49 protein-coding genes, 1 tRNA gene and 2 pseudogenes (1 of these 52 running past the window's edge) are annotated in these 57671 nt (G+C 59.3%); 26 read left to right on the top strand and 26 right to left on the bottom strand.

Annotated features, from left to right (window positions below):
- The 4 genes from CDA63_RS11445 to CDA63_RS11430 all read right to left on the bottom strand — a co-directional run.
- Nucleotides 1–269: the 5' portion of an NADPH-dependent FMN reductase gene (locus tag CDA63_RS11445; protein ID WP_088464592.1), read on the bottom strand. 259 nt of this gene lie to the left of the window's left edge; 269 of the gene's 528 nt are visible here — the first part of the coding sequence; its start codon is at nucleotides 267–269; its stop codon lies beyond the left edge, outside the window.
- 111 nt (nucleotides 270–380) lie between these two features.
- Nucleotides 381–1136 carry a succinate dehydrogenase/fumarate reductase iron-sulfur subunit gene (locus CDA63_RS11440; RefSeq protein WP_088464614.1) on the bottom strand — a complete coding sequence of 252 codons (756 nt, stop codon included), beginning with the start codon at nucleotides 1134–1136 and terminating at the stop codon, nucleotides 381–383.
- Between the two features lie 132 nt (nucleotides 1137–1268).
- Nucleotides 1269–3203 carry a fumarate reductase/succinate dehydrogenase flavoprotein subunit gene (locus tag CDA63_RS11435; protein WP_088464591.1) on the bottom strand — a complete coding sequence of 645 codons (1935 nt, stop codon included), beginning with the start codon at nucleotides 3201–3203 and terminating at the stop codon, nucleotides 1269–1271.
- Between the two features lie 26 nt (nucleotides 3204–3229).
- Entirely contained in the window at nucleotides 3230–3997 is a 768-nt protein-coding gene (locus CDA63_RS11430; RefSeq protein ID WP_088464590.1) for a succinate dehydrogenase cytochrome b subunit, read from the bottom strand.
- A gap of 238 nt (nucleotides 3998–4235) precedes the next feature.
- On the opposite strand from CDA63_RS11430, the gene CDA63_RS11425 reads away from it, so the two are divergent.
- From CDA63_RS11425 to fabD, 3 genes are all read left to right on the top strand, one after another.
- Entirely contained in the window at nucleotides 4236–7070 is a 2835-nt protein-coding gene (locus tag CDA63_RS11425; RefSeq protein WP_088464589.1) for a T9SS type B sorting domain-containing protein, read from the top strand.
- Between the two features lie 72 nt (nucleotides 7071–7142).
- The gene (locus CDA63_RS11420; RefSeq protein ID WP_126546828.1) at nucleotides 7143–7466 is read left to right on the top strand and encodes a hypothetical protein; all 324 of its coding nucleotides are present in this window, start codon (nucleotides 7143–7145) and stop codon (nucleotides 7464–7466) included.
- A gap of 47 nt (nucleotides 7467–7513) precedes the next feature.
- A complete protein-coding gene (gene fabD / locus CDA63_RS11415) occupies nucleotides 7514–8407 on the top strand; it encodes an ACP S-malonyltransferase (RefSeq protein ID WP_199797523.1) in 894 nt (297 codons plus the stop codon).
- Between the two features lie 103 nt (nucleotides 8408–8510).
- Here fabD and folK read toward each other — a convergent pair whose 3' ends face one another.
- Together folK and CDA63_RS11405 are read right to left on the bottom strand one after the other, a co-directional pair.
- Nucleotides 8511–8993 (bottom strand): 2-amino-4-hydroxy-6-hydroxymethyldihydropteridine diphosphokinase, encoded by a 483-nt coding sequence (gene folK / locus CDA63_RS11410; protein WP_088464586.1) that lies wholly within the window; start codon nucleotides 8991–8993, stop codon nucleotides 8511–8513.
- Nucleotides 8994–9064: 71 nt separating this feature from the next.
- Complete coding sequence (locus CDA63_RS11405) at nucleotides 9065–9946, bottom strand: alpha/beta hydrolase family protein (protein WP_088464585.1); 882 nt, start codon at nucleotides 9944–9946, stop codon at nucleotides 9065–9067.
- A 234-nt stretch (nucleotides 9947–10180) separates the two neighbouring features.
- Here CDA63_RS11405 and CDA63_RS11400 point away from each other — a divergent pair, with 234 nt between their 5' ends.
- Nucleotides 10181–11161: a polyprenyl synthetase family protein gene (locus tag CDA63_RS11400; RefSeq protein ID WP_088464584.1), complete on the top strand. Its 981-nt coding sequence runs from the start codon at nucleotides 10181–10183 to the stop codon at nucleotides 11159–11161.
- Between the two features lie 44 nt (nucleotides 11162–11205).
- Nucleotides 11206–12660 carry a hypothetical protein gene (locus tag CDA63_RS11395; protein ID WP_088464583.1) on the top strand — a complete coding sequence of 485 codons (1455 nt, stop codon included), beginning with the start codon at nucleotides 11206–11208 and terminating at the stop codon, nucleotides 12658–12660.
- Between the two features lie 129 nt (nucleotides 12661–12789).
- Here the strand turns inward: CDA63_RS11395 and CDA63_RS11390 are convergent, their stop codons facing one another.
- On the bottom strand, nucleotides 12790–13086 hold the full coding sequence (locus tag CDA63_RS11390) for a hypothetical protein (RefSeq protein WP_088464582.1): 297 nt from the start codon (nucleotides 13084–13086) through the stop codon (nucleotides 12790–12792).
- A gap of 175 nt (nucleotides 13087–13261) precedes the next feature.
- Between CDA63_RS11390 and CDA63_RS11385 the strand changes: the two genes are divergently transcribed.
- Nucleotides 13262–13822 (top strand): GNAT family N-acetyltransferase, encoded by a 561-nt coding sequence (locus CDA63_RS11385; protein ID WP_088464581.1) that lies wholly within the window; start codon nucleotides 13262–13264, stop codon nucleotides 13820–13822.
- A 298-nt stretch (nucleotides 13823–14120) separates the two neighbouring features.
- On the opposite strand, the gene CDA63_RS11380 is transcribed toward CDA63_RS11385, so the two are convergent.
- Entirely contained in the window at nucleotides 14121–15437 is a 1317-nt protein-coding gene (locus CDA63_RS11380; protein WP_088464580.1) for a peroxiredoxin family protein, read from the bottom strand.
- Nucleotides 15438–15672: 235 nt separating this feature from the next.
- Here CDA63_RS11380 and CDA63_RS21875 point away from each other — a divergent pair.
- From CDA63_RS21875 to CDA63_RS11360, 5 genes and pseudogenes are all read left to right on the top strand, one after another.
- Nucleotides 15673–17042 (top strand): annotated as a pseudogene (locus CDA63_RS21875) (aconitase family protein); the annotation flags it as partial.
- A gap of 144 nt (nucleotides 17043–17186) precedes the next feature.
- A complete protein-coding gene (locus CDA63_RS21870) occupies nucleotides 17187–17969 on the top strand; it encodes a hypothetical protein (protein ID WP_394335389.1) in 783 nt (260 codons plus the stop codon).
- 291 nt (nucleotides 17970–18260) lie between these two features.
- Nucleotides 18261–18773, top strand: a complete 513-nt coding sequence (gene xrtK, locus CDA63_RS11370; protein ID WP_088464579.1) for an exosortase K — start codon at nucleotides 18261–18263, stop codon at nucleotides 18771–18773.
- Between the two features lie 101 nt (nucleotides 18774–18874).
- Nucleotides 18875–21775, top strand: a complete 2901-nt coding sequence (locus CDA63_RS11365) for an MSEP-CTERM sorting domain-containing protein (RefSeq protein ID WP_088464578.1) — start codon at nucleotides 18875–18877, stop codon at nucleotides 21773–21775.
- Between the two features lie 75 nt (nucleotides 21776–21850).
- Complete coding sequence (locus tag CDA63_RS11360; RefSeq protein ID WP_088464577.1) at nucleotides 21851–22549, top strand: TIGR02117 family protein; 699 nt, start codon at nucleotides 21851–21853, stop codon at nucleotides 22547–22549.
- Between the two features lie 186 nt (nucleotides 22550–22735).
- Here CDA63_RS11360 and CDA63_RS11355 read toward each other — a convergent pair whose 3' ends face one another.
- Together CDA63_RS11355 and CDA63_RS11350 are read right to left on the bottom strand one after the other, a co-directional pair.
- A complete protein-coding gene (locus tag CDA63_RS11355) occupies nucleotides 22736–22984 on the bottom strand; it encodes a hypothetical protein (protein ID WP_088464576.1) in 249 nt (82 codons plus the stop codon).
- Between the two features lie 227 nt (nucleotides 22985–23211).
- Nucleotides 23212–26055, bottom strand: coding sequence for a S8 family peptidase (locus CDA63_RS11350; protein ID WP_088464575.1), 2844 nt, complete (start codon nucleotides 26053–26055; stop codon nucleotides 23212–23214).
- 302 nt (nucleotides 26056–26357) lie between these two features.
- Between CDA63_RS11350 and paaN the strand changes: the two genes are divergently transcribed.
- Nucleotides 26358–28028: a phenylacetic acid degradation protein PaaN gene (paaN, locus tag CDA63_RS11345; RefSeq protein ID WP_088464574.1), complete on the top strand. Its 1671-nt coding sequence runs from the start codon at nucleotides 26358–26360 to the stop codon at nucleotides 28026–28028.
- An 85-nt stretch (nucleotides 28029–28113) separates the two neighbouring features.
- Here paaN and CDA63_RS11340 read toward each other — a convergent pair whose 3' ends face one another.
- The 9 genes and pseudogenes from CDA63_RS11340 to CDA63_RS20870 all read right to left on the bottom strand — a co-directional run bounded on the left by CDA63_RS11340 (nucleotide 28114) and on the right by CDA63_RS20870 (nucleotide 34680).
- Nucleotides 28114–28380 carry a hypothetical protein gene (locus CDA63_RS11340; RefSeq protein WP_088464573.1) on the bottom strand — a complete coding sequence of 89 codons (267 nt, stop codon included), beginning with the start codon at nucleotides 28378–28380 and terminating at the stop codon, nucleotides 28114–28116.
- A gap of 133 nt (nucleotides 28381–28513) precedes the next feature.
- Nucleotides 28514–28798, bottom strand: a complete 285-nt coding sequence (locus CDA63_RS11335) for a LytTR family DNA-binding domain-containing protein (RefSeq protein WP_088464572.1) — start codon at nucleotides 28796–28798, stop codon at nucleotides 28514–28516.
- Between the two features lie 3 nt (nucleotides 28799–28801).
- Nucleotides 28802–29137 (bottom strand): LytR/AlgR family response regulator transcription factor, encoded by a 336-nt coding sequence (locus tag CDA63_RS11330; RefSeq protein WP_206780457.1) that lies wholly within the window; start codon nucleotides 29135–29137, stop codon nucleotides 28802–28804.
- 18 nt (nucleotides 29138–29155) lie between these two features.
- Nucleotides 29156–30105 (bottom strand): annotated as a pseudogene (locus CDA63_RS11325) (IS481 family transposase).
- Between the two features lie 1056 nt (nucleotides 30106–31161).
- A complete protein-coding gene (locus CDA63_RS11320; protein ID WP_088464570.1) occupies nucleotides 31162–31398 on the bottom strand; it encodes a hypothetical protein in 237 nt (78 codons plus the stop codon).
- A gap of 177 nt (nucleotides 31399–31575) precedes the next feature.
- Nucleotides 31576–31902 carry a sll1863 family stress response protein gene (locus CDA63_RS11315; RefSeq protein WP_088464569.1) on the bottom strand — a complete coding sequence of 109 codons (327 nt, stop codon included), beginning with the start codon at nucleotides 31900–31902 and terminating at the stop codon, nucleotides 31576–31578.
- Nucleotides 31903–32002: 100 nt separating this feature from the next.
- Nucleotides 32003–32560, bottom strand: a complete 558-nt coding sequence (locus CDA63_RS11310; protein ID WP_088464568.1) for a hypothetical protein — start codon at nucleotides 32558–32560, stop codon at nucleotides 32003–32005.
- A gap of 167 nt (nucleotides 32561–32727) precedes the next feature.
- Nucleotides 32728–33969 (bottom strand): C4-dicarboxylate transporter DctA, encoded by a 1242-nt coding sequence (dctA, locus tag CDA63_RS11305; RefSeq protein ID WP_088464567.1) that lies wholly within the window; start codon nucleotides 33967–33969, stop codon nucleotides 32728–32730.
- A 36-nt stretch (nucleotides 33970–34005) separates the two neighbouring features.
- Nucleotides 34006–34680 (bottom strand): hypothetical protein, encoded by a 675-nt coding sequence (locus tag CDA63_RS20870; protein WP_088464566.1) that lies wholly within the window; start codon nucleotides 34678–34680, stop codon nucleotides 34006–34008.
- Nucleotides 34681–34807: 127 nt separating this feature from the next.
- Here CDA63_RS20870 and CDA63_RS11295 point away from each other — a divergent pair, with 127 nt between their 5' ends.
- Nucleotides 34808–36919, top strand: a complete 2112-nt coding sequence (locus CDA63_RS11295; RefSeq protein WP_165768276.1) for a TonB-dependent receptor family protein — start codon at nucleotides 34808–34810, stop codon at nucleotides 36917–36919.
- Nucleotides 36920–37074: 155 nt separating this feature from the next.
- Here CDA63_RS11295 and CDA63_RS11290 read toward each other — a convergent pair whose 3' ends face one another.
- Together CDA63_RS11290 and CDA63_RS11285 are read right to left on the bottom strand one after the other, a co-directional pair.
- Nucleotides 37075–37368 (bottom strand): hypothetical protein, encoded by a 294-nt coding sequence (locus CDA63_RS11290; RefSeq protein WP_088464564.1) that lies wholly within the window; start codon nucleotides 37366–37368, stop codon nucleotides 37075–37077.
- A gap of 41 nt (nucleotides 37369–37409) precedes the next feature.
- Nucleotides 37410–37895 carry a hypothetical protein gene (locus CDA63_RS11285; RefSeq protein ID WP_088464563.1) on the bottom strand — a complete coding sequence of 162 codons (486 nt, stop codon included), beginning with the start codon at nucleotides 37893–37895 and terminating at the stop codon, nucleotides 37410–37412.
- Nucleotides 37896–38043: 148 nt separating this feature from the next.
- Between CDA63_RS11285 and CDA63_RS11280 the strand changes: the two genes are divergently transcribed.
- The gene (locus CDA63_RS11280; RefSeq protein ID WP_088464562.1) at nucleotides 38044–38328 is read left to right on the top strand and encodes a GNAT family N-acetyltransferase; all 285 of its coding nucleotides are present in this window, start codon (nucleotides 38044–38046) and stop codon (nucleotides 38326–38328) included.
- Nucleotides 38329–38451: 123 nt separating this feature from the next.
- Here CDA63_RS11280 and CDA63_RS11275 read toward each other — a convergent pair whose 3' ends face one another.
- Entirely contained in the window at nucleotides 38452–40758 is a 2307-nt protein-coding gene (locus CDA63_RS11275; RefSeq protein ID WP_206780456.1) for an endonuclease, read from the bottom strand.
- 243 nt (nucleotides 40759–41001) lie between these two features.
- Nucleotides 41002–41073: transfer RNA gene (locus CDA63_RS11270), tRNA-Arg, on the bottom strand.
- Nucleotides 41074–41223: 150 nt separating this feature from the next.
- Here CDA63_RS11270 and CDA63_RS11265 point away from each other — a divergent pair.
- The gene (locus tag CDA63_RS11265; protein ID WP_088464560.1) at nucleotides 41224–41706 is read left to right on the top strand and encodes an Ohr family peroxiredoxin; all 483 of its coding nucleotides are present in this window, start codon (nucleotides 41224–41226) and stop codon (nucleotides 41704–41706) included.
- 88 nt (nucleotides 41707–41794) lie between these two features.
- Here the strand turns inward: CDA63_RS11265 and CDA63_RS11260 are convergent, their stop codons facing one another.
- The 3 genes from CDA63_RS11260 to CDA63_RS11250 form a co-directional block, all read right to left on the bottom strand.
- Complete coding sequence (locus tag CDA63_RS11260) at nucleotides 41795–42559, bottom strand: transglutaminase-like domain-containing protein (RefSeq protein ID WP_165768275.1); 765 nt, start codon at nucleotides 42557–42559, stop codon at nucleotides 41795–41797.
- Between the two features lie 249 nt (nucleotides 42560–42808).
- The gene (gene sucC, locus CDA63_RS11255) at nucleotides 42809–44011 is read right to left on the bottom strand and encodes an ADP-forming succinate--CoA ligase subunit beta (RefSeq protein ID WP_088464558.1); all 1203 of its coding nucleotides are present in this window, start codon (nucleotides 44009–44011) and stop codon (nucleotides 42809–42811) included.
- 201 nt (nucleotides 44012–44212) lie between these two features.
- On the bottom strand, nucleotides 44213–45361 hold the full coding sequence (locus CDA63_RS11250) for a glycoside hydrolase family 113 (RefSeq protein WP_126546826.1): 1149 nt from the start codon (nucleotides 45359–45361) through the stop codon (nucleotides 44213–44215).
- 136 nt (nucleotides 45362–45497) lie between these two features.
- Here CDA63_RS11250 and CDA63_RS11245 point away from each other — a divergent pair, with 136 nt between their 5' ends.
- The 11 genes from CDA63_RS11245 (at nucleotide 45498) to CDA63_RS11195 (ending at nucleotide 57531) form a co-directional block, all read left to right on the top strand.
- A complete protein-coding gene (locus CDA63_RS11245) occupies nucleotides 45498–46160 on the top strand; it encodes an ABC transporter ATP-binding protein (protein WP_088464556.1) in 663 nt (220 codons plus the stop codon).
- 352 nt (nucleotides 46161–46512) lie between these two features.
- Entirely contained in the window at nucleotides 46513–47307 is a 795-nt protein-coding gene (locus tag CDA63_RS11240) for a hypothetical protein (RefSeq protein WP_088464555.1), read from the top strand.
- A gap of 135 nt (nucleotides 47308–47442) precedes the next feature.
- The gene (locus CDA63_RS11235) at nucleotides 47443–49368 is read left to right on the top strand and encodes a RecQ family ATP-dependent DNA helicase (protein WP_088464554.1); all 1926 of its coding nucleotides are present in this window, start codon (nucleotides 47443–47445) and stop codon (nucleotides 49366–49368) included.
- A gap of 78 nt (nucleotides 49369–49446) precedes the next feature.
- Nucleotides 49447–50283: a glutamate racemase gene (gene murI, locus CDA63_RS11230; protein ID WP_088464553.1), complete on the top strand. Its 837-nt coding sequence runs from the start codon at nucleotides 49447–49449 to the stop codon at nucleotides 50281–50283.
- A 321-nt stretch (nucleotides 50284–50604) separates the two neighbouring features.
- The gene (locus CDA63_RS11225) at nucleotides 50605–51231 is read left to right on the top strand and encodes a CsgE family curli-type amyloid fiber assembly protein (RefSeq protein ID WP_088464552.1); all 627 of its coding nucleotides are present in this window, start codon (nucleotides 50605–50607) and stop codon (nucleotides 51229–51231) included.
- A 41-nt stretch (nucleotides 51232–51272) separates the two neighbouring features.
- Nucleotides 51273–51698 (top strand): curli production assembly/transport component CsgF, encoded by a 426-nt coding sequence (locus tag CDA63_RS11220; RefSeq protein ID WP_088464551.1) that lies wholly within the window; start codon nucleotides 51273–51275, stop codon nucleotides 51696–51698.
- A 110-nt stretch (nucleotides 51699–51808) separates the two neighbouring features.
- Entirely contained in the window at nucleotides 51809–53227 is a 1419-nt protein-coding gene (locus CDA63_RS11215) for a CsgG/HfaB family protein (protein WP_088464550.1), read from the top strand.
- A gap of 632 nt (nucleotides 53228–53859) precedes the next feature.
- Complete coding sequence (locus CDA63_RS11210) at nucleotides 53860–54618, top strand: hypothetical protein (protein ID WP_088464549.1); 759 nt, start codon at nucleotides 53860–53862, stop codon at nucleotides 54616–54618.
- A 138-nt stretch (nucleotides 54619–54756) separates the two neighbouring features.
- Complete coding sequence (locus CDA63_RS11205; RefSeq protein ID WP_088464548.1) at nucleotides 54757–55356, top strand: hypothetical protein; 600 nt, start codon at nucleotides 54757–54759, stop codon at nucleotides 55354–55356.
- A 181-nt stretch (nucleotides 55357–55537) separates the two neighbouring features.
- Entirely contained in the window at nucleotides 55538–55921 is a 384-nt protein-coding gene (csgH, locus tag CDA63_RS11200) for a curli-like amyloid fiber formation chaperone CsgH (protein ID WP_088464547.1), read from the top strand.
- A 179-nt stretch (nucleotides 55922–56100) separates the two neighbouring features.
- The gene (locus CDA63_RS11195; protein ID WP_165768274.1) at nucleotides 56101–57531 is read left to right on the top strand and encodes a carboxypeptidase-like regulatory domain-containing protein; all 1431 of its coding nucleotides are present in this window, start codon (nucleotides 56101–56103) and stop codon (nucleotides 57529–57531) included.
- The last annotated feature ends 140 nt before the right edge of the window (nucleotides 57532–57671 follow it).

Genomic DNA, 57671 nt, shown 5'->3' with positions numbered 1-57671 from the left:
GCCTTCAGCACGCCCGGAAACGAGCAGTTATATTCCGGTACTATAAAGACCAGCTTACCGGCCTCGCTGACTTTGGCAGCTAGCTCGTTGAAGCCCTCGTGGCGGCCGGCATTGTCGTAGAGGGCGGAGGTGGTGAAATCGGCAGGCAGCCCGATCAGGTCGAGGACCTGTGCGGGCGTGCCGTGCGCGGTCAATAGGTTTAGATAGAGGTTGGCAATGCGCCGGGCGCGGGAGTCGGGGCGGTTGGTGCCGGCAATTATCGTAATCATTCAGTCAAAAAGAAAGGCGTGAAACGGAGCCACCAGACAGCGGCCACAAAAAAGGCGAAACGGAAGTCCGTTTCGCCTTTTAGGGAATTCTCAGAAGAATAACCGAAAACGCTAGGCTAGGTTATTCGACGTGGCCTTGGCCGAGATAAATTCCTGGTTAAGAATGGCAATATTTTCGAGCGAAATGCCCACTGGGCACTCGGCAGCGCAGGAGCCGATGTTGGTGCAGGCACCAAACCCTTCGATATCCATCTGGGCTACCATGTTTTCGACGCGGGTTTTGCGCTCGACGTGGCCCTGGGGCAACAACGCAAGCTGGCTCACCTTGGCCGATACGAACAGCATGGCCGAAGCATTTTTGCAAGCTGCCACGCAGGCACCGCAGCCGATGCAAGTGGCCGCCTCGAAGGCCCGGTCCGAAACATCCTTCGGAATCGGAATCTCGTTGGCATCAGGCGTACCGCCGGTATTTACGCTCACGTAGCCGCCCGCCTGAATGATGCGGTCGAAAGCCGAGCGGTCTACGCTCAGGTCCTTGTTGATTGGAAATGCCGTGGCACGCCAAGGCTCGATGACGATGGTGTCGCCGTCGGAAAACTTACGCATATGCAGCTGGCAGGTCGTGGTGCCCTGCTCGGGGCCATGGGCCCGGCCGTTGATAAACAGGTTGCATGAGCCGCAAATGCCTTCACGGCAGTCGTGGTCGAAGGCTACCGGCTCATCGCCCTTGCGCAGCAGGTCTTCGTTGAGCACGTCGAGCATTTCCAGAAACGACATATCGGGCGAAATGTCCTTCACCTGATAGTCCACGATACCGCCATCAGTTATGCGGTTCTTCTGCCGCCACACCTTCAGGGTGAGGTTCATCGGTTTGGCGTTGGGGTTACTTCCGGCCATTGTTTTATGAGCTTCAAGCTGTCAGCTACAGGCTGCGAGCTTTTCGTTTTAGAATTGAGACTACCGAACTGCGCTTGCAGCTTGCGGCTTGTTGCTTGCAGCCTATTTGTAGCTGCGCTGGGTGAGTTTCACGTTTTCGAACGTCAGCTCTTCCTTGTTGAGCTTCTCGGGCTGGTTTTCGCCTTGATACTCCCAGGCCGCCACGTAGGCGTAGTCGTCGTCGTTACGCAGGGCCTCACCCTCGGGCGTCTGATACTCCTCGCGGAAGTGACCACCGCAGCTTTCGTTGCGGTCGAGGGCATCGTCCACCATCAGTTCGCCGAGCTCGATGAAATCGGCTACGCGGCCGGCTTTCTCCAGCGCCTGGTTCATTTCGGTTTCAGTGCCAGCCAGTTTCAGGTCGCTCCAGAATTCCTTCTTCAGCTGCTGAATCTCGCTTTTGGCGTAGCGCAGGCCCTCGGCGTTGCGCGACATGCCGCAGTACTCCCACATCAGGTGGCCGAGCTTCTTGTGGAAGTCGTCGGGGGTACGGTTGCCGTTGATGCTCATCAGCTGCTGCACACGGGCCTGCACGGCGGCCGTTGCCTCGGCGAAGGCCGGGTCTTCGGTCGTTACGGGCTTGGGCGCCGTTTGGGCCAGGTAGTCGCCGATGGTGTAGGGAATCACGAAGTAGCCGTCGGCTAAGCCCTGCATGAGAGCCGAAGCACCGAGGCGGTTAGCGCCGTGGTCGGAGAAGTTGCACTCGCCGGTGGCGTACAGTCCGGGCACTGTGGTTTGCAGGTTGTAGTCAACCCAGAGGCCGCCCATGGTATAGTGAACCGCCGGGTAGATGCGCATGGGCCGCTCGTAAGGGTTCTCGCCAGTGATTTTGGCGTACATATCGAACAGGTTGCCATACTTCTGGCTCACGGCCTCGGCCGAGGTGCGCTTGATAACGTCGGCGAAGTCGAGGTACACGGCCAGGCCGGTCGAGCCTACGCCTTTGCCCTCGTCACACATCAGCTTGGCGTTGCGCGAAGCCACGTCGCGGGGCACCAGGTTACCGAAGGCCGGGTACTTGCGCTCCAGGAAGTAGTCACGGTCAGCCTCCTGAATGTCGTTAACGTTGATTTCGCCCTTACGCAGGCGCTCAGCCGTTTCCTTGGTGGCCGGCACCCACACGCGGCCGTCGTTACGCAGCGACTCCGACATGAGCGTCAGCTTAGACTGGTAATCGCCCGATACGGGAATGCAGGTGGGGTGAATCTGGGTGAAGCAGGGATTGGCAAAGTATGCGCCCTTCTTGTGGGCCCGCCAGGCGGCGGTGGCGTTGCAGTACATGGCGTTGGTGCTCAGGAAGAACACGTTGCCGTAGCCGCCGGTGGCAAGCACCACGGCGTGGGCCGCGTGCTGCTCAATCTCACCCGTCAGTAGGTTGCGGGTAATGATGCCCCGCGCCTGGCCGTCTACCGTTACCAGATCCAGCATCTCGGAGCGAGTGTACAGCTTTACCTTACCATAGGCCACCTGACGCGAAAGGGCCGAGTAGGCACCCAGCAGCAGCTGCTGGCCAGTCTGGCCCCGGGCGTAGAACGTGCGGCTTACCTGGGCACCACCAAACGAGCGGTTGGCCAACAGTCCGCCGTATTCACGAGCGAAGGGCACACCCTGGGCTACGCACTGGTCGATGATGTTGACTGATACCTGGGCCAAACGGTACACGTTGGCCTCCCGGGAACGGTAGTCACCACCCTTCACGGTATCATAGAACAGGCGGTACACCGAGTCGCCGTCGTTCTGGTAGTTCTTGGCGGCGTTGATGCCACCCTGGGCCGCGATGGAGTGCGCGCGCCGGGGAGAATCGTGGAAGGTAAATGCTTTTACGTTATAGCCCAACTCAGCTAGCGAAGCGGCAGCCGAAGCCCCGGCCAAACCCGTACCTACGACAATAACGTCGTACTTCCGCTTGTTGGAAGGGTTAACGAGCTTAACGTTGAACTTATGCTTTTCCCACTTCTCGCCTATTGGGCCTTCGGGGATTTTGGATTCGAGTACCATTGGATGTAGTGTAAGAGAGTGGGAAATTAGCGCAGGGCCGGCTCCTCCGTGAGCGACTGCTCGACGGGCTGAGCAGTGGCAGGCCGGGGCTGGTATTCGGCACTGAAGAACATGATGATCGGGATAATGGCGAACAATACGGCCATACCTACCGAGAAAACATAACCCGTGTAGTAAATGGCCGGGGTGTACTTGCGGTGGCTCAGGCCCAGGGTCTGGAAACCGCTACGGAAGCCGTGCCAGAGGTGGTAGCCGAGCGCAATTTGAGCCAGCGCGTACAGGGCTACATACCACGGAATTTTGAATGACGCCGCCGCTACCGAGTACAGGTCGCCAACGGGGTGGTCGAGGTTAGGAACCCGTACTTCGGCCAGACCGCCAAAGGCGTCGAAGCGCGAGCGAATCCAGAAGTTCATCAGGTGAACGATCAGGAAAATGAGCAGCAATGTACCTAGCAGGGCCATATTGCGCGACGACCACTGCGAGTTCTGCTCCGAGTGGTTGCTCACGTATCCTTGGCTACCGCGGGCTTGCTTGTTTTTCACGGCCAGTGCCAAGCCCTGGTAAATGTGCACGGCAAAGCCCAACATGAGCACAATCTCCATGAAGCGGATGACCGGGTTGGTGCCCATGAACTCGGCCCAGAAATTGAAGCTGGCGCCGCCGTCGTGGCGTAGCAGCTGCAGGTTGATGAGCAAGTGAACGAGCAGGAACGAGCAAAGGAACAGGCCGGTGGTGGCCATGATGATCTTACGGCCGATGCTGCTGGAAAGAGTTTTGGAAATCCAACTCATGGAGAGCTACTAATGTGGGGGTAGGTAGGACAAATCTAGTGGCCAAAGTTAGGCCCCAAGCCCATAGGAAACAATCTGATTGGTGGCTTTCGCACGAGGCGGAATCTATCCCAAGCCAACTCCGTTAGTATCTTGTCGCGTCAGGATAACCCGCGTAACCCGATTTTTGTTAGGTTTCCGCTGGGTTTTTGCTGACCTTTCTCTCTGCTATCCATCTGCTCGCTAAGCTGCTGACTGTATGCGTATCCCCCTACTCACCCGCTCCCTGCGGCTTTGGCTGATGGGCCTTTTCTTGCTGGTTGCCGGTCTCGGCCTTGCCCCGGCGGCGCAGGCCACGCACTTGGCCGCTGGCGACATCCAGAGCCGTACCGACCCCGCGAATCCTCGGCATATATTCTTCACCCTCACGCTCTATGTGAGCGCCGACCCCAACGTAGCGGAAGAGCCGGTGGTCACGGTTTTCTTCGGTGACCGGACTTCGACGGTCGGCATCCCGTTTATATCCCATACCCGCGTCGCGCCCGAGTATTTTCTCAACGTTTACACCTTCGACCATACCTATAATTCGCCCGGTAGCTACACGGTCGGGTATGCCAGCGTCAATCGGCCGGCAGGGGTGCTTAATATGGCCAACTCTCTCAACGAGAGTTTCTATATATCGACTACTATTACGATTGATCCCTTTTTACAGAACACGTCGCCCGCGCTGCTGGCCCCGGCCATCGATAAGGGCAGCATCAGGCAGGTTTTTCTGCATAATCCGGCCGCTTACGATGCCGATGGCGACTCGCTGGTGTTCGAATTGCAGCCTAGCAAAAAAGCCGGCAACCCCACCGAAGTCGTTAATAACACCCCCGTTGTAACTGTTACCACGGGTTTTACCTTCCCCAACAATATTGCCGGAGTAGCGGCTACCCAGGTTGCTTACAGCGGTCCGCCGGCCGCCCAGGTTGGCGCTCCCGCCATTTTCACTATTGACTCCCGCACGGGCCAAATTGTGTGGAACGCGCCCGCGCTGGCCGGCATTTATAATGTGGCCTTTGTGACGCGCGAATACCGCCGGACTCCGGGTTCAAAAGCCCGGCTGATTGGCGAGGTGTTGCGCGATATGCAGATCATCGTCCGTAACCAAACCAACCGCCGGCCAACCATTATGGTGCCGCCCGACGTGTGCGTGGTAGCCAATACGGCCGTCCCTGGCGGTACCGTTACGGCCACCGACCCTGAGAACAACCCGATACTGCTCGAAGCCTTCTCGGGGCTGCTGCCCCGGCCGGCTACCTTCGTTCAGTCTACTAAAGGGCCGCCCACGGCCCGGGGCCTGTTTCAATGGACTCCTGATTGTTCTTACATCCGACGCGAGCCCTACCAAGTACTGTTCAAGGCCACCGATGAGCCTGGCAGCAACCTCACGCCCCTCATCGACCAACGCGTTTGGAATATTACCGTTGTCGGTCCGGCCCCGCAGAATCTGCGGGCTACCCTGGGCGGCAGCACCGCCCGCCTCGACTGGGACAGCTACAGTTGCCAGAATACGGGGGCCAGAATCCTGATTTTCCGCCGTGAGGGTTGCTACCCCTTTACGCCTGGGCCGTGCGAAACCGGTTTGCCGGCAGCGGCCGGCTACGTGCAGATTGGTTCGGTCAGTGCGGGTACCCGCACGTTCCTCGACGACAATAACGGGCAGGGCCTGGTACGGGGCAAAACCTATTCTTACCGCATCTACGTGCAGTTTGCTGAGCCCAGCGGCGGAGCCAGCCTGACCTCGAACGAGGCCTGCATTAAGATTGAAGGCCGCTCGCCCCGGCTTACCAACGTAACGGTAGACCGCACCGACCCGGCCACCGGCCAGATTACCGTGCGCTGGACCAAGCCCGCCCCGCTGGGCAACTTCAACGCGCCCCGCGGCTACCGCCTCTACCGGGCAACTGGCCAGAACCCGGTTGCGACGGATTTCCGCAAGGTATACACCACCACCAACCTCAACGATACCACCTTCGTGAACGCGGGCCTCAACACGACGGCCAACGCCTACACCTACCGGCTCGACTTCTTCAGCCAGACCACCAACCCAGTGGACTCAGTGGAGCGGACGGCTCCGGCCTCCAGCGTCCGGCTGACGGCCACGCCCAACCCGCTGGCCAGTACCGTAGCCGTGAGTTGGACTTACAACGTGCCCTGGGACAACACGGTGCAACCCAGCACCGTGTACCGGCGCGAACCCGGCGGCACTTTCCGGCCGGTGGGCAAGGTAACGGGCACGACTACCGGCGGCTCGTTCGTGGACGACGGCAAAGTAGTGCCGCTGGTGAAAAACCGCACCTACTGCTATTACGTGAAAACGAACGGCCGTTACCCCCTCCTGGCCCCGCTTGACTCCCTCATCAACCTGAGCCAAGAGCAATGCGTGCCGTTGCAGGCGGTGCCCTGTACGCCAATTCTCACACTCAAACCCACCAACTGCGACAGTCTGGCCAACCGCCTGTTCCAGCTGGATATGACGCCCGAAACCGGGATGGTGTTCACCAACTACCTAAGCTGGACGCTGAGCAACCTGCCCACCGCCGACTGTAGCCGCGACATCACGCAGTACATCATCTACTACGCCCCAACGCCCAACGATCCGCTGGTAGAGTTGGCCCGCGTGCCCGGCACCCAGACGACTTACCAGCACGCTAACCTCAAGTCGGCTCAGGGCTGCTATGCGGTGCGGGCCGTGGACGGTAACGGAGCCATCAGCGACTTCAGCAATAAGGAGTGCAAAGACAATTGCCTGCTGTTCCTGCTGCCCAACATTTTCACGCCCAACGGCGACGGCAAGAACGACACGTTCCGGCCCAAGGTGTTCAGCCCGATTGAACGCACGGTGGTGAAAATATATAACCGCTGGGGCAAGAAGGTGTACGAAGGCAGCCAGGACCCACTTATTAACTGGACCGGCAGTGGCTCGGGCGAAGGCAACTCCGACGGCCGGGTATCGGAAGGCATGTACTTCTACCAGGCCGAAGTCGAGTTCAAGGACTTCAACCGCACCAAGCGCACCTTCAAGGGCTGGGTGCAGATCAACCGGTAAGCGGGCCCATTCTCGCCACCGGCCAGAAGGCGCGGACCAGCTTGGTCCGCGCCTTTTGTTTTTCTTTGCGTTATGATGAATCGTCTTCCGGCCTTGTTGTTAGGTCTTGCCTGCATGCTGGGCAGCTGCCAGCGCCCCGAAACCGCCACCGATACGCCCGCCTCCGCCGCGGTACCCGTGACTACTGAAGCCGCCGCCCGCGCCGCCGTGGGTAGCTATGTGCAGGCCCTACCCGAGCATGACCTGTACCAAACCGATTCGGCCAGCGTGATGGAGGCCGGCGCGCAGTTTCAGGTGCTGGTGCCCCGTACCGACTGGGCCGGCCGGATGCCTAATAAAGCCGCTTTCAACGTGGACAAGCAAACCGGCGCCGTGACGGAGCAACTGGTGAAGTAGTCTCGTTCCGCCACCTGCCATCAACTACCAAACTTCCCTTATTTCTGATGAAAGCAGTTATTTTCCCCGGCCAGGGCAGCCAGTTCAGTGGCATGGGCCGCGACTTGTACGAGCAGCACCCCGCCGCCAAGCACCTCATGGACCAAGCCAACGACATCCTCGGTTTCTCGCTGACAGATACCATGTTCACCGGTTCCGACGAGGACCTGCGCCGCACTGATGTAACCCAGCCCGCCATTTTCCTGCATTCGGTGGCGCTGGCTGCCGTGCTGCCCAATTTCCGTCCCGATATGGTGGCCGGGCATTCGCTGGGCGAGTTTTCGGCGCTGGTGGCGGCCAAGGTGCTCCGGTTTGAAGATGCGCTCCAACTAGTAGCCCGCCGCGCCCAGGCCATGCAGGCCGCCTGCCAGGAGCAGCCTGGCACCATGGCCGCCATCCTCGGCCTCGACGACGACACCACGGCCCGCATCTGCCAGGAAATCACGGCCAGCGGCGAGGGCGTGGTGGTGGCGGCCAACTACAACTGTCCCGGCCAGCTGGTTGTGTCGGGCTCCCGGCGCGGTATCGAGTTGGCCTGTGAGCAGCTAAAGGCCGCTGGGGCCAAGCGGGCACTGCCGCTGCCCGTGGGTGGGGCTTTCCATTCGCCGCTGATGCAATCGGCTGAGGCTGCGCTGGCCGAAGCCATTGCCAAAACCACTTTCTCGGCGGGTATCTGCCCCGTGTACCAGAACGTGGATGCGGCCCCGCACACCGACCCCGACGAAATCCGCGAAAACCTTGTGCGCCAGCTCACCGCCCCCGTCCGCTGGACCCAGAGCGTGCAGCGCATGGTGCAGGATGGCGCTACCGAGTTCGTGGAGTGCGGACCCGGCAAAGTGCTGCAAGGTCTGGTAAAGAAAATAACCCCGGACGTTCCGGCCGCTTCGGCGGTGGTGGAGTAGCGTAGTTGTCAGTCACTTTGAAGGGCCTGCCGGTGTACCGGTAGGCCCTTTTTTGTCTCAGACCATCACTTTAATTGATCTGGCAAGCGGGGCAAAAACCGGATCAATCTATCCGCCGAACTTCCAAACCATCCGGGCATTCGGCTAGTAGCTCCGCCACCATGCGCCCCAGGGCCGGGTGTTTTACGGCCGCCGCAATTTCGGCCAGCGGTACCAGGGCGAAGCGGCGCTCGGGCAGGCGGGGGTGGGGGATTTGCAGGGTAGGCGTGTCGAGCACCAGATCGGCGTACAGCAAAATATCCACGTCGAGGGTGCGGGCGCCCCAGCGTACTTGCCGCTGCCGGCCCGCTAGCTGCTCGGTGGCCAGGCAGGCAGCCAGCAGTTCTAGCGGTGCAAGGTTGGTTTGCACCGCTACGGCCTGGTTGAGAAAAGTGGGCTGGTCGGTCAGGCCCCAGGCGGCCGTTTCGTAACGGGCGGAGGCGGCAGTTATGCGGCCGGCCGTGCGGTTTAACTCCGCCACGGCCTCATCCAGTGTGGCAACCCGGTCGCCGAGGTTGGAGCCGAGCAGCAGGTAGGCGGTTTTCAACTAAAAATTGAGTGTTAAAAATGAACGGACGATGGCACCTGACTTGAGCGGCTTAAATCCAACGGCAATTCTCAATCTTTCATTTCTAATCGAAAAAACGCCGCTGTGGCCTCGGCAACTTGCCGGGTGTGCTCGGGCAGCTCCTCCGAATTCCAGGGATGTGCCCCGCCAAAGTTGTGCGTGACGCCGGGCAGCACCAGCAATTCGGCGGCGGGCTGCCACTCGTGGAGCTGCCGGGCGCGAGCCAGCGGCACCGTTTCGTCTTGGTCGCCGTGGACGATGAGCAACGGCCGGCCGGCCAGGCGGTGGCGCAGGCCTTGCTCGATATCGAGGCGGGAACGGTGCTGGTAGTAGTTTTCGACCAGCTGAAAGTAAAGCGGTAGCTGCTGCTTGGTGCGCGAGTTTTCAATGTGCACCACGCCCTGCTGCTGCCAGTCGGCCATTTGCGGCTCAGTCCAGCCCGGGTTTACGTCGCTGATGGCGGCCCAGGTGGCGGTGGCCTGCACGCGCGCGTCTTCGGCCGTTTTGAGCAACACCAGCCCACCGCCCCGGCTGTGGCCGATAAGCGCCAGCTTACCCAGATCCATTTCGGTGGCCGGAATGCCCGTCTGGCCAGGGGCATGCAGGGCGTCGAGCAGGGCACCGAGGTCGTCGAGTTCGAGGCTGAAGTTGTTGTGGCCGAAGGCTTCGAGGTCTTCCAGGTCGCCGGTACCGCCCACCACGAGACCGTTGTGCGAGAGGTTGAGTTTCACGAACACGAAGCCCTGGCGGGCAAACCAATCGGCCAGCACGTTGAAGTGGCCCCAGTCCTTGAAACCCTTGAAACCATGCACGAACACGACCACCGGCTTGGCCTGGCCATCGGCCACAAACCGCGCATCGGCCGCGAAGGGACGGTCGTGGCCGGGGTTGGCGAGCAGAAAATCGACGGTAGTAGGCTGAGGAGTTGGCATGGAGCGAAGATAGTCGGCTTAGAAGATAGTAAGCGAATAAAAAGGAACGTCATTCAGGGCAGCGCGAAGAATCTCGCAAGTCAAAGCCGCTTCTTAACGGTAGGGATAACTCGGCACGCGAGATTCTTCGCGTCGCTCAGAATGACGTTCTCCGTGATTCATTCGCCGAGTCACTCATTCACTCCCTTTCCCCAATCCCTTTTCTTGTATCATTGCAGTGCCCAAATACGCCGCATGACCGTTACGCTGGATCAGATACAGGCCCCCATCGCCCCCGAAATGGCGGAATTCGAAAAGAAATTCCGTCAGTCGATGCAGACCAAGCAGTTGCTGCTCGACAAAATCATGGGCTACATCGTCAAGCGCAAGGGCAAGCAGATCCGGCCGATGTTCGTGTTTTTCACGGCTAAAATCTGCGGAGGCGACCCGTTGCCCGAAGCCACGTTCCGGGGTGCGGCCCTGATTGAGCTGCTGCACACGGCTACGCTAGTGCACGACGATGTGGTGGACGAGAGCAACTACCGCCGCGGCTTCTTTTCCATCAATGCCCTCTGGAAGAACAAGATAGCCGTGCTCGTGGGCGACTACCTGCTGAGTAAGGGCCTGCTGCTGAGCCTGGAAAACGACGATTACGAGCTGCTCAAAATTGTGAGCAACGCCGTGAAGGAGCTCAGCGAGGGGGAGTTGCTGCAAATTGAGAAAGCCCGCCGCCTTGATATCACCGAGGACGTGTACTTCGACATTATCCGCCAGAAAACGGCCTCGCTCATTGCCTCCTGCTGCGCCGTGGGCGCCTCCTCGGCCGGGGCCGATAAGGAAACGGTAGAACGGGCGCGCCTCTTTGGCGAGAAGGTGGGCATGGCCTTCCAGATCAAGGACGACCTGTTCGATTACGGTACGGCCGAAATCGGGAAGCCGTTGGGTATCGATATCAAGGAGAAAAAAATGACCCTGCCGCTGATTTACGCCCTCCAGCAGGCCGACTGGCTGACTCGCCGCCGCGTGATTTTCAACGTGAAAAACAACGACGGCCGCAAAGACCGGGTGCAGCAGGTGATTGAGTTCGTCAAGCAGTCGGGTGGGCTCGACTACGCCATTGCCGTCATGAAGCGCTACCGCGACGAAGCGCTGGCCGTGCTGCACACCTTCCCCGAGTCGTCGTCGCGCACCTCGCTGGAGCAGCTCATCAACTACACGATTGAGCGCGAAAAGTAAGGGCGTTATTCACTACGGTATCTGTTTATTCGCTTGCTGCCAAGATGAAAACGCGTTATCTACTGCCGCTGCTCGTGCTGTTCGTGGCGCTGGATTTGGCCTATACGGGTTGGGAAAACTACCAGATGCCCCTCGACGGCGACCTAGCCCGCATCGTGCTGCCCGCGCCGGAGTGCCGGCCGGTGCTGTCCGACCCCTTCGGCTGGGCGGTGCTCACGCGCCACGCGGTGTACGTAGCCCCCAACCGCTTTTTCGCGCACGCGGCCATGGTCGCCTACTTTAAATCGGTGCCGTTTGGGTTGCAACGGCTGATGTCGCCCATCAGTAGCGTGTACGCGGCCTGCGGGCTGTTTAGCGCCCTGGTGCAGGCACTGCTGTTGTTTGTGCTCGGCCTGTACGCCAGCGGCAGCGCCCGCTTGGGCCGGCGGTTCTGGCTGGTGGTGGCGTTGCTCGTGCCGTTGTTTCAGTCGGCGGGCTACCACAATCAGATGGGTATCATCGACAATGCCGTCACTTATACTTTCTTTTACGCCTTCCCGCTGGCGCTGCTGCTGCTGTTTTACTGGCCCTTTTATCAGGCGGCCCGGGGCGCGGCCCGCTTCCGGCCGCGGTGGTGGCAATACGGACTGCTGCTGGCGCTGGCCTTGCTGCTGAGCTTCAACGGACCCATTATTCCGGGCGTGGTGGCCGTGCTCAACACCGGCATCTGCCTGTACTGGCTGGCGCGGCAGTGGCAGGCGACGGGCGGAAACATTGCCGCCGTGGGGCAACGGGTGCCCTGGCCGGCGTTTAGTCTGCTGCTGCTGTTTGGCGGGCTGTGCCTGTATTCGCTCTATATCGGGCAGTTTGAGCTGGAAAGCCGCGACATCACCATTCCGCTGGCCGAGCGATACCGGCGGTTGCCGACGGGCCTCAACGAAACCTTTTTCCGGCGGCCCGCCCTGGCCATTGTGCTCGGGGCCGTGCTCCTGAATACGCTGCTGATCGGGCGCGTGCTGCCGGCCACCGCCGAGGGCCGGCGGCTGCGGCGGCTGCTGGGCTGGCTGGGCCTATTCGCGGCGGCCTACATGCTGCTGCTGCCGCTGGGCGGCTACCGCGAATACCGCCCCTTCATCATCCGCCGCGACTCCATTATGCCCGTGCTGCTGGGCCTGATGGCCCTTTACGCGGCCACCACCTACTACGTGGCAGCTCACCTAGCGGGCCGCGCCCGGGGCTGGTACTTGGGCTGGGTGGGGGCGCTGTGCCTGTTCTACACTGTTTCCGACAATATCTGGCGTTACCCCACCAACGCCTGCCAGCGCCAGGCCCTCGAAACGCTGGCCCAGGCCCGCACGCCCACCGTGCAGCTGCCCGAAAGCTGCCCCGTACTGGCCTGGCAGCCCATAACAAACTACGCCGAATCGGAAGTCCAGGCGCATCTGCTCGACTATTGGGGCATCACCTGGGGCAAGCGCCTGTTTCAACAGCCCCCAGGTCAAGGTGCTGATTCACGCTGATCAGCCGTGATTCCTTTCTCCACTAATAAGCCAAAACAGAAAGCCGCTCTTAGTGAGAGCGGCTTTCTGTTTGTAATGTCCGAGTAAGAAACTCAGCCTAATCACTACTAAGTATTGTGCATCGGTGATTTAGGCTTGCACTTGGTAGTACACTTGCTCGGGCTTCACGTCGGATACCTCGAAGCGGACGCCTTTGGGGCTGCTGTTGACGGTGATTTCGTGGGTCATTTCGCAGGTCGGGCAGTTAATTTGCTCGGTTTCGTACTGGCCTTCGTCGGGGCCGTTGGCGAAGTGCTCGGCGGCGGGCACTCCAATCAGGGCCGTAAAAACGTCGTTGTTGCACTTATTGCACTCAAACTTGAGGCCTACAGTGCGGCCCTGAAGTTCGTCGATAGGTGCGGGCGTATTTTTTTGCTGAATCCACATAAAGAAAGGACAGTTTTGGATGGTTGAAGAAACGGTGGAGAGGCCGGCGGCCGTACTGGCAGTACGCGAAAGTACCGTCCTGGGGTTGTGTCGCGGCCCGCCTGAAGCCTTTGAGGCGGCATGCGGGCCCGCAAAAACGGCTGTGCTGCCGCCACTATTTGCTATACTTGCCCGCATGACGCCCCTTCTGACCCTGCTCGACGCACCCCTCGCGCTGGTGCCCCAACTCGAAACCCCCGATCTGCTCCTGCGCGCGCCCCTGCCCTCCGACCTGCCCGAGTTTACGGCCATTTCTAATGACCCCGCTTTTTACCGCTTCCTGGGCAACAAACCTCAGACCGAAGAGGAAGTCTGGCGGCGCATGATGGGCCAGCTGGGCCACTGGGCCATGTTCGGGTACGGGGCTTGGACCATTGAGGAAAAGGCCACCGGCAGCTTCCTCGGCTCAGTCGGCTTCTTCGATTTCCAGCGCGACCTCACGCCCTCGCTCAAAGGCACCCTGGAAACCGGTTGGACCATTGCCCCGCGTGCCCACGGCCGCGGCTACGCCACCCAGGCCCTCCAAGCTGCCCTGGCCTGGGTCGAGCCCCGCTTCCCCGCTGCCCGCCTCACCGCCATCATCGACCCCGCCAACGTGGCCTCGCTGGCCGTGGCCCGCAAATTCCACTTCCACGAATTCGCCCGCGCCACCTACCACCACGAGCCCATCGTGCTGCTAGAACGGACCACGAATTAGCGCGGACTTTAACGGATTGCACGGATTTTATAGCCGGCGCCTTCAGCATCATCAGGTCTTCTGGAGCGTTCCAGTTTTCATGCAGAAGGCGGCCGTGAGCTTGTAGCGCGAAGCTCCGGCGTGGCGTGTCGTTAAACGACATCGTTTGGAAGTCAGCAACGGTACGCGACGCCGGAGCTTCGCGCTACAAGCTCACGGACCCGTCTTGCATGAAAAAGCAGCAAGCCCCCTCAACTGAGGGGGCTTGCTGCTTTTCAATCGTCTACAGAATCCGGAAAAATCCGTGCTAATCCGTGGTCTATTCGGCTAGTAATTGGTCGATGGTTTTGTTGAAATCGGCCTTTTCCTGCTCGTAGTACTGGCCGGTGCCAGGGCCCGAGAAGCCGGTATGGATCTGGCGCACCTCGCCCTTTTTGTCGATAAAAATGGTGGTTGGGAAGGCCAGCACCTTCTGGATCTGGGGGAGGGTTTTGCCAGCCGCGTCCTTGTCGGCGGTACCGGCCAGGGCGAGGTCGTAGCCCACGTTGAGGCGCTGTTTCATTTTGGTGAGCTTGCGTTTAGCCGTGGCCTCGTCGTCGGAAGCACGCTCGTAGCCCAGGCCAATAATTTCGACGCCGCGCTGCTTGTTCTGCTCGTACCAGGGAGCCAGGAAGTTGGTTTCGTCCATGCAGTTGGGGCACCACGAGCCTAGCATTTGCACCACTACCACTTTGCCTTTGTACTTGGCATCGGTGGGGGAGATGGTGCCGCCTTCGATGCCCGGAAATTTGAAGTCGAGTTTCTTCTGGCCGGGCTTCATGCCGGTGAGGGCGTTGGCGTCGGGCAGTTTGGCCTTCGGGTCGAGCGTGGCCGTCCAGGTCTCGTGGCCGCTGAGGCCCGAGTAGAAGTCGCCTTTCAAAGTGCCGTCGGGCTGCTTTTTTGCTGTAAACAGGAAACCATGACTCCCATCGAAGGTGGTCATCATTAGCTTGTCGTCGGTGGTATTACCGCTGAGGTAACGGTAGTCGCCAGTGGTCGTCAGAAAAGTACCGGTAAGATTGTTTGCTCTTGGTTCGATTGGCGGGTTATCCCTTTTTTCCTCCTCAAACACTCCAACAGCAGGATAGCTATGCCCCTCGTCATCAGTAAAGGTGACGTTCCAAGTACCACTAACACCCAGCAGTGGCATCATCTTATAAGCACCGGCAATAGGTTTTTCTGCTCCCTGCTTCTCCGCCGTCAGCGGCACCCGGTACGGCTTGCCGGCGTCGTATTTCACCCAGGCACCTGTCAGCTTGCCTTTGCCAGCGGCCCGTACGACCAGCGCGGCATCGAATACGCCCAGCTTAATGGTGGTGGAGTCGCCAGCGGTGGCGATTTCGTCGAGTTTGAGGCGCTCCTCGCCGTTGCGCAGCGTGACGGTGGGCTGGCCATTGTCGGTGGCTACATCGAAGAGGAAGGGGATTTCCTGGCCTTGGGTGGCGAGTACGCCGCGCCAGGTGCCGGCCGTGAGGGGCGAAGCGGCGGCCGTAGCAGCAGCGGTTTCGGTGGTTTCGGTATTGGACTGGCAGGCTGCTGCGGCCAGCGCGAGGGAGGCCCCGGCAATGGCCTTGCGCAAAGAGAAGGCAACGGGCATGAGTAAAAAGGAGTAAAAGTGAATTCGCCGCTAAACTACAGCGGAGCCCGGATAGTTTGCCGGCCGAAGCACCGCTTCGCCGCTGAACGGATTTTTTTACTGATTCAGGCCGGTTCCCTTTGTTTATTTGGGGGCGAAGCAGTGCTTCGTCCTGTTTTTGTTCGGCCCCGGCACTTAGCTATATTTGCATGCCTGCCTCCGGTAGGTTCGTTCTCTCCACTTTTTCAACCTGATTATGGCCTTCGATTTAGAAATGATTAAGACCGTGTACGCCAACATGGGCCCTCGTATTGAGGCAGCTCGTGCGGCGGTCGGTCGTCCGCTCACCCTGACGGAAAAAATCCTGTACGCTCACTTGTACGGCGGCACCGTTTCGCAGGCTTTCGAGCGGGGCGTTTCCTACGTCGATTTTGCCCCCGACCGCGTGGCCATGCAGGATGCCACCGCCCAGATGGCGCTGCTCCAGTTCATGCAGGCCGGCAAGCCCACCGCCGCCGTGCCCAGCACCGTGCACTGCGACCACCTGATTCAGGCCAAGGACGGCGCCACCGAAGACTTGGCCGAAGCCAACTCCGAAAACAAGGAAGTATATGATTTCCTGGCCTCAGTATCCAATAAGTACGGCTTAGGCTTCTGGAAGCCGGGTGCCGGTATTATTCACCAGGTAGTGCTCGAAAACTACGCCTTCCCCGGCGGTATGATGATCGGTACCGACTCGCACACGCCCAACGCGGGTGGCCTGGGCATGATTGCCATTGGCGTAGGCGGCGCCGATGCCGTGGACGTAATGGCGGGCATGGCCTGGGAGCTGAAGTTTCCGAAAGTAATCGGCGTGAAGCTGACCGGTAAGCTCTCGGGCTGGACGTCGGCCAAGGACGTGATTTTGAAAGTAGCCGGCATCCTGACCGTGAAAGGCGGCACGGGCGCCATTGTGGAGTACTTCGGCGACGGCGCGAGAACCTCTCGGCTACCGGCAAAGGCACCATCTGCAACATGGGCGCCGAAATTGGTGCTACCACCTCGGTGTTCAGCTTCGACGACAAAATGGCCACCTACCTGCAGGGTACCGGCCGGGCCGAAGTAGCCGAGCTGGCTGCTGGCGTCCGTCAGCACCTGCGCGCCGATGAGGAGGTGTATGCTAACCCCGCCAACTTCTACGACCAGCTCATCGAAATCGACCTCAACACGCTGGAGCCCTACGTGAACGGCCCGTTCACGCCGGACGCCGCCTGGCCGATTTCGGAATTCGCTTCGGCCGTGAAAGAGCATGGCTGGCCCGAGAAGTTGGAAGTAGGCCTGATTGGCTCGTGCACCAACTCCAGCTACGAGGACATTACCCGCGCCGCCTCCATCGCCAAGCAGGCGGCCGACAAGGGCCTGACCGTGCAGGCCGAGTACACCGTAACGCCCGGCTCGGAGCTGGTGCGCTACACCGTGGAGCGCGACGGCTTGCTCGATACGTTTGCCCAGATGGGCGGCGTGGTGCTGGCCAACGCCTGCGGTCCGTGCATCGGCCAGTGGGCCCGCCACACCGACGACCCCAAGCGCCGTAACTCCATCATTACGAGCTTCAACCGCAACTTTGCCAAGCGTAACGACGGCAACCCCAATACCCACGCCTTCGTGGCTTCGCCCGAAATCGTGACGGCCTTCGCTATTGCCGGCAACCTGCTCTTCAACCCGCTCACCGACTCGCTGACCACCAAAGACGGCCAGCAGGTGAAGCTCTCGGAGCCCCAGGGCATCGAGATGCCGCCCCGCGGGTTTGCCGTAGAAGATGCCGGTTACCAGGAGCCCGCCGCCGATGGTTCGGGCATTCAGGTAATGGTGTCGCCGGATTCCGACCGCCTCGAAATTCTGGAGCCCTTCAAGGCTTGGGAAGGTACTGACCTGATGGGTCTGCGCCTGCTCATCAAAGCCAAGGGCAAGTGCACCACCGACCATATTTCAATGGCCGGCCCGTGGTTGAAATACCGCGGCCACCTCGACAATATCTCCAACAACATGCTCATCGGGGCCATCAACGCCTTCAACGAGCAGCCCAACGCTGTAAAGGACGCCCTGACCCAGGGTACGCCGTACTCGGCCGTGCCGACCGTGGCCCGGAACTACAAGGCCCAGGGCATCGGGTCTGTAGTAGTTGGCGATGAGAATTACGGGGAAGGCAGCTCGCGGGAGCACGCGGCCATGGAGCCCCGCCACCTCGGCGTGCGCGCCGTGCTGGTGAAATCCTTCGCCCGAATTCACGAAACCAACCTCAAGAAGCAGGGCATGTTGGGCCTGACCTTCGATAACAAGGCCGACTACGACCTGATTGAGGAGGACGATACCATCGACATCCTCGGCCTGACGGATTTCCAGCCCGGCAAGCCCTTGCAGGTGCGTTTGCATCACTCCGACGGCGACACAGACCTCATTACGGTGAACCACACCTACAATGCGGGCCAGATTGCCTGGTTCAAGGCCGGTTCGGCCCTCAACCTAATTCGCCAGATGGAAACCGGCGACGCCCAGCTTTCGGAGCGCGTATAACGCGTTCTGCTGCTGATTGAAAACGGCCGCCTTCCCAAACAGGGGAGGGCGGCTGTTTTGCGTTTGCCGGGCCGCTGAAATGAGAGGTACAAAGTGACGGTTTGCCCATTGGGCACCTCCTGGGCTGGCAGCGGCGTTGGGCAGGGAAGTCGGCGGAAAGCACAATAGGAAGCGCTACTCTCTAATAATATGCCCGGTAGTTAGGGCAGTATATCAGTATGTTTTTTAGCTTAAACTTTGAATTACAAAGTTCTTTGATTTAATTTGCCTCTGTCAGATACCAGCTACTTTATGCATCGTTCTACTCGCCTGCTGCCCTACCTGCTACTGCTCATGGCCTACGCCGTGGCCAAGCTGGCTTATGCCGCAGCCGAGACCAACGACGTGCTGGGGCTTCTGGCGCCCACCAATAAGCTGGTGGAGTTACTGCTGGCCTCGACTTCGCAGTTTGTGGTGGGCCACGGCTACGTGCACCCGGTCTTGGGCATCGTTATCGATAAATCGTGCGCTGGGGGCAACTTCGGCCTGCTGAGCGGGCTGCTATTGAGTGCGGCCTACCTGCACGGGCGGGGTCCGCGTCCGGCTGTCGCGCTGCCACTACTGCTACTGCTGAGCTACCTGCTAACGCTGCTCGTGAATGCGGCCCGCATTGCCGGAGCCGTGCGGCTGGGCCAGCTGCTGCCCCCAGCCCTGACTCCCGCTTGGTTGCACGAGGCCCAGGGGGCGCTGGTATACTTGTTTTTCCTGGTAGCCGCCTATGCCAGCCTGCGGTGGCTGCTAGCCCGACGGTTTTCTGCCTGGTAACCAGCCGGGCCCTATGCCCACCGGACCTTCTTGCGCCTGCCGCCGTGGCTTCTAAAAACATACTGTCCGGTAGCTTCCTCCAATACCAACCCCAACTCAGCATGCGTACCCTACTAAATCCGAAGTGGCTCTGGTTGCTCAATACCTTGCCGGTCGGGGTGCTGCTGGCCTGGTTCGGGGCCGAATACGTCGTAATCGGGAGTTTGCTGGAGCCTGCGGGCCGGCTGACGTGGCATGTGCTGGGGGCGGTGCTGCTGGGCCTGGGGGTGGTGCACGCTGCCTACGCGGGGTGGTTGGCGGCCCGGCAGCAGGAGTTACCCATCAGTTACGCGCTGGCGGCGCTGGGTACATACATCGGGCTCCTGTACGCCTACGGAACGCAGGTGGAGCAGCTGTTCCCGGCCGTCGTGCCCCGCTGGATGCTGCCCAACGACCTGCCGCTCTATGCCGGCACCTTCCTGATGCCCACGCTGGCCCACGCCGTCGCCGTGCTGGTGCTACGCCTCACACCCGAAAACCGGGTGCATAAGGTGCTGCCCAACTTTGGGGCCGCGCTGGCCGTCCCGGTGGCCTTTTATCTGTTCGTGCAGCTGGTGCTACCGCTGCGGCGCTTCAACCCGGGCCCCGTGGCCACCCATGCGCTGGTCGTGCTGCTGATTGCCGGGACGCTGTTGTTTCTGCTGGCCCTGAGCCGGGGCGTGTACCTGCTGGCCCAACAGCGGGCCGCTGGCCTGGCACCCTACCGCTGGCTGGGGGTGCTGGTAGTGGCCGGCGTACTGCCGCTGGTGGGCCTGGCCGTGAACAATGGCGATTGGGGCGTGCTTGGCAACAGTGGTTTCTCCCAAGGGGGCGTATTTGGCGACTTCTCGGGGCCCTGGTGGTACGGGCTGGCCGCGTTCAACGCGGTGTTGCTGCTCTGCCCCAACCCGGCCAACCCGTGGGCGCGGGGGGCACTGTTTCTGGGCCGGGGTGTGCTGCTGAGCTATACGCTGTACTTTTTTCTGGTGTTCCTGCCGTTTCTGCCGCTCTCGGTGGTGCTCGTGGCGGCCTTGGGCGCGGGGTTTCTGCTACTCGCGCCATTGGTGCTGTTTATTGTGCACGTGCGGGTGCTGAGCCACGACTACGCCGCGCTCCGGCCGCATTTTGGGCGGCGTGGGTTGCTGGCGGCGCTGTTGGTGGCCGGGGCCGTGCTGCCGCTGGCCGTGGCCGGGCAGTACGCCTGGCACCGCGCCACCCTGCACCGGGCCCTCGACTACGTGTATACCCCAACCTACGGGAAGCCGGCCGATATCAACCCGGCCGCCTTGGCCCGGGTGCTGCGCACGGTAAGCCACCACAAAGGCCGGCGGGGCTCCTCCATCACCGGTGCTCAACTGCCCTACCTTTCGTCGTTCTACAACTGGCTGGTACTCGACAACCTAACCCTGCCCGACACCAAAATCAGCCTGCTGAGCCGCGTATTCGCAACGCCTGCGCCGGCCAACCAAGCCCGGCAGCAGACCGAAAACCAGGCCAGCCAGGAGCCGCCGGCTGCAGGAGGCGCCACGCCCCAGCCGGCCGGCCCGCACCTGACCCGGCTGGCGGCCCGCAGCCACTACGATGCCCGACAAAGGGCCTGGGTTAGCTGGCTCGACCTGACCGTTGCCAACGACTCCATATTCGGCTCCACCGAGTACAGCACGCGCCTCGAACTGCCGGCCGGCTGTTTCGTGCGCAATTACTACCTCGATATGGCTGGCCGCCGCGAGTTCGGCATCCTGGCTGAAAAGCGGGCGGCCGCCTGGGTGTACCGCCAGATTCGCAACGAAAACCGCGACCCCGGCCTGCTGCGCTACCTCAGTGGCAACACCTTGGAGCTGCGCGTATTTCCGTTCGCGGCCGGCGAAGTGCGCCGTACTGGCCTGCAACTGCTGCATCCCGAGCCCCTCACGCTCCAGCTCGATGGCCAGTCGGTTACCCTGGGTGCCAACCCGGCTGGCCCCGCGCCGAAACCCGCCGGCCCCGCGCCAGCCAGCGGCGACGCTACCTACGTGAGTGCCGCCCGCAAAGCCGCGTTGCCAGCACTGCACCGGCAGCCTTACGTTCACTTTCTGGTCGATATGTCGGGAGCACGGCAAGGCAGCTGGCCACGCTACCGGCAGCAAATGGCCGCGCTGCTTGGTAGAAACCGGTACGGCAGTTTGCCCGAGTATACCCTGACTGGTTCCTCCGTCCGGCAGCTGACGGAGCAGGGCTTCAAGCAGCTCGAACCTGCTCAATTGCGGTTTGAAGGCGGGTTCTACCTCGACCGGGCCCTTCGGCAGGTGCTGGTGCAGGCTACCGGGCAGGCAACCCCACGTTATCCGGTGCTGGTAGTGGTAACCGATGATTTCAAGCGAGCCATCCTGCCAGCCAACTTCGCCGACCTGCGCCACGCTTTCCCCGATTCGGATTTTTTCTACGAATTACTGCCCGACGGTAGGCTGGTGGCCCACTCGCTGCAAACCAACCCGGCCATGCCCCTCGACACGCTGGCCCATCCGGTGCCGGCTGGCCTAGTGGTGGCCTGGCCCAGCCTGCGGAACCCAGTTGCCTACCTGCCCGCCAATGGCCAGCCCGATATCGTGCTCACCGGTCCAGTAAACGCGGCTACCGTGGCTGCTCCACCTACTGCCCCAGCAACCGGCGACTGGCAGGCGGGCCTGGCGTTGCAGGCGCAATGGCGGGCGCAGTTACACCACCCCGAAGCGAGTGCCGCCGCTGGTCGTCAATTGGTGGAAACCAGCTTTCACACCGGCATCCTGACTCCCCTCACGGCTTACCTGGCCCTCGAAAACGATGCCCAGAAAGCAGCCCTGCGGCGCAAGCAGGCGCAACTGCTAGCTGGGCACGCGGCCCTCGAAGCCGACGAAGACCAACAGCGAATGTCGGAGCCTGCTGATTGGCTGATACTGGCCCTGCTGGCAATGGTTCTGTTGGGAAGGGGTTGGTGGCAGCGGCGGCGTTTGGCAGTGGCGGGCTAAGGTAGCTTTGGTAATGGGCGGCGGTTTGGGCTGAAGCCGCGTATAAGCGAAAATTTCCGCTCTCTTATTGACTGTATGCCGCAAGCTTCCCCTCTCAAAACAGTAGTTAAAGCCGTTGGCTGGACGGCTGGCGGCATCGTGGGCGTGGTTGCGGTGTACCTGCTGGCCTCTCTGGGCCTCTCGGCCATTCCAGTGGCCGGCGATGCGGCTCGCCCTGCTGCGGGTGAAGGCGTCACGGTTTATCTGCTTACCAACGGCGTACACACCGATCTGGTGCTGCCCGTGCGTAGCCCCCAGATGGACTGGACCCGCTTCATTTCCTACGCCGATACGCCTGCCAACGACATCAGCCGTGAGTTCGTGGGCTTCGGCTGGGGCGACAAGGGCTTCTATCTCGATACGCCCACTTGGGCCGAGCTCAAGCTCAGCACCGGCCTCAAAGCTATGTTCTGGCTCAGCACCACGGCCATGCACACCACCTTCCACCACCGCCCCGAAGTGGGCGAAGACTGCGTACGTCTCAACCTAACCCACGCCGAGTACGACCGTCTCGTTGGCTTCATTCAGCAGCGCTTTCAGCTCGATGCTCAGGGCCAGCCCCAGCACATCACTGGCCACAGCTACGGCCAGTACGATGCCTTTTACGAGGCCGATGGCACCTACAATCTGTTCGACACCTGCAACACCTGGACCAACGAGGGACTCAAAGTAGCCGGCCAGCGCGCCGCCCTCTGGACACCCTTCGACTTCGGCATGTTCTGGCACTACCGGTAGTGAGTAATGTGAAGCGAGGGGAAAAGAGCAAGCCCTGAGGCGAAAAAAGTGCCCTATAAATACTACACTTCTCCCACCCCATAAACTTCTCCCATTCCCAGCCCGGTTGGCCAAATAAAAACCCGAAAGCTTCCGGGCGGCGAACCGGAAACCTTCGGGGTTAAGTAGGGAAGGAAACGTGGAAGGCTAATTCAGCCAGACCTGGGCCACGGACACGAAACGCTGCCGGGCAAAGGCGACATACGGGCGCTCGGCGTAGAAACCCAGCACGTGCACCTGCATTTCGCCACTATGCGCGTTGCGCCGCAGCTCAATGGGGTACACCTGGCCGCACTCGGGCCAGTCGCCGATGTGGTTGGCGGGTCGGCCTTGGGCATCCACGCAGCGCGCATATTGCTGCACCGGTAGGGGAACGGGAAGCTTGATTTTCGACATATACAAAGATAAAGATATTGATTACAAAAACTAAAAATATTAGCCGATATTCCTGTTGCTGAAGAGTATAAAATTATGGTCTGAAAACAACATAATACGGGAGTAAGCGTAGCGGTTGTGTTTTATATATATTTAACAAATAATATATATTAAAATTAAGCTGTAATATTCATTTGCTAAATGAATTGGGTGTATTGGCTTGGCAGCCCATTGCTGGTTGCATCGGTTTAAGGCTGGCGTAACAGGCGGTAAGTGGCCATGCCGGCTGCGTGTTCAACTCGCACCAGGTATAGGCCCGCCGGGTAAGCGCTTAAATCGAGAAGGCCGGTAGGCTGCTGGAAATGGTAAGTAGCCAGTTCCTGGCCCAGCACCGAAAGCACCCGCACCCTAACCGGGCCGCGGGGCAACGTTAGGTTGACCAGACCAGTGGTAGGGTTGGGGTAGAGGGAGATGCCGGCCCGGGCCGCCGCTGGGCTTACGGGCAGCACCTGCTCGTAGCGGGTGCGGGCGGCGTCAGCCGCGGCCTGCAACTCGGGCAGGGTAGGCGCGGCCAGCACGGCAAAGGCCACGGTGGCCGAGTCAGCGGGGGCCAGGCGGGGCAGCACAGCCCCCACCACCTGCGATACATCGGAGCCGTTGGGCCGGCCGGCCTCCTGGTAAGCGGTGCCGCTGCTCAGGCTCAGCCACTTTTCGGCCGTACTGAAGCCGTCGGACAGGCGCACCGGCGCGGAAAGGGGGGAGGAGTTGTCGAGGCTATAAACGCTGGCCGTACCCCCGGCCAGCAGCTGCACGCCGGCGAATACCTCCGGCGCCGTGGCTCCATACACGTAGCCCAGGCGGCGGGCGGCGTCCCAGGTGGCAATGTTGCGTTCGGGCGCGCCGGGCAGGTCCCAATCCATAAACAGGCCCACGTGCAGGGGGCGCAGGGTGTCAGTAGTAAGGTTGGTGAGGCGATATTCGAGCACCACGTAGTTCTGGTGGGGGGCCGCAGCCCAGGCGTAAGCGTGTTGGCGCACCTGCACGCCCACGGCCCGGGCCATGGCGGCGGTGGGCAGCTGGTCGCGCAGTACACCCTCCGCTTCCTGGTCGGCGCGGGGAGGGCGAGGCAAGCAGTGCACCTGGCCTATGGCCGCGAAGTCGGCGTTGGCCCCGCGCTGGTCGTTGCGCACGTTGTCGGAAACGCGGGTGGCGGAGGTGGCTACCAGCAGCCCGCCCTCGGAAAGCAGCGGCGGGCCCTGACGGTAGCTCACACCTACCCCAACAGACGAGCCCAGCCCATCATAGCCAATGTTGCCCCGGCTGGTGAGGGTGAGGGTGAGGTTGTTGGCGTCGAGCACCACGTAATCGGGGTTGAGCAGCACGGTTTCGTACTGGTCCTCCTCGTAGCCGGTGGCGGCATCCTGCAAATGGTAGCGCAACGTGGCCCGGGTATTAACGGGCACCGTGGCGGCCACCGCAAGCCGGTAGGGCGTTGCGGCGTTGGTGCGCTGCTCCAGCGTAGCCAGCGGACCAGCGGCAAACTCGGCCTGGCGCACTATTAGATAAGGCGAAAGGGAAGTAAGCGTCACGCGCAGGTTATCCAGCGGCAGCAGCAGATTCTGGACTTCTACCGTTAAACGTATCGTATCGGCGGGAGCGTAGGCGGCCCGGGCCGGGGCAAAGGTGCTCCTGATTACGGAAGCCGAACGCACGTTTTCCGTGAGGGCCCGGAAAGCGTTCAGGCGGCCCGAGCCCAGAAAACCAGCATAGTTCACGTTGCCCGGCAGCGCATCGATGTTGTCGGTGGTGCGCTTAAGCTGCGCCCGCACCTGGGCGGCGTTGTAGTTGGGAAACCGGCTGCGCACGAGCCCGGCCACCCCGGCTACCAGCGGAGCCGCAAACGAGGAGCCGCCCACGGCAATATAATCGGAGTCGGTGAGACCGTAGGTGGTGAGCACCTGGGCGCCGGGGGCCGATAAATCGACGCGGCGGCTGTAGGTGGCGAAGGGGTCACGTTCGTCGGTGCGGGTGGTCCAGGCCACCGACAGCACGTGCTCGTAGCTGGCGGGGTAGAAATCGAGGTTGGCGGGCGTGTTGCCGGCGGCGGCTATTACTACCACATCGTGGTTGATGGCGGCGTAGCTGATAACGTCCTGCTCGAAGCGCGACGGACTGCCCGGCCCGCCCCACGACAGGTTGATGACCTGGCAGCCGTGGTCGGCGGCGTACACAATGGCCTCGTAGCCCCCGAATGAGCCGGTGGGCGTGCTGGCATAAATTTTCAGGGGCAGGTACCGGCACTTATAACCCACGCCGGCAATGCCGAGGCCATTATTCACGGTGCCGGAAGCGCAGCCGGCCACCAGAATACCGTGAACTAAACGGTCGTTGCGGCGGTCGGGGTCGTTGTCATTGTCGGCAAAGTCCCAGCCGTAGTAGTTGTCCACATACCCGTCGCCGTCGTTATCGAGGCCGTCAATCTGGTCGCGGCGGTTGAGTTGGTTTTGGCCCTTTAGGTCCTCGTGGCTGAAGCGCGTGCCGCCATCAGCAATACCAATAACGATGCTCGTATCACCCTGGCTAACGTCCCAGGCCTGATAAGCCCGGATATTGCGCAGGTGATACTGACCATCGGCGCGGGCTGAATCGGCCAGCGGATCGTTGGGTAGTTGCAGGGGCTGGTAGTCGTAGAGCGGCTCGGCGTACTCGACCAGCCCGGTTTTTAGCAACGCCTGCCGGGCCTCGGCGGCCGGGGTAGCGGCCGGGAGCGTTACTTCGTAAATCAGCCCCAAATCAACTCCGTTGGGCCGGGCTGGGTTGGGGGCCGTGGCCTGCGGAAACTTGGGCTGGGCTGCCATGCCCAGCCGGCTGAGCGTAGCGGTGAGGGCAGTTGGCAAACCCACCGGGCCCGGCCGGCGCTGCTGGTTGGGGTCGGCTTTGAGCTTGATAACCAACTGGCCCGGCCGCACCGTGCGGGTAGAAGCGGCAACGGGGGCAGCCGGTGCCTGGGCCCGGGCGGGCGTTAGCGAGGCCGCGCACAAGGGCAGCATCCACCCAAAGAAAGCCCATTTGCGGAGTAAGGATAAGGCCATAAGTAGAAAGCTAAGGAGGAGGTAAAGGCCGGGGCGAGCCGGTACTAACAAGAACGAAACCACGTTCTGTTCGGATGCCTGGGCTTAGGTTCGGGGCCGATTCCGTAAATTTAACCGGCGCGGAGCCGTCGGCCCCCAGGTTTTCGAATAAACAGACCTGCGGGCCAGCTAATTCGTTTCATTGTTTTGTTCAAATCTGAAATCAGCCGGCCGTTCGTCGTTTATTGTTGCCGCAACTGGTTGTCCTTTCCTGTTAGTTACTGAGCGAAGCCGCGTTTTATTCTTCTTTCCCACCCCCATCTATGACCACCGAAACCACCCAAAAGCACCAGGCCACCCTCGACGCGGCCGTGGAGGCCCTGCACGGCCGCACGTTCTTTGCCGCCTTTCCCGAAAACCCCTCGCCCGATATCTACGGGGCCGATGCCGACAAGCAGGGCCGCGAAAAGTTCAAATCGCACCGCAACCAGCGCTTCACCGAGCTGCAGCAGGGCGAGCCCGCCGGCTGGGCCGGCCAGGAGGAGTCGCCCTACGAGCAAGCCGCGCTCGGCATTCAGTACCCCTACTTCGAGCCCGCCACGCTGGTAGCCAATGCCCAGGAAGTGTTTGGGCAGTGGCGTAAGCTGAAGCCGGCCGACCGGGCCGCGCTGCTCACCGAAACGCTGGAAGGCATGAAGGAGCGGTTTTTCGAAATTGCCTACGCCACCATGCACACCACCGGCCAGGCCTACATGATGTCGTTTCAGGCCAGCGGCCCCCACGCCGCCGACCGCGCCCTCGAAGCCATTGCCGCCGGCTACGAGGAGCAGACCCGTTTCCCGGAGGAAACCCGCTGGGAAAAGCCCATGGGCAAGTACAGCATCACGCTCAACAAAACCTGGCGGGCCGTGCCCAAGGGCGTGGCCATGGTTATCGGCTGCTCCACGTTCCCGACCTGGAATACGGTGCCCGGCATGTACGCCTCGCTGGTGACCGGCAACCCGGTCATCATCAAGCCCCACCCCAAGGCCGTGCTGCCCATTGCCATTGTGGTGGCCGAAGTGCAGCGCGTGCTGGCCGAAAACGGCCTCGACCCCCGCATCTGCCAGCTGGCCGTGGATGCCGACGACCACCTGATTGCCAAGGAGCTGGCCGAAAATCCGGCCGTTAAGCTCATCGACTACACCGGCGGCTCGGCCTTCGGCGAGTATATTGAAGGGCTGAAAGGCAAGACGGTATTTACCGAGAAAACCGGCGTCAATTCCATCATCCTCGACAGCTGCGACGACCTCGATAAGGTAGCCCAGAACCTGGCTTTCTCGGTGAGCCTGTACTCGGGCCAGATGTGCACCGCGCCCCAGAATTTCTTCATTCCCGCCGCCGGTATGCAAGTGGCCGGCGAGCTGGTGCCCTACGAAGACGTGGTGCAGAAGCTATCGGCGGCCGTAACTGGTTTGGCCCAAAACCCCAAGGCCGGCCCGCACGTGCTGGGCGCCATCCAGAGTGCCACCACCCAGGAGCGGGTGCGCGACCTGGCCCTCGAAGGCAGCCGCAACGTGCTGGCCCACGGCACTATTGAGAACCCCGTATTCCAGAACGCCCGCACCTGTTCAACCAGCATCCACGAAGTGGAAGCCAGCCGCACCGAGCAGTTCAGCCAGGAGCTATTCGGGCCAATTATGCTGGTGATTAAAACCCAGGACACCCAGGAAAGCATCCGGCTGGCCGCCCAACTGGCCCGCGAGCACGGCGCTATTTCGTGTGGTGCCTACACCACCGACCCCGACATCAAGGAGCAGATTATGGACGAGATGAGCCTGGCCGGTACGCCGGTGAGCTTCAACCTGACCGGCGGCATCTATGTGAACCAGAACGCGGGTTTCTCCGACTTCCACGTAACCGGCGGTAACCCCGCCGGCAACGCCAGCTTCACCAACCCCGAATTCGTCATCAAGCGCTTTACCTGGGTTGGCTTCCGCGAACCAGTTTCTTGAGCTCTTAGCTGTTAGCGCATAAAACAAGGCCCCGCGCTCAATCGAGTGCGGGGCCTTGTTTTATGCGCTAACAGCTAAGAGAAAGTCAGTGGCCTTTGCTGTATTTGTACTTTTTAGGGGCATCGACAGTGCGGTGCTTTTGGGGGTCTTTGGCATTGAGGTCGATACCCAGGCCCAGGCCAATGGGGTTACGCTTTTTATACGATTTGGAGTTGTCGTTACTGCGTTTCTGGCGCTTGGTCGAAACCGAACCGTAGCGGCTGGGCCGTTCCATGAGTTTATCTTCGCTGGAACAGGAAGCGGTGCCTAAAATCAACAAAATCAGGGTGGAGCCGAGTAGAGAAGCTTTCATAGAAGGGCAATACAAAAAGTGGTGATGGGATATAACCGTGCAAAAAATCAGCCAGTTAATGTGCTTTGTACTGCAACTCAAATTAAAAGGATGCATTAAAAATGGAATAATCCTGACTCCTGTCCAGCTAGCCTCACAAACTCAGCAGCTCCCGAAACCGGCCCGACTGCTGGCGCGATACTTCTACCTCGGGCCCGCCCCGCAGTCTGATTTTGAGGGTGTTGCTAAACCATGGCTCGATGCTTTCTACCCAGTTCAGGTTGATGATCTGTTGGCGGTTGGCCCGGAAAAATACCCGCCCGTCGAGGCGCTGCTCCAAGTGCTGCAGGGTGCGCGGAATAAGGGGGCGATGCTGGTCGAAATAAATCTGTGTATAGCTGCCACTGATTTCGAACAGCCAGACCTCTGCCAGTCGCACAAACTAGCACTGCTCCCCATCCTTCACAAATACTTGGTCTTGCTCGGTAAGCGTGGGCAGCGGAGCCTCGCCGGGCCCTGCCAATGGCGCAGCAGAAGCCGAAGCGGCCGGACCCGACAAGGCGGCCCGCGCTTTTTGCAGCGCCGCCGCCAACCGATTCTCCTCGATGGGCTTGAGCAGGTAATCCAGCGCGTTCACCTCAAACGCCCGAAGCACATACTCGTCGTAGGCAGTCGTGAAAATGACGTGGGGAGCCGTTTCGAGCGAGGCTAACAGCTCAAAGCCAGTTTCGCCGTGCATATGGATGTCGAGCACCTCCATTTTGAGCCGGCACCACAAGCTTCCCGCCCCATGGATTTAGGTGTATAGTCCCAGTATGAAGTGGGCCCGGTCACGGGTAAAGATAGTTGGGTGCTTTTTCCACTGGGCACAGAAGAATTCGTGTGGAGTCAGGCCTTGTAAGGTCTTCAAGCGCTTAGCGTGGTTGTAGGCCAGCAAAAAGGCTTGTAAGTGTTCATTGAGTTCGTTGGTGGACTGATAATGAAAACGTTGAACAGTTGCCTCTTTAATGGTGCGATTCATACGCTCCACTTGGCCATTGGTCCAGGGATGCGCTGCTTCGTAAGACGGTGCTCCACGCCGTATTCGCGGCATATACGGTCGTAACTGTGCCCGCCGGGCAGAAATTGGTGCGCTTGCGCCGTAAGCTGCACGCCGTTATCGGTCAAGACCGTATGCACTTTATAAGGTAATTTGTCGAGTAGATGCCACAGAAATTCGGCGGCCAACACCCGTTTGGCCTGTGGATGTAGTTGGGCGAAAGCTACTTTGCTGGTCCGATCAATGGCCACGAACAAATACTGCTTGCCCTCTTCCGTCTGCATTTCTGCAAAATCGATGTGCAGGTAGCCGATGGGGTAATCCTTAAATGTCTTTTTCGGCAGGCTTTGCCCCTCTTCAGTCAGGGGGAGGCGGCTGATGCCGTGGCGTTGGAAACAGCGGTGCAACGCCGAATGGGACAACTGCGGAATCGTGGCTTTCAGCGCGTACAACCAATCGTCCAGAGGCAAGAGTGTGTGTTGCCGAAAGGCTACAATAATGGCTTCCTATTTCGTTGTGAGTACCGTTGAGGCTGGTAACGGCCCCATTACTGCATTTTGAATGGTGACGCGTTTGCGCCACTTGGCCATCGTTTTGGGATCGATACCGTGGCGTGCGGCTAGCGTTTGTAGGCTTTCCTTACTACGTTGGATAGCGGCCCGTATTGCCTGAGTTGTGCGGGCGCTGCCGTGGAGTACTTGCCCCATAGGTCTGTGCGAAATTCCAGCCCGGAAAATATACCATCACACAATGGGACTATACACCTAGTTCAAGCTATAATCAATGACAAATAAGTTATATGTGAATGTTTCAACAATAAATTTAAATAAAATAGTATAAATATCGATTTTATTTATTATATTCATATATAATCTAACAATAATAACATTAATGTCATGGAAAATTCTGTAAAAATTAGAGTGCTACTCACTTTGGCACCTACTCTCCTCTTCACTAATTGTGATAGGACACAAGATCCAGCTCCAAACCCTCAGGTCATAGGGGTCGCCAACGCAGCATCTGTACCTGTACCTTGCGCCTCGGAAGGATACGAAGTGGATGCAAATGGGGTGGGTGCCTACAAGCTGCCAAACGCGAGATACGTCTATATGACCCCCAGCATTACGGGTCTCAACTATTATCTATATATGACGCAAATAAAGTACGTAATTACTCCAGCCGGAAAGGAACTTTCAGTCTGGCAGGGAGAGGATGCGCAAACGGCGCCGTCAAGTAAAATGACTTATACTTCCATGGCATGGTCTGAGTGTAACAAAGGTTACCAAAGCAAGTGCGTTAGGTACACGGATGGGAAGGTAACATTGTCTCTCACGACCGATCAGAACGTTTTGCCTTTCGAAAATTAAGTCTCCGGGACAGTCAACAAACCAGAATACTGATGGAACTAGCAGGAAGCGTCAGCCTATAGACATAATCTAAACGATTATTAATGAGGTGGTCCAGTTGGGCGGTACAGTTTAGGGTAGCTTGTCAGTCATCTTCTGGCGCATGTTCGCGGCCATCGGCAGGGCCATTCCCATGGTCATGTCGGGATTCTGCATGGCGGTCAGAAAAGGCAGCGAAACCACAATAACCAGCGGGCTATAAACCCGACCAGGCTGTGGCCCACCACCACGAGCTTAATCAGATTTTGGGTCTGGATGTAGATCAGCAGTTGATCGCGCATGTTTTGCAGCAGCGCCTCGGTAGTGGCCGGGGCCGCCGAAACCGGCCAGGCTGATGATGTGGCACTGGTAATGCTTCTAGTAGTGGGTCACTGTTTCATACCAGACTGCGCCGTGGCAGGTCAGGCCCGGAATCAGGAGCATGGGCTGGCCCCCGCCAACTACCCGCACCGTGAAGTTGGGGTGGGCCGCCGGGTTGTCGGGGGTAACGGCAATGGTCAGTGGCGCCACCAAAGCTGGCGCGGCGGTAGCGGGGGCGAGGCTGGCTGCCAGCAGAAGGGTGGCTAGGAAGCGGGTAGGGGCGAAGCGTTTCATAGGAAGAGGGTTGTGGAGGTGAGAAATAGTCGGATTACTATTTCAAACTTACCACGCCCCAACTGCCGCCGAAACTCCTTTTCCGCGAACGGTCAATCGGGTGGCCGAACGGTAAAATGGGCTGCCCGAATGGCGGAGCCAAGCCCGCTGGCAAGCGGTAACGGTCGGGCCCCGAACTTATAGCAAGTCGCGCAAATCGTGGCGCAGGTTCTCCACCCCACGCCGAATTTCGTCCCAAACGCCCGTAGTTTCAGTTGATGGCGCCGTTTGCTTTTCGGTGGAACTGGCCGTGGTCTGGTGGAGCTTGTCGAGAAGGCGGGCGCGCTTGGCTTCGAGGGCTTCGGCGTGCTGCTGGTAGGTGGCGGTGGTGCCGGCCACGGTGGCGTGGGCCCGCTGGTGGAGGGTGCGGATTTTGGCGTCGAGCTCGGTGAGGGCCTGGTGGAGGGCCTCGGCGCTGAGTTGAACCGGTACGCGCACGTGGTTGGGGTCGGGAACGGTAGCCATACGAATAGCGGGAAAGATGAGGAGCCAGCCGGTGGGTAAACTCAGCCGGAGGCCAGAACCAAGTTAGCGAAACTACGGGCAAAAAGTGCCTCCATAAGCGTCATTGTTCAGGCCAAATGGTGGGCAGGCTCAACTCCCGGGCCAGCGGCGCGGCGGCCGAGGCATAAAGGCGCGTCAGCAGCTCGTTGGCGGCGGGCGCGTATTCGAGGTGGTAGTCTGCGTGGAGCTTGCCCAAAGCCTTCAGCACCTCCTGGGTGCGGCGAACCAGGTGTTGTAGCAGCGGCTGGGTGGGGCCGTGGAGGCGGGCCGTGGCCTCGGGTTGGTGGTGGAGCACGTTGCGGAGCAGGCGGAGCGTCAGCTCGATTTCGCCGTGCGCGTCGCCCGTTATTTTGGCGTGGTAGCTGAGCCGCTGCTGCAATTGACGCACGATGTGGAGCAAATCGTTGGGCGTCTGGTGGAAGCCCCGCACCGGATCATCTACCTGCTGGCGCAGCCGCTCCCGGCGTAGCTCCAGCCCGTCTTCGCCCTCCAGCAACCGGAACGCGAGCTGCTCAGTCAACACAACATCCTGGGCCACGAGGCGGGCCAGCAGCTGGTCTTTTTCCTTGGTTGGCAGGCTGAATAGGGCTTTGCGAAGGTCAGGGGAAAGGGCAGGCATGCGGTGACTGAGTGACTGAGTGAGTTGGTGAACAGGGGTTGTATACGGTGCGGCGCGAAGGAACCGGGTGGGCAGGCTGGATGAATCGGTAGAACAGTTAAGCAAACAGGACAGGGTCCTACAGGTTGCTCAGGATGACCGTCCTGTTCACTAAGTTACTCAGTCACTCAATTCCCAATGGCCCGCTGGTACGTGGCTTCATCGAACTCATTTTCGCTTTTGGCAATGACAACGGTGGCCACGGCGTTGCCGATGATGTTGGTGATGGCCCGGACTTCCGACATGAACCGATCCACGCCCAGCAGTAGGGCCATGCCCTCCACGGGAATGACTTTGATAGCCGCCAGCGTGGAAGCCAGCACGATAAATCCCGAACCCGTAACGCCCGCTGCACCCTTGCTGGTGAGCATCAGGATGCCGATAATGGTGAGCTGCTGGCCCAGCGTGAGCGGCACATTGAAGGCCTGGGCCAGGAAAATGCTGCTCATCGACAGGTAGATGGTGGTGCCATCGAGGTTGAACGAGTAGCCCGTGGGCACCACTAGCCCCACCACCGGCCGGGCGCACCCGAAGGCCGTGAGCTTGTCCATGAGCGCCGACTCCGACGACGAGGTGCCCAGCACAATCAGCAGCTCTTCCCGAATGAACACCAGCAGCCGCCACAAGCTGAACCCATAAAAGCGCGCGATGCCGCCCAGCACCCCGAAAATGAACAGGAACATGGTTAGGTACACCGAGCCCATAAGTAGCGCCAAAGGCCGCAACGCCGCCAGCCCGTACTTACCGATGGTGAAAGCCATGGCCCCGAATGCGCCCAGCGGGGCCAGCTTCATCACGAGGCTCAGGACCCCGAAAAATACCCGGCCCAGGCGCTCCAGCGTGCCCAGCAACGGCCCGCTCACGGCGGCCGGCACGCGGGCCAGCGCCGCCCCGAACAGCACGGCCACCAGCAGCACCTGCAATACTTCGCCGCTGGTAAAGGCCCCCAGGAAGTTGTCGGGAATGATGTGGGTAAAAAAGGCCAGCCAGTCCATATCGGCCGCTTTTTCGGTGTACTGGCGGGTGGCGTCGGCCCCGGCGGCCACGCGGCCGGTATCTATGCCCGCGCCGGGCCGGATGAGATTGGCGGCGGCCACCCCAATCACCAGCGCCAGGGTGGTTACGAGCTCGAAATAGAGCAAAGCCTTGCCACCCAGCCGGCCCACCTTTTTCAGGTCGCCGATGTTGCCCATGCCCAGCACCACCGTAAGGAAGATGATGGGGGCAATAAGCATTTTGATGAGGCCGATAAAGGCATCGCCGAGGGGTTTGAGGCCGGCCCCGAAGGCGGGAAAAAAAGCGCCCACCAGCACGCCCAGCCCAATGGCGACGAGCACCTGCACGGTGAGGTTACGAAACAGTTTCGGCATACACCGGCAAAGTAAGCAGCCCGCCGCCGCATTCCCTTACCTGCTCCATACCCGCACGGCGCTCAAGCCCCCGATGAGCAGCAGCAGGAGCAGAGAGTTGCGCCAGCCGGGGGTGAGGAAAAGTTGCGCTGTCTTTGCCACACTCGCTTTAAAGCGGGCATCGGGTGCCTGGCTGGGGTATGGCTGAGTTGCTATCGGGTTTATCATGCCTAAACATTCAACCGGTCCGGGTGGCAGTAACCTGAACACATAATCCGCGCTGGCCGGCGGGAAGTTGGCAAACCAATACAGCAGGTCAGGCTGGCGCTCCAGGGTGCCTATCAAAGCAGCTGCTTCACCAGCAGACCGATGGCCATCGAACCTGAAAATGGAGCCTTGCCAGGTAGAATTGCTGGTGTTCCGGGGAAGGGTAAAGCAAAGCTGCTGGGCGAAAAAATACGTCAGCCAGTAGTTAGGGGATGGCATAACATGAACAGTATTCGAAATCACCAGCTTATTCGGTCGGTCTTGGGGTTGCCGTGGGAATAGGTTCGTATGCCAGCCCAATTCTAAGGGACGAGGGGTAAACAGCGCGAATACTTTCAGTGGTGGCCCCTCCCGCACCTGCGGCACGGCCACGCAGCCCAGCCACAGCAGCCACGCCAGCGCCAGCAGGCCCGGGGGGAGCAGCAAAGGCCGGCGGTGGCGGCGGGGCAGGGCGATTGTAAGCATAGATGACGGGGGTAAAGCGGTAGAATAACTAGCGGAAGATAAACGGTTTCCGACAGAGGTTTAGTCTGAACTCAACCCAACGGCTGGTTTTATGGTTAGCAGAGGCAACTGTCTATTCTTCCTCCCGATGTTCTACCGTTACGCCGCGCCGTTGTGGCTGCTGCCCGTTGCTGCTTTCGCCCAAACTCCTGCCCCGCCCGATACCACCCGGGCCGTAGCGCTGCCCCAGGCCACCGTAACTGGCTACGGCCAGCAACTGCCGCTGCGCCGCACGGCCGCCGCCGTGGGCGTATTAAGCCAAGCTGATTTCGAGCGGTTTCCGCAGAACGCCCTCACCCAGGCGGTAAACACGCTGCCCGGTGTGCGCCTAGAAGAGCGGGCCACGGCCAGCTACCGGCTCAGCGTGCGGGGCAGTACGCTCCGCTCGCCCTTCGGAGTGCGCAATACCAAGGTGTACTACCAGGGCATTCCGTTCACCGAAGCCAGTGGCAGCACGCCCCTCAACCTGCTCGACCCTAGCCTGCTGGGGGGGCTGGAGGTGATAAAAGGACCGGCTGCCAGCGTATATGGGGCCGGTACCGGCGGGGCGGTGCTGCTAACCGGCCGCCGCCCGGCCGCCGGCGAAACCGCCGTGTCGGTCGGTTTCACGGCTGGCAGCTACGGGCTGCGGCGCACCACGGCGGCCGTCGAAACGGGCACCGCAACCGGCTACTGGCGGGCCGCCTACGCCCGCCAGACCCTCGACGGCTACCGCCAGCAAAGTGCCCTGCGCCGCGACGTGTTAACTATGGATGGCGAATGGCAGCCCACCGCCCGCCAGACTGTGGGCCTGCACGCGCTTTACGCCGACATCGACTACCAACTGCCCGGCGGCCTTACCCGAGCGCAGTTTGCGGCTGACCCGCGCCAGGCCCGGCCAGGTACCGCTACGGCCCCCGGCACGGTGGCCCAGCGTACCTACTACGCCTCCCGCACCGGCCTGCTCGGGGCCACTCACGAAGCCCGGTTCACCGAGCGGCTCAGCCTGCGCTCTGTGCTATACCTGAGCGGCAGCCGCATTAATACCCCTTACCTGATTGATTTCGAGCGCAACACCCTGTTGGGCGGGGGCGGCCGCACGGTGCTCAGCTACCGCACGACGCTGGCCGGACGCACGTTGCGGCTACAAGCCGGAGCCGAGGGGCAGACGGGCTTCGAAAGCTCCCGTAGCTACCAGAACCGCGCCGGCCAGCCCGGCGCACTGCGTTACGACGACGAAATCCGCACCCTTACGGGCTTCGCCTTTGCCCAGGCCGACTACGAGCTGCCGGCCGGGTTGCTGCTCACGGCCGGGGCTAGCTACAACCGCCTCCGCTACCGTATCAGCCGCCTCTCCGATGCCGCTGCCAACCCTGCCGGCTACGAATTGGAGCGCAACTTCCGGCCCCAGGTGTCGCCCAGAGTGGCACTGCTGCGCGAGTTTGGGCCGGCCCTGGCGGTGTACGGCAGCATAAGTACCGGCTTCTCGCCGCCTACCGAAGAAGAAATCCGGCCTTCCGATGGCTCCATTAATCGGGCTTTGCAGGCCGAGCAGGCCACCAGTTACGAAGTGGGGGCGCGGGGCCAGTTCTGGCAGCAGCGCCTGCGCTACGACGTGGCCCTCTACGACCAGCGCCAGCGCCAGACCATCACGACCCGCACCACCGACCTGGGCACCCAACTGTTCCTCAACGCCGGCACCACCCGCCAGCGCGGGGCCGAAGCGGCGCTGAGCGGCTGGCTGTGGCAATCCGTTGCTTCAAGCCGCAAGCTTCAAGCCGCAAGCATTCCGGGGGAGGAATTACCGGTTGGCCTACGGGCCTTCGTGAGCTACGCCTACAACCACTACCGTTTTGGGAGCTACCAGCGCGGCAGCCAGGATTACAGTGGCAACCGCCTCACCGGCACCGCCCCCCACACGCTCACGGCCGGCCTGGATTTTACTGATTCGGGCTTCTACCTCAGCCCCACCGTCAACCACCAAAGCCGCCTGCCGCTCAACGATGCCAACACCGAGTACGCCGCCGGCTACTGGACCTTCGGCAGTCGGGCCGGCTGGCGCGGCCGCCTCGGCCCGCTCCGGCTCGACGTGTTCGGGGGCGGCGAAAACCTGACCGACCGCCGCTACTCGCTCGGCAACGACCTCAATGCCTTCGGTGGCCGCTATTTCCAGCCCGCCCCTGCCCGTAACTGGTACGCCGGGCTGGCGGTGAAATGGTAGTGCTTGACTTAGTGAAGAAGAGCAGGGGGTATATATCTGAGTATTAAGCGCAGCAGGTTGCGATGAACGGCCTTGCGCCGCCCTGTCGGTGATACCCCAAAAAGCCCCTCTGCAGTGAGCAAAGGAGCTTTTAATTTAGGAAAGCAAATGGTAACCTAGCGGTTGTTGTCGTCGATGGGGTTGTTGAAACCGTTGATGCGCTGCTCCTCGGCCGTGATGTCGTTATCAGGGTCGGGGCCGGTGGTGGCGCTACCGCTGGGCGTGCCCGACATAGCGTTTTCGAGGCGCTCCGATGTATCGAGTGTGCCTTCGGCATCGTGCTTGTAGCCATACAGCTCCTCGCGGTGCTTCATCTGCTCCTCGGTTAGATTGGTGTTCTTGGCGTCGAGGGCAGCGGCGGGGTCCTGGTTGAGTGGTTGGTCGGATGCTTTCTTTTTATCGGTGCTCATGAGAAGTAGATCAGAAGTGAAGAATAAGAAACGAACGTACTTTAGTCGTTGTCCGACTTAGGCATTTCGTTTTCTTTGCCCGAGCCGGGAATGCCGCGGCCGTTGTCTTTACGGAAGGCGCTGAACTCGTCGGGGTTATCGTTGGTGCCCACGTTGGGGTTTTTAGCATGCTCGTCGCCCTCGGCGGCGGGGGCATCGGTATGGTTGGCCGGCTCGTTGGTGGCCCAATTGCGGGTGCCACCACCGTAGCGTGGATCATCCTTGGCCCAGCCTTCGCGCTGCTCGTCGTACTCCGCATCCTCCGCCTTGTGTACAGCGGCCGGGTCCAGGTTTTGGGGGCTACTGCCGCGCTGCTCAGAAAAAGCCACCGACGGAGCCGACTGGCCACCTTGAGTTACACTTTCACCCTCTTTAATTGGCTGGGCGGCATTATCGGGGTGGCCAAAGTCGCCGTAATTCGGCTTGTCTTTATCAACCTGAGAAGGATCGTGAGAATTATTGGACGGGTTCAAGGGGGTGGTTGACATAAAAAAGGGAATAGGAGGGAACAACGCAGAAGCGGCGCAGAAAATGGCCGCCGTTGCCTTTCATACGTAAACTTCCAGGAAATGGCGGTGTCCGGTTGGGCCGCCGCCTACCATCGGGCTCCGGCCTTTCCCATTTTCTCCTTCCCTTATGGCTCTTTCCATCCAGCATCAGGCCCAGGATCAGCAATTTACCACCTCGCAAGATGGCAACTCGGCCGAATTGGCCTACAGCCGCCCCTCCGACGGCGTCATCGACTTCACCCATACCTTCGTGGAGGAAGACCTGCGCGGCCAGGGCATTGGCGAAGAGCTGGCTAAAACCGGCCTCGCTTATGCCCGCGACGAAAACCTGCAAGTGCGCACCACTTGCACCTTCATGCGCGACTACGTAGCCCAGCATCTCGAATACCAAGATTTGCTGGAAAAAAACTAACCTGCTCAGTTTCCAACCAGAAAGCGGAAATCCCCTGACGTCATGGCTGACGTCAGGGGATTTCCGCTTTCTGGTTGGAAACGCGTATTTACGTCGCTGAATGAAACCGCTATTGATGGTTCGTTAGTGCTGCACCGCTACGCGGCTGGAATAGCGCACACCGCCCACGGTTACGCGGACTAGGTAGAGGCCATTGGCAGCCGTTTGTAAGTCAAGGGTGGCGGCGTCGGTGGCCGTGAGCAATTGGGTGCGGTGTAACACTCGCTGGCCCTTCATATTGTATAGGCTGATGCTGGCCGACTGCCGGCCCTGCAGTTGCGGCAAGCGCACCTGTATGCTTCCTGCGGCGGGGTTCGGGAAAACATCGAGACCCTCGTGGAGGCGGGCTGCCGTGGTGGTAGCCGTTACCGTTGTACAGTTGCTGGTATGGCGGCCGATGTTGTCGTAAACGTCGGTGCCAGCGAAGGTCCATTCCGCCAGAGCATCGGCCCAGCGCTTCTGGCCCCGGCTCACGGTAGCCTTGCGCACGAGGGTGGCATTGGTGGTGCTGCCACCGCCCGGCAGCTGCCAGCCGCCGCTGGGCCGCTGCCCGATTACACCGATAATATCGAGCGTGTCGGTGCCTTGGAGCAGCAACAAGGCATCGTCGCCATTAAAGAAACCCACGGCCGACTGCAGGTTGGTCTGGGCCTGCACTACCGGCGATACCACGCCGGTATTGGCAATTACGTACACGCCACCGGGAGCTACCGTGCCGGTCAGGGCCTGGGTGCTGGTGGGGGTGGTGGCCCCGTTGGAGAACAGCTGCACTTCGATACCGCTCAGGCCGATGGGCGCCTTCGATGGGTTGTAGAGCTCAATGGCCTTGGTGTTGGTAGCCGAACCCTCCACGTACTCCGAGAAGAACAGGTTAGCGCAGGGTAAGCTGGCCGGAGCCTCATCGTCGTTGAGGATGGTGAGCACATGGGCGGCCGGCGACCCGAGCAGGGCCCCGCCCGTGGTAGGCGTGCCCAGCACCAGCCGGACGGTTTCATTGGGTTCGGGCTGCGTGTCGCCCAGCACCGTCAGGGCTACCGACTTGGTCTGGCTGGCTTGGCCGGCCACGAAAGTTAGGCTGGTCGTTGTTAGCACGTAGTCGTCGGGGCTGGTGGCTGAGGTGCCGGTGGCGCTTACCGTAACTGGAATAGTTACGTCGGCGGTAGGGGCTGCGCCAGTCAGCGTCACGCTCACGAGGTAGGTGCTGGTACCGGTGTTACCTTCGGCCACGCTGCCGGTGGCGGCGGCAAAGCTGATGGTGGGCGCCGGGCCGTCGTCGTTGAGGATAGAGAGTACGTGCTGGGCCGCGCCGCCCAAAGCCGTACCGGTCGAGGGGTTGCTTAGGTTCAGGACCACCGTCTCGTCGGCCTCGGGCGTCAGGTCGCCGTTGATGGTGACCGTCAGGGCCTGCGAGGTCTGGCCGGCGGCAAAGGTCAGCGTCTGGGGCGAGGTAAAGCTGAAATCCTGGCCGCTGGTGGCCGTAGAAGTAGCGGCCTCAAAGCCCACCTGCACCGAAAGCGGAGCATCGGGGGCGGGGCTGATGGTGACGGTGGTCGAAAACGTGCTGGTACCGCTGTTGCCCTCCACAATGTTGCCGGTAGTCGTGGCGAAGGCGAAAGTTGGGAGTACCACGAAGCCCCAGGCCCGGGCTACCAGGTCGGGGTAGGCCACGTAAGGGTTGAAATTGCCCTGGCTTTTGGCTGTCCGGCGGTTCCGTTCCCGCTCGCGGGCATCTACCGGGTCGGCCAGATGCCATTTATACAGCGTGTTCAGGTCGGCCAGCGCGGCAATCTGCTCCTTGCCGGCATCAAACTTCTGGTCCTGATGCATGGTGTAGAAATAGAACGCGGCCCGGGCTAAGTTGCCCTTGTGGTCTTCGCGGGGCTCAAACTGCGAGTTGGTATCCTCGCTGTACTCGTCGATGTTCGTGGTCGGAATACCAGTTTGGCTGCTCGTATTGCGCATCCAGAGCTGGGTCTGGGTATCCGGAATATCGGCAAACGGATCTGAACCGCGGTTCGAGTTCCAGGTGTCGTAGGTCGGGAACAGGTGATGAATATCGGCCCGCATGCGCACCTGTTCATCAAACCACGACTGCGGAATGGTATGCTCAGTATTGATGCGGCTAACTACGGCCGGGCTGGTATTGCTCGAATCGAGCGGTACGGTTTCGGTATAGCCTGAGTACACGCACACCACCCGTCCATCTTGGTTGTCTATGTAGTTGTACATGCGGCCGCGGGCCACGCTGTAGCTTAATTCCACGCGCTTGCCATCGTACCAGTTCTGGCGGAGCCAGTCTTTGAGCTGCTGGCCCTGCAAGGCTGCGGGGGCAGCTGGGGGTAGAGTTTGGGCCGAAAGTGTACCGCCACCATAACTGAGGGCAGAGACCATTATCCAGGTGAAGAAGTGCTTCATCAAAAGGGGAAAAGGGTGTAGGCAGAAAGAATCGGAACCCAAAGGTCGGTAAACTTTCCTGCGGCCCGGTTTTCAACTCATTGAAGGCTGAGCGCCGTTACCCTTTTTCCGCCATCTGTCCACCACTACCCGACCCAGCGCTATAATCAAGGAGGGGAGCGAAGGCAAGAATAATAGTTATAAAAAAAGCCTTCCGCTTGAAGCAGAAGGCTTTGAGTGTGGTCGCGCTAGGAATCGAACCTAGATCTAGAGCTTCGGAGGCTCCCATACTATCCGTTGTACTACGCAACCTGGTAGTGAGGCGCAAAACTAGAGAGAAAAAGCACGTTTGCCAAACGGGATTCCGCTTTTTCTGCGAAATCCTATACCGTTTAACGGTAACCTTCCGGCAGTCAAGGGAGTTAATTAGCCAAACCTCTTTCTCACCAGCTATTCCCCCTTATGGCAAGCACCGAAAAGAAGACCCTATATACCGCCGACGCAGTTGCCGTAGGTGGCCGCAGCGGCCATGTCCGCTCCGCTACTGGTATCATCGACCTCGAAATGTCGGTGCCCGAAGGCCTTGGCGGCAAGAAGGGCGCCACCAACCCCGAAGAATTGTTCGCTGCCGGCTACTCCTCGTGCTTTCAGCAGGCGCTGCTCGTTATTGCCCAGCGGGCTGGCGACAAGCTGGACTCTGGTACCGAAGTGAAATGCTCCGTGAGCTTGTTCCAGGAAGGCGAAGGTTATGGCCTCTCGGCCGTACTCGATGTGGACCTGAAAGCCTACGACGAACAAAAAAGCATAGATATGGTGCGTCAGGCCCACAAAATCTGCCCTTACTCGGTAGGCACGCGGGGTAATATGGAAGTGGAGTTGCGGGTGAAAGGCAAAGCCATTCCCGTAAAAGCCGAAGACAACGCCGGCGTGGCCAGCGAGAAGTAAGCCACCAGCAGTCATTAGCAAACCGCCCGAAATCCAGGCAGGATTTCGGGCCGGTTTGCTTTTACCTCAGCAAGACCAAAGCAGAAAGTTAGTGGACCTGTAGCTTCACTGCCTCCGACTGCGCCAACTGAGACATCGGCACCGGGGAGGCATAAAAAGTAGTGGCCGAGTTAGTGTAGCGCATGTTGCGGATGCGGGCAGTCCGTTGAAATATGGTGGGGTTGCGGGCTCCGAGGGGCACGAGCATCAGCCCGGCCGACGACTTCCGGACACCGTAGCGGTTGTCGAGCACAGTATCGAAATAGAATAGGTACGGCTTCACCCAGCGGAAGTAGGAACCTGCCCGGGCCTTGGTCGACGTGAGCACCGTCAAATCGGGGCGGTGGGCCAGCAGGGCTTGCTGCAGCTCCAGGGCGTTAAGTGGGGTCGGGCCCAGCATCGGGATAATGTCGGCCTGGGCATCTACCATCACCCATTTGCCTAAATCGGGTAGCCAGGCTTCGGCCAGCGCGTGGCCGGCGGCCGAGGCTTTGGTTTGCACATTGGCCGCCTTCAGGTACAGCGGCCGGGCCCGGATGCCCACTGCGTTGAAGGCCGTGGCCAGCACCAGCCCATACTCCACACACTGTACCGACTGCCCCGCCTGGGCCGCATGCAGAATATCGAAAGCATCGGCCGATTTGAAGGTCTGACGGCCGTCGTGCTCCAACCGGAAATACACCCACTGGCATAGTGCCCGAGCCCGGCCCAAATCGGTGGTTTCGTGAGCAATAATGCCCTCAAGGCCAAACATTTCCCGAAATCGAGTCAGGTAAGCCGAGTCGGGCGAACTGAAGGCGACCGGGTAAGCCACCCGGTCGGGGGCTAGTTGATAAGAAAATGGCTGTTGTGAACTGCTATTGTCTCGGGCCTGACCATTTGCCGTCAACGATAAAATAGTAGCCATAAGTAAAATGGGTAAAGTTCTACTTATCATACGCTAAAGTCAATATTTGAAGGAACAGGACTTTACGCAAACAGCTACGGGAAGTTGGCTTATGCGCCAACAAAAACCCGCCCGGTATGACCGGGCGGGTTCGTTGCTAAGTAAGAGCGATATGAATTAAGCAGTCTGACCAGCCAGTACTTCCTTCACCCGCTCGGCGGCGTCCTTCAACAGCACGGCCGAGAATACTTTCAGGCCGCTCTCATCAATGATGCGGGCGCCTTCTTCGGCATTAGTGCCTTGCAGACGCACGATGATGGGCACCTTGATGTCGCCGATGTTCTTGTAGGCTTCCACTACCCCATTAGCCACCCGGTCGCAACGTACGATGCCACCGAAGATGTTGATGAGGATAGCCTTCACGTTCGGATCCTTCAGGATGATGCGGAAACCCGCCTCCACCGTCTGGGCACTGGCCCCACCCCCTACGTCGAGGAAGTTGGCCGGTTCGCCACCCGAAAGCTTGATGATGTCCATGGTAGCCATGGCCAGGCCAGCGCCGTTCACCATGCAGCCCACGTTGCCGTCGAGCTTCACGTAGTTCAGGTTCGAAGCCGAAGCTTCTACCTCCAACGGGTCTTCCTCGTTGGTGTCGCGCAGGGCCGCGAAGTCCTTGTGGCGGTAGAGGGCGTTTTCGTCGAGGTCAACCTTGGCGTCAACGGCCAGAATCTTGTTGTCCGACGTTTTCAACACGGGGTTGATTTCGAACATGGCCGAATCGGTTTCGTCGTAAGCCTTGTAAAGAGCCGTTACGAATTTGGTCATCTCCTTGAACGCCTCGCCCGAGAGGCCGAGGTTGAAGGCGATTTTGCGGGCCTGGAAGCCCTGCAGACCCACGCGCGGGTCAATATGCTCGCGGTGAATTTTGTCGGGATGCTGCTCGGCGACCTCCTCAATATCCACGCCGCCTTCGGTGGTGTAGATGATAACGTTCTGGCCAGTGGCGCGGTCGAGCAGTACGCTCATGTAATACTCCTTCGGCTCCGACTCGCCGGGGTAGTACACGTCCTGGGCCACGAGCACCTTATGCACCTTGCGGCCTTCGGCGGTGGTTTGCTTGGTTACGAGCTGCATGCCGATGATCTGGCCGGCAATTTCCTTTACCTGCTCCAGGTTTTTGGCGAGTTTCACCCCACCGCCTTTACCGCGGCCGCCAGCATGAATCTGGGCCTTGATAACGTACCAGCTCGTGCCGGTGTCAGCGGTGAGCTTCTCGGCGGCAGCCACGGCTTCCTCAGCCGTGTCGGCCACGATGCCTTCCTGCACGCGTACGCCGTAGCGTTTTAAAATGTCTTTGCCCTGATACTCGTGAATGTTCATAGAGGTCAGTTATGGGGGTGGTTTCTATTCGCGAAAGTAGGCAGAATTGAATTGGGAGTTAATAAGGAAGGCGGAATAGTTGCCGGCCAGGAGCGAATTGGGGTTGGAAAAACGGGTGAATACGACCGTCATTCAGAGCGCAGCGAAGAATCTCGGTCGTACGTGTTTTCGATTCCCGTACCCTTCCTCATTCCTCATTTCTCACTTCCCCTTCAGAAACCACTGGGCCATCACCTGTTCGGCGGGTTTGTGCTGGGGGGTGAAATCAAGGTGGCGGCGGGCGGGGCCATCGGGTTGCAGGCCGGGGTACCACTTCCAGACGAATAATCCCTTAAACCAGGGCCGGGGCCAGAAGGTCTCGAATAGGGCAGCGTAGCAGGCGGCCTGGGTGGCCTCGTCGGGGGGCGTGAGCACGGCCAGCCGGTCGGGCCACACCCAAGGTTCGATGGCCGCGTCGGGCGTGGTTTTGTAGCCGACCTCGGTGAACACTATGGGCTTACGGTACTGCTTGTGCAGGGCCTCCAGGCGGCGCAGTGGTGGCTGCCAGGCAGCCAGCAGAGTAGCTTTGGTGGGCTGATCGATTTTGCTGAGCGGGAAGTAGGCCTGCACGCCAATGAAGTCGAGTGCGTCCCAGAACTTCACCTGCTCAAACTCCCCGCTCCAGTTAGCGGCGTAGGTCAGCGGGCCGTGATACACCCGCCGGATCTGGCCAATAAGGTGCCGCCACTCAGCCTCGTGGCTTACGGTCTGGGCCAGCTCAGTGCCGATGCAGAAACCGTCCAAATGGCCGGTTTCTGCCACCTCGGCATAATGGAGGATGAACGTGGAGTAGCTAGCGAACCAAGCTTGCCAGTCGGCGTCTGAGGTCATTTTTACGTCGCCGGGCCAGGTGCCGCCCTCGCCGCGCAGCCACAAATGAGGTTTAAGTAAGGTACGGATGCCGCGCTGCTGGGCCCGGGCGGCCGTGAGTAGCAGGCCCTGGTCGCTCTCGCCCCAGTAGTGGCGGTTGCCGCTGCCGGTGTGCAGCTGCACCTCGGGTACGGCCGCGCCGGGCTGCCAGCCGAAGGGGGTCTGGGCAATCCAAGTTACGCCGGCTTGGGTAAGGGGCTCCAGGTCGAGCGAGGAAACGGAATCGGAGCCCACCCAGCTCACGCCCCGCATCCGGCCATCGGTGGGCGGTGGCCCTACGCTAGTGCGGACAGCAGTTTGGACCGGCGTCATGGCAATAGATTCGGCCTTGCGGGGCCAATACCACCAGCCTAGTGCCGCCGCCAGTAGCGCCGCTGGCACGAGTAGCAGCCACCGCAACCAACGCGTAAATCGAAAAGCAGGGAAGGGCATCGCATCCATAGAGTGTGTGAAGATAACGCAAACCGGGCGGGTAAGAGCCAAATAACCGGCTTGCTACACGCCCGATGCCACCCCAACGCCCGACATTACGTAGATTTGTTTCCGTACTTTCCTTTGCCTTACTCCCCGATCCGTTTTGCTGCAAGCCATCAACGTCCGCAAAAGCTACAACACGCTCGAAGTGCTTAAGGGCATCGACCTGACCATTGAGAAGTCGGAAATCGTGTCCATCGTGGGCTCGTCGGGGGCCGGCAAGAGCACGCTACTCCACATTCTGGGCACGCTCGACAACCCCGATTCGGGCGAGGTGCTGTTTGATGGCGAGTCGGTCAGCTCGCTGAAACGCTCCGATCTGGCCCGGTTTCGTAACCGCCACATCGGCTTCATCTTCCAGTTTCATAACCTGCTGCCCGAGTTTACGGCCCTCGAAAACGTGTGCCTACCGGCCTACTTGGCGGGCCGCTCGGAGAAAGAAACCCGGGTGCGGGCCCGCGAATTGCTTGGCATGCTGAATCTGGAGCGCCGCGCCGACCACAAGCCCTCGGAAATGAGCGGAGGCGAGCAGCAGCGCACGGCCGTAGCCCGGGCCCTCATCAACTCGCCCGAAATAATATTTGCCGACGAACCCAGCGGCAACCTGGACTCGCAGAATGCCCAGGAGCTGCACCAGATATTCTTCCTGCTCCGCAAAGAGCTGGGCCAGACCTTCGTTATCGTCACCCACAACGACCAGTTGGCCGAAATGGCTGACCGCACCATTACGATGAAGGACGGCAACATCTGGGAGGGTCCAAATTAAGATCAGCGTTCAGTAGTGCCTGTGCTAACCCCGAAACGCCGGCCCCGAGCCGGCGTTTTGCGTTGCTGCCGGGCGGAGTGCGCCGCAGCTTCAGCAGCAGTTAGGGTTGGATGCCGCTCCATCGCATCGAGCCAGTAGGGACGCGTGGGGCTGTTCGGCCAAGCAAGGCTGTGGCTACTGCGGAGCTAAATGAGTTAGTGGCTAATATGGTTGGAAATAAAATTTGTAAATAGCTGATAATCAGTGATAAAAATTATATAAAAATCTGCGAATTTTTGCACTATTTGCGTCGGGCAAAGGTTATACAACCGAACCCCACATACGGTATTACAGGAACCTAACGGAAAACACCATGAGCCAAGCAGTGAAAGCCCCGAAAGAGCCCATCCGCAAGCCCAAAGTAGAGAGCTACGACTTGTCGCACTCCGATGAAACGCTGCATCTGGCCACGGATCTGGCCAAGTTTATCAAGGAAAACAAGCTCACCACTAACGTGCAGGGCAAGGAGTACGTGAACGTGGAAGGCTGGCAGTACGCTGGCTCTCGCCTGGGCATCGTGCCCGTGGTGGAGCACGTCATCAACGTGAGCAACGAGCAGGAAATTAAGTACCAGGCCAAAGTCATCCTCTTCGATCTGAAGAGCGGCCAGACGGTGGGCGCCGGCTTCGCCGTGTGCTCGAACAAGGAGCAGGGCAAGAAATTTTATCAGGAGTTTGCCATCATGAGTATGGCCCAGACCCGGGCCATTGGTAAAGCTTATCGCAACATTTTGGCCTGGATTATCCGCGCCGCCGGCTACGAGCCCACTCCGGCCGAGGAGATGGACTACGGCAACAACATGCCCACCGTGGCCGAAATGCCAGCCACGCCGGCTCCTCAGCCCGCTCCTGCACCGGTAGCCGCCATGAAGGCCGTACCCGCCGAGCCCACGGTAGCCACCGAATCGTCGGCTCCGGCCTATGCTTCGGCTTCGCAGAAGGAGGAAATTATCCGGCTACTTAACCACCCGGTCGTTACCCGGGCCGAGAAGACAAAGATGCTGCTCAACATCAATCGCCTTGATGAAGAGCGCGCCACCCAGGCCATCAGCAAGCTGAAAAAGGCTATCGACGACCGCGAGAACGGCCAGACAGCCGTGGCCGCCTAAATTGTCTGGCGTTGCGTTATGAGAGCCCGGTTCCGCAAGGAGCTGGGCTTTTTTGCGACCCCACCCCCAACCCTCACCGCTTGATTCGCGGAATCCTACGGCGAGGGTTGGGGGTGGGGTTCGTACTTTTGCCCTATGCCCGAACTCGCGACTGATGATATCCTGCACGTGTTGCGCCAAACCTGGGGGCACACCCAGTTTCGGCCTTTGCAGGAGGACATCATCCGGTCGGTGCTGGCAGGGCACGATACGCTGGCGCTGCTTCCCACCGGTGGGGGCAAGAGCATCTGCTTCCAGGTGCCGGCGCTGGCCCGGCCGGGGTTATGCCTAGTGGTGTCGCCGCTGATTGCGCTGATGAAGGACCAGGTGGAAAACCTGCGCCAGCGCGGCATCAAGGCCGAAGCGGTGTACGCCGGCATGAGCCACCAGGAAATCGACCAGACCCTCGACAACTGTGTGTACGGGCCGGTAAAGTTCCTGTATGTGAGTCCTGAACGGCTGCTGACCGATATGTTCCGGGCCCGGGTGCCGAAGATGAAGGTGAGTCTGTTGGCCATCGACGAAGCGCACTGCCTCTCGCAGTGGGGCTATGATTTCCGGCCACCCTACCTCCGTATCGCCGAGCTGCGGGCGCTGCTACCGGACGTGCCGTGCATCGCCCTCACGGCCACCGCCACCGAGCAGGTGCGCCTCGATATCGTAGAAAAGCTACTTTTCGGGACTACGCACCGCGTTTTTCAGCAGAGCTTCGCCCGGCCTAACCTGTCGTACTCGGTGCTCAGCACCGAGGACAAGTTCAAGCGGATGCTGGAAGTGGTGCGCGGGGTGGGAGCTGAAAAAACCAGTATCGTGTATGCCCGCACCCGCCGCCAGACCGAAGACGCCGCCCACTACCTCCAGCAGCAGCGCATTGCCGCCGCCGCCTACCACGCCGGCCTGCCCTCCGACCAGCGCACCCGGGTGCAGCAAGACTGGATGCAGAATAAAACCCGCTGCATCGTGGCTACCAACGCCTTCGGTATGGGCATAGACAAGCCCGACGTGCGCCTGGTGGTCCACCTCGATGCACCCGACAACTTGGAGGCTTACTACCAGGAAGCGGGCCGCGCCGGCCGCGACGAAAAGTACGCCTTTGCCGTGCTGCTGAGCGGGCCCAACGATGCCGACGAGTTGCGCCGCCGCACCCGCCTGAGCTTCCCGCCGCTGGATACGGTGCGGCGAGTATACCAGGCGCTGGCCAACTTTTCGCGCACGGCCGTGGGTGGGGGCGAGCTGGTGGCCTTCGACTTCGACTTGCAGCAGTTTGCCGAAACCTACCGTATCCGCGCCCTCGACGCCCACAACAGCCTGCGCACGCTGGCCCGCGAGGGGTTCGTGCAGCTGAATGAGGCCGTCAGCAACCCCGCCCGGGTCCACATCCCCATCGACCACACCGACCTTTACCGGTTCCAGGTCGCCAACGCCCAGCACGACCAGCTCATCAAGAGCCTGTTGCGCTTTCACGGGGGCGAGATGTTCGCGGGCTTCCAGCGGATTTCCGAGAACAGCATCGCCCAGCACCTGCGCCTGAGCGTGGTGGACTTGCGCAAGATGCTCGTGTTCCTGCACCGCTCGGGCATCATCCAGTACCAGCCCCGCCACGAGTCGCCCCAGGCTCTGTTCACGACCCCGCGCCATGATGCCGACAAGCTGCCGCTGGAGCAGAAGCGCCTGCACCAGCAGCGCGACCTGGCCATCCATAAAACCGACTCCGTGATTCGGTATGCCGCCGGCAACCGCTGCCGCCAGCAATTGCTGCTAGAGTATTTCGGGGAGCTCGACGCGCCGGCCTGCGGGGTGTGCGACTTCTGCCTGGCCCGCAAAAAAGCCCGTCAGGAGGCCATTCCGCTGCCCGAGTTGCGGGCCCAGCTGCTGGAACTGGTGCAAGAAACTCCCCAAACCCCCCGCGAGGTGCTCACCCACTACGCTCCCGGCCAGGCCTCCGCCGTCACGGCCCTGCTGCGCGATTTGGTGGAGCTGGGGGAGCTACGCTACGCCGCCGATGGCCGGCTGAGCGGGTAGGAGGGAGCCCCCTCCTGCAGTGAGGCCACAGTAAAAAAGCCGGGCTTCTACGTCCTTACACTTTATCTTCGTCTGCTGATGACTTCCCTAACTGCTTCCCCCGACCTGACCACCCGCCCCATCGGCATCTTCGACAGCGGCATTGGCGGCCTCACTGTGGCCCGGGCCGTAGCGCAGGCGCTACCCGATGAGCGGCTAGTGTACTTCGGCGACACGGCCCACTTGCCCTACGGCGACAAAAGCACGGCTGCTATTCAGGCGTACGCGGTAAAAATCTGCGACCTGTTGTTGCGCCAGCAGTGTAAAGTCATTCTCATTGCCTGCAACTCAGCCTCGGCGGCCGCCTACGAGCTGGTGCGCGAGTACGTGGGCTCTAAGGCGCGGGTGCTCAATGTCATCGACCCCATCGTAGAGCACGTAGGGCAGCAGTATGCCGGGCGCACGGTGGGCCTCATTGGTACCAAGCAAACCGTGAATAGCAACGTCTATAAGAAGAAGATTGACGACCTCGACGCGGGCGTGGACCTGCGTAGCCTGGCCACCCCGCTGCTGGCTCCCATGATTGAGGAAGGCTTTTTCAACGACTCCATTGCCAGCAACGTCATCGAAACCTACCTCTCCAATTCGGGCCTCGAAGGCATTGAGGCACTGGTGCTGGCCTGCACGCACTACCCGCTCATCAAGCAACAGATTGCCGCGTTTTACCAGGGCCGAACTGAAGTGCTCGATGCCTCCGATGTGGTGGCCCAGCATGTGCGGCAGTACTTAGCTGCCCAGCAATTGCTGGCCCAACCGGCGTCGGCGTTGCCCCGCCATCATTTCTACGTTTCCGATTTCACCCGTTCATTCGAAGAAAGCACTCGCATATTCTTCGGACAGGAAGTGCAGCTAGAGCATTACCCTCTCTGGGAGTAGCCTTTTGCGTGATAAACGGCAGGTGTGGCACCCCGGCTTACCGAGCTCATTCCTCGGTAGGGTGGGTTTTCATTGTCTTCTCAGATGGTAAAATGGGATTTAGGAGCCTTATGAAATATGTGCTTAATTGTATAAGTTGCTATATGATAGTGTATTACACTATTGATTTAAGCCTTGAATGGTAATAAGTCAAGAATGATTTAAGTAGAAATACATGCTATTATTTGTATTTTTTGATTAAATAATTACATTTATGCCGTCGAATCATTACTTCAGGTAGACGAATACCTTCCTGCACAAACCTCCTTCACCACTCCAATCATGATGACAACCAGTTGGGGGCAGTTTCTGGCGCAGCGGTTGGCACTAGCCAAAAATCCGACGCGGTTAATGCTCATCCGATTAGGATGTCTGCTGGGGATGTTATTGCTCACCCAGGTAAGCTGGGCTCAGGGGGAAAAGCGGGTGCCGGTTCGAGATAAGGCTCCTAACAAAACCACCATCCCTACGCAGGAGGCGAAGGCTAATCCATTGTCACCAAAGCAGTTGGAGGAAGCCTTGCGGTTGCTGTTGGCAGCTACTGCCGATTCGGCCAATACCGAGAAGCTTCAGCGTGGATTTGAAATAGACGGCTTGGTCGTTGACCAGACCATCAGCAAGCTAGGGCGCGACTTTTACAGCCAGTTTTTCAGCACGTTTGAAGCACCCGCAGGCTCGGGCGACTATTTGGTCACCATTACCGAAAAACCAGCCCGGGGTACTAGTATCCTTGTCACGGTAGCCGTCAACAATACCGATGTGCTGGAAATGCCGCTCCAGCCGAATGAGGAATACATTGAAGCTGCTGCCAGCGAAGCTGTTGGTACGGTAACGCAACATCTCATCGAAAATAACCGCTTGGGCAACGAGCTGGAACAAGGCAATAGCCAGCCCCTGGAAGTCTATTAATTGCATTTGCACGCGTGTTTCCGACCTCAACCTGCTTCGCCATGAATTATCTCTACTATTCAGTTTTCGCCCTGTTGCTGGCCTTGGTGTCTGCACCGGCTGCCACCGCGCAGGATTTTATCTACGAGCCGGTCAATCCTAACTTTGGAGGCAATACGTTCAATTATTCTTCGCTGCTTAGCTCAGCCTCAGCTCAAGACACTTATAAAGATCCGGATGCTGCTCGGGCCCAAGCCGTCGAAGATCCGCTTACTGCATTCGCTACCAATCTCAATCGCCAGATTCTGAGCCAACTCACCGACCGCTTTATCACCGACCAGTTTGGCAAGGGCACGGTGCGGGCCGGCAACTACTCGGTGGGCGGCTACCAGATTCAGGTAACGCCCGGCTCGAATGGAGTCGTCATCGTTATTTCCGACCCTGCCACTGGCAACCAGACCACCGTTACAATTCCCAATCTGCCTTAGCAGGCTGATGTAGTGCCGGCCCTGAGCCTGTGGGTGTTGCCATCGGTACCGTATGCGCTTGCGTGTTTCTGCTATTCCTTTCCCTCCGACAATAGTCGCTGTCTCTCTCTATGAATACTGCTACTGTGCGCCCCTACACTTATATAGGGTGCTTACTGATTGGGTTACTGCTGGCCGCCTGCAGCCCTTATTTTCATCAGCCCTTTGGCCCCGAGCGGGCCCGGCTGGGGGCCGAGGTGGATGGTAATGCCGATATGCGCAACTTGCCTGCGCCGAAGTCGCGCACAGTGGTAGCGGTGTATAAGTTTCGCGACCAGACCGGCCAGTATAAGCCCCAAATCAACGGCTCCAGTTTCTCAACGGCCATTACCCAAGGCACAACCACTATTCTGCTGCGGGCCCTCGAAGAATCGGGCTGGTTCGACCCCATCGAGCGCGAAAACTTGGGTAATCTGCTCAATGAGCGCAAAATTATCCGGTCTACCCGGGCCGAGTTTACCGAGCAGACCGGCGTGAAGCAGCCCGTGTTACCGCCCCTACTATTTGCGGGCGTGATGTTGGAGGGCGGTATTATTTCCTATGATGCGAATATGCTTACCGGTGGAGCAGGGCTGCGCTATTTTGGTACCGGAGCATCGGGCCAGTACCGCCAAGACCGTGTAACGGTATATCTGCGAGCCATTAGCACCAGTAATGGCCGCATTCTGCGAACCGTATATACCTCCAAAACCATTCTCTCCCAGCAGATTCAGGGCAGCTTATTCCGCTTCGTTAGCTTCAAGCGCCTGATGGAAGCCGAAACAGGCTTCACCTATAATGAGCCCAGCGAAATGGCTATCAAAGAAGCCATCGAAAAAGCTGTACAAGCCCTTATATACGAAGGCATTCAGGATCGGCTCTGGCTACCCCGAGATTCGGCCGAAGCTACCGGCCCTAAAATGATGCGGTATGTAGGCGAGCGGGAGTATGGCAAGTTCTATGACGTGTTGGGACGGCAGGTGCTCAACCGCGAGAAGGGCCTGCTGGCCACTATTTCAGCTGGTGGTCAGCGTTATGCTGGCGACTTCGCCTCGCCTCGTACCACCGCCATTACCCAGCTCCAGGTAGCCTATCAGCCCGCTGGGGGATTCTTGAACCCTTACTTTGCCATTGGGCAAAGCCGGCTGGCTGCCCGCCAGTTCTTCGACCAGAAGTTCTACTTCACCGAAGCCGGCGTAATGATGCGCATGCTACCCACCGACCGCTTTACACCTTATCTGCAACTGGGTGGCGGTATAACCACTAGTAGCAAAAGCCAATCTACGGTGCAAGCTTCCAGGCGATTTACACCGCATGTTTCAGCCGGGGCCGGTCTCGAATACCGATTCAGCGTGAACTGGAGTATGTTTGGAGGAGTGGATAGCCGCTTGTTCCTGCGCGACGATATTGATGGCGCTGATGCCGGACGCTACAACGATAATACCGTTGGAGCCCGTATTGGCATTACGTATCAACTCAGTGCCCGTCGTCCTAAGCCAACGGTTAAGTAACTGCCAGTAAGGCTTTGTAACATCATTACGGGCGCATAAACCCAACATAAGCCACTGAGTAACGTGCGGACGTACAAGCGCACATAAGCAGCATACAAGAGCCTTAGTTCAGCTAATGCCCCACAGCAAAGCCCTTACGAGGTGGCCGTTGTGGGGCATCGGCTTTATCCGTTGTCTTGCGCAACATGCGTAGCGATGATGCCAAGTGTTTAATATCATCTCCCTGGGGCTCTAAGTTGCCTGACTCACAGCCTATGCAGTTACTGGTTTTTACGGGTAATATATTGATATTAAAAGAGTTGCAGAGATGCCCAGAGTTCTGGGTCAACCTTTGATGACAGAATATGTATATAAAAAGGACAATTAAAAAATAATTATGTTATACTTTGTTAATTTTCGTACTGATAGTGAGGTAGTTATGTATGGTAACTAAGGTATTGGGATTAGAATTGTAATATTACCATTGAAAATTATAATAAAAAAATGATAATAGGTGCTTGATACTTAATTATTCTCATTTATATTTGTCTCAATCAAAGGGCAAGGATAATGCGAAAAGGGAATAGTACCCTGATAGCTTTTCCATTTGTCTGAGATGTTCATTTATTTCCCCACCTTTTTTTTCTATCATCATGAAAAAAGTACAACTACTCGTCGCTGCTGCCGTTCTCTTCGCCAGTTCGGCCTACGCCCAGACGGGCACCCGCGACTCCTTCCGTGCAGTAAACGCCTGCCAGGGCTGCGAACCTGTCGCACCCACAACTCGTGATGCCAACCAGAGCAACCCTAATGGCACGCCTGCTCTTGCGGCCATCGATAACTGCTCAGTAGTGATACAGGGTGGTTCCGGTATTAACCGTGGTGATAACAATCGTGCAGTAGTTGACCAGTCTGGTTCAGGCAACCGTGCTTCGCTCTCTCAGTTGGAAGGCAGCAATAACTACGGTCTGCAGGTGCAGACTGGTAATGGCAACCAAGCTCAGGCTCTTGTATATGGTAATCGGAACACCACGCTCCAGATCCAGACTGGTAATAGCAACAGAGCGGGAATCAACGTTGACCAGGTGATTGGATTGGCCTTTGACTCCCGAAACGGGGACGACAACCTCGCCCAGCAGCGCCAGAATGGCGAATCGAATGATGCCGACATCAAAACGTATGGCGATAGAAACATTGCCTCTCAGGATCAGAATGGCCTCCGCAACAGCGGCCGTATCTTCCAGCGTGTGAATGGCAGTGCCGCCACCCAGATGCAGATCGGTAACGACAACACTGCGGTAACTTTGCAGGGTGGTACAGCCAACGTAGCTTCTACCATCAGCGGTCAGCGTAGCTGCATTGAGCAGGGTGGCAACGGCAACCAGGCACTGGTAATGCAGAACCGTCGCTAGGCCTCCGGGTATAGCAAAGTAAGCCTGCACAGCAAGTAGTGGCGGCCGGGCCTCTTTTCTCGCCGGAGAGAAGAGCCCGGCCAATGCCATTTACTGCTTAGCAGGTCATCTATAGAACTTTGCATAATTTCCCAAACTATGAAACAGTTCCGTTTTTTTGCATCTCTCAGCCTGTTTGTCTGGCTGCTAAGTTGGGCTAATATGGCGCAGGCGCAGCAGCAGGGCCTGAGCGAGGCCGGTAGCAGCTCCCAGCGCTTAGTCGAAGACTTTGGCCTGCTAGTAGGCGACCAGTCTCTGGCTCCTTCGCTGACTAGTACCCGTAACCTGGCAAAACTGGTGCAGTTGGGTAACCTCAACAAGGCCCAGGCCCAGCAGGATAACCCCGGCAATATTGCCAACCAAGCATATATTACGCAGGTAGGTTTGTCCAATGAAGCAGTACTTGTTCAGAAGGGTAGTGGCAATACTACTACTATCAACCAATTTGGACAACGTAACCAAGCAACCAGCAAGGTAAGTGGCGACAACAACACGACCAAGCTGAACCAGATTGGCAACGACAACCGCCTCGTGCGCGATGTGGCGACCAACCAGACCGATTTCAAGCTGACTCAGCTTGGTAACAACAACCAACTCCGGCAAACTGGTACTGAGTCGTTGGCTCCTCCGCGTTATGAGGTAGAGATGCGCGGCAATGGCATTCAACTCTCTATTCAGAACGGCCGCATCGGTCAGTAGTATCTCCGTTGGCTACCACTTACCGGTTGTCTTAAACGCACAAACACCCGCCCTCCGGAAGTGGCGGGTGTTTGTGCGTTTAGGTTATCAACTATAATAATTCGTCAAATAATTAAATTTACATAGCAGCTTGTTTCTGGAAAAAGGTATATTTGACAATCGTAAAAAACAATAAAGAGGTATGCATACTATCCTTCTCTTCATGGCTGGCTGGGCTGCTCTGCTTGGAGTAAGCCAAGCAGTTTCGAGTCCGGCATGTAAGGCCTGGCTGCAGGCAACGCCCCGCGGCAACATGCTCGAAATGACCGGCAACTGTAGCAGTCTGGCAGGGGCTACCGGTCGTTATCGCTACGAGATGAGCGTAGAGCGTCATTCCTCCGGTGGCCACTCCAAGAGCCAGCAAGGTGGCGAATTCGAGTTGGCTGCTGGTCAGTCGGTCGTGTTGTCTAGTACGCAAGTAAATATTGATGGCCAAACCACTTACATTGGCCGTCTGCGCGTCTTCGATTCGCAAAATGTTTTACTGGCGCAGGATTCTGTTCGCCATGAGCCCGGGAATAAGTAGTTTCAAGCTCACCATCTTAGTTCGGCAACAAGGAGCCGATGTACTATAGAAGGAACTTTCGTTTTTCATTATATATGCTTCCATCCATGTTGCTTCCCATCCGCTTTCGAACGCTGTGGTTGCTCTTAACCTGCTGTACACTCTGGCTTACCGGTTGCGAGGACAATCCGGTCGAGCCTGTGTTATACGGCAAGGTAACCGGTACCGTGCGCGACGCCCGAAATAATCAGCCGCTTGCTAATGCCTCCATTACCACAACGCCCGCTACCTCTTCAGTAGCAACCGATGCCCAAGGCAATTTTGAGTTAACGGGCGTACCTACTGGGCGCCTGACCATCGCGGCTTCCAAAGCCGATTACCGCTCCGTGACGGTGGCCGTAACCGTGGAGAGTGAAGCCGCTGTCGCAGTGTCTATTGTACTGGAGAAAAATCTTTCGGCCACGCCGCCATCTGCGCCCGTCCGGCCCTCTCCAGCCGATCAGGCAACGGTACCTGGGCCCGATGTGCTACTAGGATGGCATCCGGCCGGAACTGATAAAGGTGATTCGCTACGCTACGATGTGGTGTTGTACCAAGGCACCAGTGGCACTGCCCGCAATTTGCTCACTAACAGCCGCGACACCGTTGTACGGGCTACGCAGTTGAGTTACAATACCACCTACTTCTGGCAGGTGACAGTTCGTAATGCCGGTGGTAGTTCGGTTCGCTCGCCGCTATGGAGCTTCCGGACCGATGTACAACCCGATAACCGCTACCTGTTTGTACGCACCGAAAATGGTAATACCGACATCTATTCTAGCAACGAGACTGGCACCACGCTTACTCGTCTGACCACCTCGGCCTTTGTAGAGGCTAATCCGCAATTGAGTCCTAACCGCGACCGGATTGCTTATACCTCCAACGCTACCGGTCAGTTCCAACTTTATACCATGAACCGCGACGGTTCCGATTCGCGGCAGATAACGTTGCAGCCAGTAGATGGCTACTTCAACCAGGGAGTTGGTTATCGTTGGTCGCCCGATGGGGGGCAGCTGATCTACAGTAGCTACAACAAGCTTTATCGCATCAACCGCGACGGCACTGGCCTGACGGTGCTGGCCACAGCACCGGCCGAGCGCCATTTTCGCGAGTGCGACTGGACAGGGCAGGGAAACCGCATTGTGGTGCAGACGGTGGGCGTCAGCATTTACGATTCTGAATTTTACCTACTCAACGCCGACGGATCAAACTTCAAGCAGCTCATCGGGAATTTACCCGGCCGCCTCGATTCCCCATCGTTTAGCGTCGACGGGCAGCGCATCGTATATACCCGCGATGTAGACGCATTTAGTGACGGTGCCGGCCGACAGCTTAACGCGCATATTTTCACGCAGAATCTCGATGGTAGTGGCCAGGTTGATGTATCGTCAGGTTCGAGTGGTACTGCTAACTCCACCAAGCCTGCTGGCTTCAATGACATCCTGCCGCACTACTCACCCAATGGAGCCCAGATAATCTTCGTGCAGGTGAACAACGTGGCTCAGTCCGTACCCGAAATTTTTACAGTCGATTTAAACGGCCGCAACCGGGTCCGGCTATTCGAGAGGGCTACGATGCCTGATTGGAAATAATACCATGCCTACACACTCGAAAGGGTCGCTAGCATAGTGCTATGGCTCGCACGACGGGTCGCTGGCCTTGATCCGGCAACTGGCCGCCCGCGACGAGCGGGTGCGCTTCGTGGATTTCAGCCGCAACTTCGGCCACCAGA

The organism is Hymenobacter amundsenii, from assembly GCF_002204745.1.
Taxonomy (GTDB): Bacteria; Bacteroidota; Bacteroidia; order Cytophagales; family Hymenobacteraceae; genus Hymenobacter; species Hymenobacter amundsenii.
The sequence above is the reverse complement of the archived record's forward strand: the minus strand, read 5'-3'. Positions and strand labels throughout refer to the sequence as shown.

Coding starts and splice junctions, on each gene's coding strand:
- CDA63_RS11340 (WP_088464573.1), bottom strand. CDS start 28,380: ATGAAAGCTTCTCTACTCGGCTCCACCCTGATTTTGTTGATTTTAGGC.
- CDA63_RS11320 (WP_088464570.1), bottom strand. CDS start 31,398: ATGAAACGCTTCGCCCCTACCCGCTTCCTAGCCACCCTTCTGCTGGCA.
- CDA63_RS11295 (WP_165768276.1), top strand. CDS start 34,808: ATGTTCTACCGTTACGCCGCGCCGTTGTGGCTGCTGCCCGTTGCTGCT.
- CDA63_RS11400 (WP_088464584.1), top strand. CDS start 10,181: ATGACCGTTACGCTGGATCAGATACAGGCCCCCATCGCCCCCGAAATG.
- sucC (WP_088464558.1), bottom strand. CDS start 44,011: ATGAACATTCACGAGTATCAGGGCAAAGACATTTTAAAACGCTACGGC.
- CDA63_RS11205 (WP_088464548.1), top strand. CDS start 54,757: ATGAAACAGTTCCGTTTTTTTGCATCTCTCAGCCTGTTTGTCTGGCTG.
- paaN (WP_088464574.1), top strand. CDS start 26,358: ATGACCACCGAAACCACCCAAAAGCACCAGGCCACCCTCGACGCGGCC.
- dctA (WP_088464567.1), bottom strand. CDS start 33,969: ATGCCGAAACTGTTTCGTAACCTCACCGTGCAGGTGCTCGTCGCCATT.
- CDA63_RS11315 (WP_088464569.1), bottom strand. CDS start 31,902: ATGGCTACCGTTCCCGACCCCAACCACGTGCGCGTACCGGTTCAACTC.
- xrtK (WP_088464579.1), top strand. CDS start 18,261: ATGCATCGTTCTACTCGCCTGCTGCCCTACCTGCTACTGCTCATGGCC.
- CDA63_RS11430 (WP_088464590.1), bottom strand. CDS start 3,997: ATGAGTTGGATTTCCAAAACTCTTTCCAGCAGCATCGGCCGTAAGATC.
- CDA63_RS11360 (WP_088464577.1), top strand. CDS start 21,851: ATGCCGCAAGCTTCCCCTCTCAAAACAGTAGTTAAAGCCGTTGGCTGG.
- CDA63_RS11365 (WP_088464578.1), top strand. CDS start 18,875: ATGCGTACCCTACTAAATCCGAAGTGGCTCTGGTTGCTCAATACCTTG.
- murI (WP_088464553.1), top strand. CDS start 49,447: ATGACTTCCCTAACTGCTTCCCCCGACCTGACCACCCGCCCCATCGGC.
- CDA63_RS20870 (WP_088464566.1), bottom strand. CDS start 34,680: ATGCTTACAATCGCCCTGCCCCGCCGCCACCGCCGGCCTTTGCTGCTC.
- CDA63_RS11235 (WP_088464554.1), top strand. CDS start 47,443: ATGCCCGAACTCGCGACTGATGATATCCTGCACGTGTTGCGCCAAACC.
- csgH (WP_088464547.1), top strand. CDS start 55,538: ATGCATACTATCCTTCTCTTCATGGCTGGCTGGGCTGCTCTGCTTGGA.
- CDA63_RS11390 (WP_088464582.1), bottom strand. CDS start 13,086: ATGTGGATTCAGCAAAAAAATACGCCCGCACCTATCGACGAACTTCAG.
- CDA63_RS11250 (WP_126546826.1), bottom strand. CDS start 45,361: ATGGATGCGATGCCCTTCCCTGCTTTTCGATTTACGCGTTGGTTGCGG.
- fabD (WP_199797523.1), top strand. CDS start 7,514: ATGAAAGCAGTTATTTTCCCCGGCCAGGGCAGCCAGTTCAGTGGCATG.
- CDA63_RS11275 (WP_206780456.1), bottom strand. CDS start 40,758: ATGGTCTCTGCCCTCAGTTATGGTGGCGGTACACTTTCGGCCCAAACT.
- CDA63_RS11405 (WP_088464585.1), bottom strand. CDS start 9,946: ATGCCAACTCCTCAGCCTACTACCGTCGATTTTCTGCTCGCCAACCCC.
- CDA63_RS11310 (WP_088464568.1), bottom strand. CDS start 32,560: ATGCCTGCCCTTTCCCCTGACCTTCGCAAAGCCCTATTCAGCCTGCCA.
- CDA63_RS11215 (WP_088464550.1), top strand. CDS start 51,809: ATGAATACTGCTACTGTGCGCCCCTACACTTATATAGGGTGCTTACTG.
- CDA63_RS11265 (WP_088464560.1), top strand. CDS start 41,224: ATGGCAAGCACCGAAAAGAAGACCCTATATACCGCCGACGCAGTTGCC.
- CDA63_RS11420 (WP_126546828.1), top strand. CDS start 7,143: ATGATGAATCGTCTTCCGGCCTTGTTGTTAGGTCTTGCCTGCATGCTG.
- CDA63_RS11380 (WP_088464580.1), bottom strand. CDS start 15,437: ATGCCCGTTGCCTTCTCTTTGCGCAAGGCCATTGCCGGGGCCTCCCTC.
- CDA63_RS11290 (WP_088464564.1), bottom strand. CDS start 37,368: ATGAGCACCGATAAAAAGAAAGCATCCGACCAACCACTCAACCAGGAC.
- CDA63_RS11350 (WP_088464575.1), bottom strand. CDS start 26,055: ATGGCCTTATCCTTACTCCGCAAATGGGCTTTCTTTGGGTGGATGCTG.
- CDA63_RS21870 (WP_394335389.1), top strand. CDS start 17,187: ATGCCGCCCCGCGGGTTTGCCGTAGAAGATGCCGGTTACCAGGAGCCC.
- CDA63_RS11425 (WP_088464589.1), top strand. CDS start 4,236: ATGCGTATCCCCCTACTCACCCGCTCCCTGCGGCTTTGGCTGATGGGC.
- CDA63_RS11355 (WP_088464576.1), bottom strand. CDS start 22,984: ATGTCGAAAATCAAGCTTCCCGTTCCCCTACCGGTGCAGCAATATGCG.
- CDA63_RS11240 (WP_088464555.1), top strand. CDS start 46,513: ATGAGCCAAGCAGTGAAAGCCCCGAAAGAGCCCATCCGCAAGCCCAAA.
- CDA63_RS11385 (WP_088464581.1), top strand. CDS start 13,262: ATGACGCCCCTTCTGACCCTGCTCGACGCACCCCTCGCGCTGGTGCCC.
- CDA63_RS11440 (WP_088464614.1), bottom strand. CDS start 1,136: ATGAACCTCACCCTGAAGGTGTGGCGGCAGAAGAACCGCATAACTGAT.
- CDA63_RS11285 (WP_088464563.1), bottom strand. CDS start 37,895: ATGTCAACCACCCCCTTGAACCCGTCCAATAATTCTCACGATCCTTCT.
- CDA63_RS11280 (WP_088464562.1), top strand. CDS start 38,044: ATGGCTCTTTCCATCCAGCATCAGGCCCAGGATCAGCAATTTACCACC.
- CDA63_RS11395 (WP_088464583.1), top strand. CDS start 11,206: ATGAAAACGCGTTATCTACTGCCGCTGCTCGTGCTGTTCGTGGCGCTG.
- CDA63_RS11225 (WP_088464552.1), top strand. CDS start 50,605: ATGATGACAACCAGTTGGGGGCAGTTTCTGGCGCAGCGGTTGGCACTA.
- CDA63_RS11435 (WP_088464591.1), bottom strand. CDS start 3,203: ATGGTACTCGAATCCAAAATCCCCGAAGGCCCAATAGGCGAGAAGTGG.
- CDA63_RS11220 (WP_088464551.1), top strand. CDS start 51,273: ATGAATTATCTCTACTATTCAGTTTTCGCCCTGTTGCTGGCCTTGGTG.
- CDA63_RS11210 (WP_088464549.1), top strand. CDS start 53,860: ATGAAAAAAGTACAACTACTCGTCGCTGCTGCCGTTCTCTTCGCCAGT.